Genomic DNA, 57,671 nt, shown 5'->3' with positions numbered 1-57,671 from the left:
ATGTTGCGTACGACGCTGACTTGCGCTTGGGCTGAACCCAAGTAGGTTTGCAGAATGGTCGAACAACTCACGCGATCTGTTACCAAGAGTACGGCTTGCCCTTCGATATTCGGAAGAACGAGTGGTTTGCGATCTGCGGGGGCCGGTGCTTCTTGGAGTGGGAATTCGATAATAAATTCCGAACCAATACCTTCACTGCTATTGGCACTTAATTTCCCATGCATGAGAGTCACCAAACGCTGGGTAATGGAGAGACCAAGACCTGTTCCACCAAACTGTCGCGCGGTACTGGCATCGGCTTGGGTGAATGGTTGAAACAGCTTCGATAAAATTTGGTCTGACATCCCAATCCCATGATCAACGACCCGGAATTGCAAATATGCTTGTTGCTCTGGATGATGGGATGTGTGCACGTGCAACATGGTCTCACCACCATTTTGAGGAGTGAACTTTAATGCATTGCCCACTAAATTAAACAAAATTTGACGTAGGCGAGTGGGGTCTAGATAAACCCATTCAGGCAATTGCGGATCCACGAAGAGAGAAATTTTGATGTTCTTGCGATGTGCGACATTCAGCATTAATCGAGTGACATCTTCTACAACATCACGTACCGACGTTGGGATAGTCTCGATGATGAGTTTTCCTGCCTCGATTTTAGAAAAATCTAGAATATCATTGAGAATACTGAGTAAAGCGACGGAGGAACTTTGTATCGTTTCTAACATATGACGTTGGTCAGGCGTCAGCGCTGTCTGCTGCAGAATATCGACCATGCCAACCACACCATTCATCGGCGTTCTGATTTCATGGCTCATGTTCGCCAAGAATTCTGACTTAGCGCGGTTCGCCGCTAAGGCAGCCTCTTCTGCCAACTTCCTATCGGTAACATCCGTATTGGTGCCAGTGACGCGAATTGCACGACCTTGTGCATCGCGAGTGGCACGTCCCTGGCTCTGTACCCAACGCCAAGTTCCATTTTTATGTTTCAGACGCACGGTGACTCGAACTTCTTTAGTCGGATCTTTGAAATGGTCAACCATTTGGCGAAGAAACTCGGCGATGTCATCCGGATGGGTAATTGCATTCCAGCATTCGCGAATGGTAGGTAATTCTTCTTCTGTATAGCCTAACATTTCCCACATGCGGGGAGAGTGATACAGGGCCCCAGTTGTGATGTCAAGATCCCAAATCCCTTCATCTGCGCCTTCGACGGCGAGCTCAAACCTTTCCTCACTCTTTGCTAAAGCTTCCGCATCACGTTTGCGATCGACCGCAATACCGAGCAATTTTGCAGCTTGTTCTACAAAGCGTAACTCTGTCTCTGTTGGGTTGTGGGGCGCTTTGTGATAAATCGAAATGACGCCAAGTACTCGCCCATTACTCGAAAAGAAAGGTTGTGCCCAGCAAGAATGAATGCCGACAGTTTGGGCTAGCTCTCGGTGTCCTTCCCAGTAAGGATGAGTATTGATGTCTTCGATGATCACGCGTTGCGCGCGAAATGCGGCCGTGCCACCCGTGCGCACGCCGTCAGCGATATCGATAACTTCGAGAGCCGATTTGTAACTGTCGGGCAAACTTGGTGCGGCGGCGAGATGTAGGGTTTTCTGTTTCTCGTCGGCGAATAAAATACTGCACGAAATCTCGCTATCGACCGCTTCGAGTTCTTTCGCCATCGTATTGGTAAGAGTGTCGATTGACACATCGCCTGTGATCAATTGTAGTATTTGACTGCGAAATTCTTCGTATAAGGCGTGCTGTTTACGTTCAGTGATATCGGTACGTATCCCAATAAATTCTTGCGGTTTTCCATGCTCATCCATGAAGGCAATAATGGTGGAGTCAACCCAATATAATTTCCCGTTTTTTGAGCGATTGCAAATCTCTCCATGCCACGCATCGCCGCGTAAAATGGTCTCGTACATCTCTCGAAAAAAACTCGCAGGATGGTGGCCGGAATTAATGATGCGATGATTTTTGCCGAGAAACTCGTCTCGGCTGTAGCCACTAATTTCGGCAAAACGCTTGTTTCCATAAGTGATTCGACCTTTGTTATCGCAAATGCTGACAATTGCGTGTTCATCGAGTACAAATTTCTGTTGACGCAGGGCGGTTAGCGCGCGCTCGGTGGAGGCGACACTTTCTTGTAAGTCTTGGGTTTTTTGTTCGACTAGCTGTTCGAGCTTATCGCGATATTCGGTCAGTTCGATTTCGCGTTCTTTTTCTTCTGTGATGTCTTTTATCGAGCCTTGTAAAGTAATGGGGTTTCCATTTTCGTCGTAGCTAAAATGACCTCTGGCTGAGACCCAGCAACGTCGACCATCGACAGGGCGGATTACTTCATAATCGAAATGAAAGTTACCGTCGCTGGTGACGACGGACTGATAATGTTCAAGTACACGTTGGCGATATTCCGGGGCAATGATCTGCCCCCAAGTTTCTATGGTTTTCGCTTCATCTTCACGGATCCCGAATATCTCATTCATCATTGGCGATCCGCGCCACGTGCCTGCTTTGATATCGGTGACATAAGAGCCGATTCTCGCGGTTCTTTGTGCATCATTTAAGAGATCTTCGTTTTCCTTAAGTCTTATTTCCGCTTCTTTTCGATCAGTAATATCTTGGATTACGCCTTCTAAACTTAAAGGTCTTCCGTCATCGCTAAAATTCAAAATTCCCAAGCCTAATACCCAGCGAACTGCTCCATCAGATTTGCGACGAATTTGGTAATCTAGATTGAATCGCGTACGTTCTGCAATGGCATGCGTAAAATGGTTTTGCACCAAATTACGGTGTTTCGGAACTACCAAATCAACCCACGTTCCCATATTTTTGATGGTGCCCGAGTTGATGCCAAAAACATCGTCGAGCGTACTTGAACAAGTCCAGACATCGTTGGTAATGTCGTAAAAATAGTTACCAATGTGAGCTGCGTTTTGCGCTTCAACTAGGCGACGTTGGCTGTTCTTCAGCTCGAATTCAGCCATCTTGCGATTGGTGATATCGGTTCGAATCGAGACAAATCGTTCTATTTTTCCTTGCTTGTCTTGAAATGGTGTAATGATCGTATCGACCCAATACAGCGAGCCACTTCTAGTACGATTACAGATTTCTCCTCTCCAGGATTTTCCATGACCAATGATTTGCCACACTTCTTGCCAAAATTCGGCGGGGTGAATGCCTGAATTCACGATGCGATGATTCGCACCAATAAGCTCTTCACGTGAGAAACCACTAATTTCGCAGAACGCATCATTTACCGAAATGATATTTCCGCTACGATCGGCAATTGAGACGATCGCATGCAAATTGAGGGTAGTGCGAAGTGCTTCGCTATCTCGGATCGCGATTTCCAATTGTTCTAAGGTGTTTCGCCTTTCTGTGATTTCACTACAGACGAACATATAGCCATCAAGTTCTTCTTCAGCATTGAGTAAATTTTGCTTTTCAATTTCTAACCAATACAAGCGCCCATTTTTGGCTTGACTCTTGGTTTCAATATGATTCATCGTTAAGTGATTAAAACGTGCTTGGAAATCATCAAAGCTTTGCTGCTCATGATTTGGAGATTTGAGGTAAATCGAAATAGGGCGGCCGCGCACTTCATTTGGCCCATAATGGGTCATTCTTACGAAGCTAGGATTCACCCATGTGATATTGCCATTGAGATCGGTAAAAACAACTGCGTCACTGGTGTGCTTGACTGCTTGTGCAAGTTTTTCCAGTTCATCCGTCATTTGATTCGCCATGATTTCGGCACGCAAACGGAGTTCATTCTGATGAAACAAGAGCAGTGCAATCAGAAGACTAATGAAGCTGCCTCCAATGAAGATGAGCCAAGGAACGAATCCATTGACTTCAGCATCGAGTTTATCGGTACTGGCAACATATAAGCCCAGTGCACGTCCATGAATTTTGATCTCTTCTTCGCTATGAAAGAGCTGGGATCCTGTGTCTGCTTCTTTCAAGAGATTGTGGTTATCCGAATCAAACAATAGGTTTTCATAGTTACTGTCTTTTTGCACATCAAATAGTTCAAATTCGATATTTTGCGATTGATGTTGTCCTATGCCTCGAAACAACTCATCGACCACGATTGGAGTTGAGATCAAATACATGAGCGCTTGACGGCGTTCTTCGACAGTATTGGTGTTGGCGCCGGTCTGGTAGACCGGCAGAAAAATAATGACACCACTGCTTTGCCGGTTGTCTTGCACTAATTCCAGTGCTGCAGTCATTTGTGGGCTACCAGTATCGATCGCTCTCTGCAGCGCCTCACGGCGACGTTTTTCTGATCCTAAGTCTAAGCCTAGCGCTTTCACATTCCCTAGTTGTGGTTCGATATAGCGGATGACATACAAATCATCGTTGTTTTTATCGGAAAGCTGACGTAAAGAAAAATCGGATTCACCATCTCGTCGTTGTTGGGCAACGAATTCGTCGATATGCTTTTTCGAAACAGGCTGTACCAAACTGAAACCGCGCAAGCCAGGAAACTCGCTAGCTAAGTCGCGGCTATTCACGGCAGTGCGGAAGTCTTTGCGAGTGAGCTTAGGGTTGATTTGAAATTGGGCTTTCAATCCGACAATGCCGTAAAGCGGAAGATTAAAACGTTGCTTTATTTCGTTAACGATATGTTCTTTGGAGCGTTGATACTCTAGTTCTGCATTTTGTTTGGCGATTTGGTATCTCCAGACAGCCGTGGAGATCGAAATTAAAACGCCCGCAATGAAAATCGATGCGGGTAAGAATATGCTCGATTGAGGCTTTAACTTCGACAACATAGGCGAGACCTATCAAAGAAAGTCGAACAGAAATGAATACCCAAGCATACGATGTTTGTTGTTGAATGGAAAGAAATTGAAACTGCTTTTCAATAAGCACATCAAGCTTTTTGATTTTTCACAACAAAAGTAATGGGCGGCAGAGGTAGGGGTGCCTGAAAAGCAACGGATTGAGTTTTCCGTGTTTTTTGGGTAACGAACCAGAACCGATTTTATAGGCCAAGAAAGGCACGCCTCAGCTTGTATGTTTCGATCTAAGGTATCAGAAAGATTGAGCTTGGCGTATTTCAGGTGGGACGTAATATTAAGCGATCTTGCCGCATCGTCATTATCAGCATAGGTTCCCGTACCGATCGTGAGTTTTATGATGGTCGTGAGACCAGCGAATGCACCCGATAATCTCGCCTTGTCATCCACGGTGGAAGCATCGGGCCCATTTCTTCCTGAGGTTGTGGAGACCACACCTTTCTCTCTATATAACAGAGGGGCATCTTCAAATTCTTTGATCACGGCGCCCGCTAATCGGTGGCAGTGCTGCTTTGAGCAAGCGTAGTGTCCTTTGATTTAGGACTGAGCGATCGCAGCGGTATCAGGCTTCAGTAATTGGCGACGACTCTGCATAAACCGGTTCTCTTTCAGGTTAATTGACGCAAATTTTTGTAAAGAAATGTATGCACAAACCTGTCGTGGAATAGGAAAAGACACGAAGGACTCGATGTTTCACCAAGAAATCAGCAGAAAATTCAAGCGCTTAGCGAGATTTGCTACTTTGTTTCTCTCTGTATCAAATAGGCTTTTACTCCTTCGTGCGATTGACCAGTCAATTTTAGCTTGAGGTAAGATCGGGCGATGTTGATTATTTCAAAGGATGTATATGAACCTGACCTCATGTGTTTTTCCCAATGCACGCCGTATTGCGACCGCTTTAAGTTTTGCCCTCGGTAGCTTGTTGAGCACTCAAGTGCAAGCGATCGATCTTCATGAATTTCGCTTGCAAGATGTGGTGCCGATCCTGAGCGAAATGAAAGCGAACGCCAATTTGAGTTCGAATCAACAAGCATTATTCGTACAAGTAGAAAATAAGACCAGGTCGATCACTCGTGTGCGTGATGAGCGTCGGGCGCAGATACAGCAGAGTTTAAAAAAACGCCTCAAAGAAAAAGCGCCGGAGTTACGTGACTTGATGTCCTTAATGAATCAAGATGACATAATCTCAGCGCAAGAAAATCAAGAAATGCGTGAAGCTTGGATGGGCTTGTATGACGCTTTGAATGACGCTCAGCGAGATGCGGTAGCAGCGCTGCTGAGCGAGCAATTGCTCCGCGTGGCTGACCGCCCTAAAGACGCGAGACCAAACATGGATGGAAATAAAGGTGGCCCTGGTGGGCAACGCGGAGGACGTGGTGGTCAAGGCGGCATGGGAAACCATAATGGAGGTAGTCAGCTCTAGCACCTAAGCTACCGTGTCAAACTGGAAGCACGTCGAAGGATTTGTCGACGTGCTTTTTTATTTTCCTCGCACACTAGGTGTTTACTGCTGAGACTAAACAATAGGGATTTTCCCTTAAAGGATTGCAAGAAAAATAGCAGTTCGTTATAAGATGATATGCGCTACTATGGAGCAACGGCATATACCCTGTTTGTGAAAATGTAGAGCAAATTTTATGGCAAGTTTTTGCGTGTTGTATATGCGTTTCGACAATATTGATTTCACGTGTAGAGGGAAACTATGTTACGAGCTTTGATGTTGAGTGTATTTGCTGCTAGTGCTGTCACTGTAACGATACCAGTCATGGCACAGGGTAAAGTGTCACCAGCGATGCCATCTTCTAAAACCACGCAAGCAATCATACCTCTCCCGGTCAACTCTACTGTCAGCGCAGGTCGTTTTGAACTCAATTCCAAGACCAAGATTTATGCCAGCGATGCGCGCTCGCAAATCAATGCCAACTTGCTGAGCCAAATGATTTCCGCAAACACAGGTTTGGTGATGCCTGTGCAGGTCGGTAGCCCTAGCCCATTAGAGAAAAATGCCATCGTCTTCGCCAGCGTTGTGAACGGTAAAGATGACATTAACCAATTGCGTGACCCTCAAGATGAAGCTTATTTGTTGAAAGTCACGCCGAATCGTATCGTTTTGAGTGGCAACAGTACTGGGCAATTTTATGCAATGCAGAGCCTGGTGCAACTCTTCCCTATGCAAAAGCAGGCAAGTATAAAGATAGCCTCGACTGAGATTCTTGACCAACCGCGTTTCGCTTGGCGCGGTTTGCATTTGGATGTCGGCCGGCATATGTATTCAGTCGAGTTCATCAAGAAACTGTTAGATCAAATGGCGATCTATAAGATGAACACCTTTCATTGGCATCTGACCGAAGATCAAGGCTGGCGCATTGAAATTAAGCAGTATCCGAAACTGACCTCGGTTGGCGGCTTCCGCAAAGAAACGATTAAAGACCGACACTTCCAACCGTATATCGGTGATGGTCAAGCTTATGGAGGCTTTTACACCCAAGAACAAATCAAAGATGTCGTGGCTTACGCTCAAAGCAAACACATCATGGTGGTGCCTGAGATTGAATTGCCAGGCCACTCATTAGCGGCATTGGCAGCTTACCCTGAACTCGCTTGCACACGAGGACCATTCGAAGTAGGTACGATCTGGGGCGTGATTGATGATATCTACTGCCCTAGCGAACAGACCTTTCAGTTTTTAGAAAACGTTTTATCAGAAGTGGCGGCGCTATTTCCAGGCCCCTACATTCATATCGGCGGTGACGAAGCGCCGAAAACCCGTTGGAAAGCGAGCCCTTTGGCGCAAGAAGTGATGAAGCGGGAAGGCTTGAAAAATGAAGAAGAGCTGCAAAGCTACTTCATTCGTCGCGTCGAAAAATTCATTAACAGCAAAGGTAAACGCTTAATCGGCTGGGATGAAATTTTGGAAGGCGGTTTAGCACCAAACGCTACGGTGATGTCGTGGCGCGGGGAAGAAGGCGGTATCCATGCAGCGAAGGAAGGTCATGACGTGGTGATGACGCCAACCTCATGGTGTTATTTTGACGCAGGGCAGGGGCCGAAAGATCAGGAGTTATGGCAATTAGGCGGCGAAATTCCTATCGAAAAAGTCTACTCCTACAATCCTGTGCCTGCGGTGCTCGATGCGGAAAAACAAAAGCATATTCGTGGTGTGCAAGCCAACGTCTGGTCTGAATATTTACGTACCTCAGACAAAGTCGAATACATGGTGTTTCCGCGTTTGTTGGCGATGGCTGAGGTTGGTTGGAGCGTACAAGCGCAGCGTGATTTCAAACAATTTGAACAACGCTTAGGCAGTCATTACCCTCGTCTCAGCCAACAACAGATAGGCTATCGCATTCCACGCCCGCAAGGGCTAGACCAGATTCAAGTGCAAGGGGATCAAGCGCTGATTCGTTTACAAGCGCCAGTCGCTGGCAGTAAATTGTTTGTGACGACGGATGGCAGTGAGCCGAGCACTTCGACAAAACCTTATGGCGCACCAATCAAACTGAAAGTGGCAAAAGACCAAACTGTGATGGTCAAAGTGTTGACGGTATTGGCCGATGGACGTCAAAGTGCGGTACAAAAAGCGCTGATGAAAGGAAGTGCCGTTGCTGCAGTTGCTACGCCTAAGCCTGTGCAATAAGGTGGAGGCAGCAATGTTGGGATGGCGTAGGCATTTTCTGTGCTTGGCGACTGTGGTCTTCAGCTTGTGGTCTTTCTCGGCGTTTTCTCATGCCGAGAACAAGACCAAGACCAAAGCCCAAGCGGAACAAGTCTTGCCAGGTCAATGGCAGTTTCGAATCGCGACTGCCGATGCTGATGCCCATCCAGAATTCAAACAATGGCGCACGGCGACCGTTCCCGGCCATGTTCATATGGATTTGCTGCAGCATAGCTTGATCCCCGATCCTTATGTCGGTATGGCGGAAGCTGGCTTGCAGTGGATAGGCAAGGTTGGTTGGGAATATCAATTGGTCTTTGACGTCGATGCGACGACGCTGCGACGCCAACATCAGGGATTGCGGTTCGAAGGCTTAGACACCTTTGCCGAAGTGACACTTAACGGCGAGCCGCTATTGACAACGAATAATGCGTTTCGACATTACGAAGCGCAAGTCGTCGGCAAACTACGTGCGCGGAATAATCACCTGCTCGTGCGTTTTTCTTCTCCAATTCAACAGCTGCTGCCGCAAGTGCAGAGCATGCCCGTCAAGCTGGCAGGCAACTATCCATCACCGTATGGCGATGAGCCCAAAGATGCCATGACCGGCAATTTCGTGCGTAAGCCAGGTTATCACTACGGTTGGGATTGGGGCCCACGCTATGTGACGGCAGGCATTTGGCGTCCGGTGAAACTGATTGCCTTTGATGAAGCGCGTATCGAACGCATGCAAGTCAATCAACTCAGTGTGAATGCAGACCGAGCGAATTTAGTGGTTCGCGCCGATGTGCAAGTGAGCCAAAGTTTGGCCGGTAGCCGCCATAGTGAGCTCGCCGCTGATGTTTACGCTCCGGATGGCAATCTCCTCCTCAAAGCTAAGCAAACAGTTCATAACATTGCCAATAAGCCCTCTATCTTGTTGGAGATTCCGAATCCGCAACTTTGGTATCCAAACGGATATGGCAAACAACATCTCTACACCATCAAATTACGACTACTCGAGCGAGGGAAGACCATCGCCGAAAAAACACAGCGCATAGGCTTGCGCACAGTGGAATTGGATAGACATGAAGATCAAATTGAAAATGCCGATGGGAAGAAAGCGCAAGCCTTCACTTTCGTCATTAATGGCATCCCAGTCTTTGCAAAAGGGGCGAACTTAATTCCTTTCGATATGTTTCCCAATCGCGTGCCATTGTCTAAGCAAAGGCAAATACTGCAAGCAGCACGTGACGCCAACATGAATATGTTGCGCATCTGGGGCGGTGGTTATTATGAGAACCGCGCCCTATACGAGATGGCAGATGAAATGGGTCTGATGATTTGGCAGGACTTTATGTTCGGCGGTGGCGTTGTGCCTGCCTATGATCCTGAGTTTCGCGCTAACGTTGCCATCGAAGCGCAGCAACAAGTGGAACGTTTGCGGCATCATCCTAGTATCGTACTTTGGTGCGGAAACAATGAAGAAGAAACAGCCTGGAAAGATTGGGGCATAGGCAAAGAGATGCAGAAGGCGAATCCAGAATTCGCGAATCAAGTATGGCAAGGCTATCGTCAGTTGTTCGGTGAAGACCTGCGCCGTGTCGTGCAAGAGCATGGTCTTGGTGTGCCGTATTGGTCGAGCTCACCGAGTAATGATTTAGACGAAAAAGCGAATGACAGTGATCGCGGTGATAAACACTACTGGGAAGTGTGGGGAGGATCTAAGCCGGTAGAGGATTATTTGCGTGAAACGCCACGTTTCATGTCTGAGTTTGGTTTGCAATCTTGGCCTACATTGAGCACCGTCGACGCCTTCGCCAACAAAAACGAACAACAAATCGATCACCCCGTCATACGTCAGCATCAAAAGTTTATGGCCGGTGAGGGTAACCAACGATTACTCCACTACATTCGCGCCAACTACGGCGAGCCACAAGACTTCGCTCACTTTGTGTATCTGAGCCAAGTCATGCAGGCCGAAGGCATCACGCTCGCAATCAAGCACCACCGCGCTAGCATGCCACGCACCATGGGTTCGATGTATTGGCAGCTCAATGATGTGTGGCCAGGTGCTTCATGGTCTAGCATAGACTACTTTGGCAAGTGGAAGGCACTCCACTACCAAGCACGTAAAGCCTTTGGGCCTATGATTGCTGTCGCGGAGAATCTTGATGGCGTGACGACACTTTCTGTAGTCTCGGAACGACTGCAGCAGGAACAAGCACAACTACGTATTCGTACCATGGATCTCTCCGGCAAGCCGATTCGAGAAGAGACTATCGGGTTCACCACGCAACCGAATTCCGCAACTAAGATTAAGCAGTATCAAAACGACGAGCTCTTGCAAGGCTATGCAGTGAACAAACACTTTGTACTCATCGAATTGATTAAAAACGGAAAAGTCTTATCACACGAAGAGCTGTATTTTGTAGCAGCGAAAGATCAAGCCTTATCCACGCCGAAGATTCAACAGCAATGGAAAAAAGTCGGTGAACATGCCGTGCTGATTTTGAAAAGCAAGGAACTAACTCGTATGCTTGAACTGGATTTCGGCAAACTGGAGACTAAGCTTTCAGATAATTTTGTGACGCTCCTTCCAGGACAAAGTATAGAAATTCGCGTCGATAGTAAAGCTGATTTGTCGCAGTTAAAACAAGCATTGCACTTCCGTTCCTTAAACCCGCAATAAGCGCTCAGCAATCGTCATTTTTGAGTGATATTAGTAAGTCCATAACTCCGGAAAACCACATTCCTTCTCGCCAGACTAGTCAGGTATCCGATTAGTTAGTAGCATCAAGCGGGACGATTGGTTTGACGGAGATAAGTAGTGTCGCAGCTAGATAATAATCAAAAAAATTTAGGCCAGCATCAATACGATGATCTGGGGCTTTTGCCTTTAGAACTTGCCTTGGCATTGCCAGCGCGTTTTTATTCAGACCCAGACACTCTGGTGCAAGAGCAAACGCAGGTGTTCGCGAAAAGTTGGCAATTGGCAGGACATACGGGTGACTTGCAAGCGGTGGGTGATCATATCGTGTGTGAGATCGCTTCTAAGCCGATACTGATCGTACGTGGAGTTGATTACGAGTTACGTGCTTTCTATAATGTCTGCAAACATCGCGCTGGTCCGATCGCGACCTGCAAAGGGCGTGCTGCTAAATCTCTACAATGTGCCTATCACGGTTGGACTTATGCTTTAGACGGTCAATTACGTAGCACCACCGAGATGCAAGGCGCGCAGAGCTTTCAAACTTCCGATATCCGCTTAAGCGCCGTGCGTGTGAAAGAATGGAACGGCTTAGTGTTTGTCGCATTAAGTGACGAGGTCCCAGCGTTTGAAGATGTCTATGGCGGCATCGCGGAGCGCATTCTGCCGCATGATTTATCGACCATGCATTTCGCCAAGCGCAACACCTATGAGCTCGCCTGCAATTGGAAAGTCTATGTCGATAACTTCTTAGAAGGCTACCATTTACCTTACGTGCATCCGGGTTTGTCTAAGGTTCTCGATTATCGTGTTTATGATACCGAATTATTTCCTTGGTACTCGCTTCAACATTCTCCTTTACGCAATAATGAAGGTATCTATGGTGATGGTCATGCCTTCTATTATTTTGTGTATCCCAACATCATGCTCAATATCACGCCGGGGCGTTTGCAAACCAATCGTATTCTGCCTGTAGGTCATGATCGCTGTATCGTCGAGTTTGATTATTACTATACCGACGATCCTGAGGTGCAAGCGCGAGTCGAGAGTGAGCAAGCCTTTAGCGACGAGATTCAAGCCGAAGACATTAGGATTTGTGAGCAAGTGCAGAAGGGCTTGAATTCAGGCGTCTACACGGCAGGTCGTCTCAATCCAAAACGGGAAAGTGGTGTGTGGCATTTCCATAATCTCTTGCGCCACGCTTATGCTTTGCGTCCCTAGTTTATCTTGAGTCTCATCGTGGTCTCGCCTAGCACCTAGACGTTCAACACTAAAGGAAGCACATGTCATCTGATTCAACGCAAGCGAAACCTTTAGGCTTTTGGATGTGCACTGCGCTCATCGTCGGCAATGTGATCGGCATGGGCATTTTCATGCTGCCGGCTTCGCTTGCTCCCTATGGCTGGAATGCATTTCTTGGGTGGGGCATCACGCTGGTAGGTTGCGTGATGATCGCGCAAGTATTCGCCAATTTGGCGCGTGCTTTCCCAGAAGATGATGGCCCTTACGCTTACATGAAGCGCGCTTTTGGTAATGGCATTACTTTTTTTGTGATGTGGTGTTATTGGGTGTCGATTTGGATCACCAATGCCACGGTAGCGATCGGTGTCGTCGGTTATTTGAGTAGTTTGTTGCCGGTATTGAACCAAGAAGCGTGGTATGCACCAGCCGCCGCTTTGGCGCTCATCTGGTTCTTTGTTTTCATTAGCTTACGTGGTGCGCGTGCTTCTGGGCATGTGCAGATGTTAACCACCGTCCTGAAACTTCTGCCCATGCTCGGCGTTTTGGTCTTAGGTGTTTATGTCTTACTGTTCGATCCACAATTGTTTAAAGCGAATTTGCCCACCGTTGCTTTGTCGATCGAAGGAACGACCGCAGCGGCGACTATCGCCATGTTTGCGATGCTCGGTGTGGAAAGTGCGACAGTACCAGCCGGTAAAGTGCAAAACCCAGCACGTACGATTCCCCGCGCGACGATCTTCGGTACGCTGTTAGCGGCAGCGATCTACATTGGTGTCTCGGCGATTCCATTATTGTTGATGCCATCCAAAGAATTGGCGCAATCGAGTGCGCCCTTTGTTGATTTATTTCAGCGTTATGTGCCGGGCAATGTCGGGGTTTGGGTAGCTTTGTTTGTGGTCATTAGTGGTCTCGGTGCACTCAATGGCTGGACCTTACTGGCAGGTGAAATGACAGCTTCGCTCGCCAAGCATGGCGTCTTCCCCGCAAAACTAGAACAACATAATCGTCATGCTGCACCAGCCTTAGCGCTATGGTTAACCGGTGCTTTAGCCAGCGCCATGATCATCATGAACTATAGTCGCAACTTGGCGCAGGGTTTTACTTTCTTAAGCGTGATGGTCACTGCCGCGAACATGCCCTTGTATTTGATGGGAGCAATCGGTCTCTTTTTGCTGTGGAAGCGTAAGCAAGTGGCGGTTGGTAACGGCAGCCTCTGGCTTCGAATCAGCGCCGTGCTTGCCGCGGTTTATGTGGTCTGGGCCTTCATTGGCATCGGCAGTGAATCTTTACTGTGGGTCAGTGTTCTTGGTGCGGTTGGTTTGCCTGTGTATTGGCGGACGCGTTGGTTTAGGAAGAAGACTAGGGTTGATTGATTAACTGTTTTAGTTGCTTCATTCCTTAATTCTCCAAGTGGGATACGCAAAATGTAGGCCTGTCACTTCCCAATGTGCTACGAGGCGATCAAACGCAGGTAGGTCGATGGTAGAGGGAACATCAATTGAATAAAGTGAAAATTGTGGAAAGCCTTCGATTCTGCAATTCAAAGATGTAAGTTCTTCGATGAATATTGAAATATCAAGGCGATCATTGTTCAGTAGCCAAACCACTGAGTTACCCGATTCTTCTATTACTTCAAATTGGAAAATTTGATCGTTAACAGGATCAGGTACTGCGGAAAAAATATCACCAAACGCAAGCCCCTCGACAAAAAACGGAGCGTTTACAACACGATAGTTTCCATCGACGCGTTCGCACCATACACCTTCCGCACTTACTGGCGGCCAGCCATTTTCAATATTGATTGCGAACACCACTTTTTCCATGATTGAGGCTGCCCAAGATCAAAATTTCTATTGGCAAACATTAGATTGGAATCAGCTTCGCACTCAACACCTGCCCAGACTCCTTCACCTGAATCAAGCGATCAATATTTGGATGCTTACCAGGAAAGGCCAAAGCATCAGCCGTATGTTCCGCATACAGTTCCAAACCTTTATTTGCAGCATCAACGGTGATCCCTGAAAACTCCTGCAGCAAGGCATGGTAGACACGCACACTACCTGCAGAGCCAGGTTTGTTTTCAATGCGGGCGATAGCATTAACTTCGGCGTTCGAAGCATATAACTCAATCGCTGCTAAGTGGTCGATGCTTGGCAAGCTCGCTAGGATTTCGCTAAATTGCATAGTGTTCCTCAAGAAATAATGTTTGTTTTGCTGTAGAAATGACTCTAATGGTGAGAAGCCTACAGGTGATGTAGTCGGTATTTTACCTCTCTACCATCGGTATTGCCGAGCAGTACTAAACCGCAATCGAAAAAAATTTGAAGAATGCTGTCAACAGATTTTCCAGTGATGGCGTTGTGGAAGGGCGTAGTACTTCTCTACGATTGGATTTCAGCTCTAAATGTAGTCCAAGTTTGCTTCACTTTTATCTTACTTAATAGGAATGATCATGAAACTCATCAACAAATTAATGTTGTCTGCCGCTGTTGCAACGATCGCTATGGGTTCTGCAATGGCACAAGCGCCAGCAGCAAAAGTCGAAGCCGCTGCCGCCAGCGCTGCATCGAAAGCTGCTGTTGCTAAACCAGCTGAAAAAGCTGCAGCCTCTGCCGCTAGCTCTGCAACTGCAACAAGCCCACGCGATGTAGCGACAGGTCAAGCGTCTGGTAAACGTCAGCATGCACCAAAAGTGGAAGCTTCCGCATCCGCTGCATCTGCACCAGCAACGAAGAAGTAATGAAATTGATGCTCGCTTGAGCATCGTTTCTAGAGTTTTGAGGAAGCGACACTAGTACCGGCTGGTGTCGCTTTTTCTTTGTTGACTGCTAAATCGTTTGTAGACTGAGCTGTTTCCACTGCGCCAGTTTTGCTGCGTAGGCCAATGTAAATGCTGGACTACTTGAGGGTAGTTGAAGAATGCGATAGCGGCTCGCATTCGACCCTAGTATTTTCAAGCCTAATTTACTCGCAGTGCCACCATTAAAAGCGATGGTCTTGAGCGACGTCAGTTGAGTCAGCAGAGCTAACAAATCATTATCTTGACGTGATTTGATCTGACTATCGAGGCTACCTTCACGCTTGGCATTTGCCACCACATCCCACAAACCAATACGATGTTCTAGTAGCGTTTGCAAACGTTGTTCATATGCTTGTTCAACTAGCTTGTTCTGCAAAACATCAGACAATAAATGCCAAAACCGATTTTGCGGATGTGCATAGTATTGCTGCTGCGCCAGCGATGCGTCGCCAGGTAGACTACCGAGGATGAGGATTTCGGTGTGTTTGTCGACTACAGGAGGGAAGCAGTGTTTGGCATTCATCTGTGCATTATGCCAACGAAAACCATCAATAATCAATGATCTGCTTTTTTAGCGCATATTTGAAAACTCAAGAGGAAGAAAGCTCGGCACTCACTTCAGGTGCCGAGCGATAGACGATTGTTTTGTGACTTACTTTACCCGACCAGAAAGCCCAACTGGCAGGTCTTTCGATTGCGTCCCCCAACCACGCGTATCGATACGATTGCTGAGCTTGTATTCGATTGAGCCGCCCGCTTGGATTTGCTCCCATGTGAGGTAGACCTTGCTTTGTGGTTTGCCGTTCAAACTGGCAGCTTCAATGAAGTTGGCTTGTGTGGCTTGTAGGCCTTGCGTGTTTATTTGCAAGACTTTGCCATTCCCTAAGTCAATTTCAGCCTTGGCAAATTTTGGCGCATGCAGAAGAAAATCCCCAGTTCCCGGTGTCGATGGATAGATTCCGAGCGCGCTGAATAAATACCACGCGGACATGGTGCCGAGGTCATCGTTGCCAGTAACACCGTTCGGTGCATTGCTGAACAAGATGTCCGCAGCACGGGCGACGATAGCCGTTTTCCATGGTTGACCAATGTGAGTGTAAATCCACGGCGCATGCAAATCAGGTTCGTTATTGGGGTTGTAGCGGTATTGATTGTAGTAACTGTACGGGCCAACGACCCATTCTTTGCGTACCGCTTGATGTGCATCTTTTTGTAAGGCATCGAGGGCGAAGAAAGCGTCGAGGCGTTTGCCTGCCATGTCGCGGCCGCCCATTTCGCTGACCAAGCCTGGCACATCTTGTTGCACTAACCATTGGTATTGCCATGCCGTGCCTTCGTGAAAGCCATGTTCCGAGCGAGGGCTATAGCTGCCATCGATTTCTGTATACCAATCACCACCGTCTACACGGGCTCGTGGAAAGCCTTTGAAACCGAGCTCTTGATCAACCACGCTGTTGTCCCACACTTGGCGCCAATTCATGCCGCGTTTTTTCAAGATAGCCGTGTCGCTTTTTTTGCCTAGCGCCTGTGCCATCATCGCAAGAGCTGCGTCGCCTTGGGCGTATTCTAACGTGGCGGAACCACCATGGTGTGGATCGACATCCATCCCTTTAGCGGGGAAGGCGCGATCATATTGCACAAAACCCAGTTGCAAATAACTTGGATTGCCAGCGCGACCTTGGGCGCGGATTTTGAAATCCGGCACGCCAAAGGCATTCTGGCGCAGCGCTGCATAGGCTTGTTGCTCTTTACCCTTTAATGCCCCATAGCGCCAGAGATCCACCAAAAATGGCGTGACAGGGTCTCCCGTCATCACATTGGTTTCGTAACTGGCATAACCCCAACGTGGTAACCAACCACTTTGCTCATGGATCTTAAGCACAGAGTTCGCAATATCTTTGGCACGTTGTGGTCGCAGCAAGGCGATCAATTGATTTTGCGCACGATAGGTATCCCACAAGGAGAAGAATTCATAATAGGTTTCGCCTGTGCGGCGATCTGTGGTGTGGATTTGATTATCCCAGCCACGATAGCGACCGTCGACATCATTGCCGGTGAGCGGTTGCAACAAGGAGTGATACAAGGCGGTATAGAACACGGTGCGTTCATCTTTGCTGCCGCCACTAATACGTAGACTATTGAGCTCTTTCGCCCATGCCGCTTGCGCTTGTTCACGCATGGCATCAAAGCTGATGAGTGTTTCTCCTATCTTTCCTTCGGCACCGAGATTGCGGCGTGCGCCTTGGATATCAACATGGGAAATTGAAGTCACCGCAGTCACGCTTTTGTCTTTACTTACGTCGAAGGTGAACCAAGCGCCATGTGGACGAACCTCGCCTTGTTGGCTCAAGCTGCGCACGCCGACTTTGCCACCTGCCTCATTCCACACGCCATGGGTTTTGAAAGGGCGATCAAATTCCATGCGAAACCAAGTCGTGTATTTGGTGCCGCCACAAAAACTTAAGGTGACGATTTTGCCTTCGATTGTATGGTCGTCGATCACTTGTAGACTGCTGCCAGCAACCGAATGACGCTCATTGGCTTGCCCAACATTGACTAAGACATGGCCTTCGTTTTGATTGTCGGCAAAGCGATAGCGTTCTGCAGCGGCGCGCGTCAGCGCCGTGCTTTCTGCAGTGATGCCACCATAACTGGTGAGTTGAATTTTGAAATAGCCAGCATCTCCAACTTCACCCTCGTGGGTGTAAGTGGAGGCATATTTTTTATGATCAAAACTATCGGCTTTATTAGTATCGAAATCACCCCCAGGGCCAATTTTGCCTGTCACCGGTAACACCGACAATTGGCCGCCTTGTTCCCAACACCCTGCGCCCGACAAGAAGAAATGACCGAAGCCACGAATCTTAGGATCGGTGTAGCGCCAGCCAGAATAATGCTCCCCTATTGGGCTCACTTGTATCATGCCAAACGGTGCCGAGGCACCTGGGAAAGTATTGCCATCATCTTGAGTACCGATAAACGTATTGACTGGCGTGTTGGCTAAGTTCGCTAACTTCGTGGATGTCGTCTGTGCTTGTAGTGAAGTACTGCAGCATACCAATGCAAGGCTCAAGGCCATGATTTTTTTGTGCTGCACAATGGAGAAGAGGGCGGAAGTGAACACGTTTCAAACTCCTTGTTGTTTAATCCAAATGGAAAGGATGCGCTTCAGTATTGAAGGTCATCTTGTCGAAATCTAAAGCGGATTTAGGTGCGAACAAGAGGTAGTAATACTTGAATGTTTCTGCGAAAACGAAACTTTCCATGGAATCGGATTTGAGTTCGGTACGCACATCTTTCAGTGCTGCATAGCCGTGAGGAACGCGACAGCGGCGAACGAAGTCAGTAAAAAATTCTTTGCCCATGACCCGGTACTTCACGTCTCCAGTTGCGCGGTAGAGATAGTAAGCTGACTCTACAATTTCAGGTCGCAGAGGATAAGCAGCAGAGACCACTTTCATATTGACGTAGTCGATTGCCTCTGGTTCTATGCCGTGTAAGCGCCACATTTTTTGTCCAGAATCTTGAAGACGTTTTGCACGATCCAGATCGCCGCCAAGTACCAATAATGCTGGCATAAACGCGTCTAAGGCACCATACACACTGGCGGTGCGCTTGCCCGTATGCATATCGACTTGACCATACCAAAACTCGCCTCGCACTTCTTCCGCTAGATGTTGGTTGACTGCTTGAATGCTGGTGTCCCACATCGCCTTGCAATCTTTGTCGCCGAATAAGCGCCAGCATTTGTTGAGGTATTCGTAGTAGGAGTCGATGCCACCGCCAATATGCGATGTGTTATCGGTCCAGGTTCCTGTTTCCACATCAATTCCTGAGCCAACCAAACCAATCTTGGAGCGATGTGCAAAGGTCGCGACCAGTGCTTTCTTGGCTTTCTCGAAATACACAGGGTTGCCCGTGAGTTTGCTGAGCATGCCAAATTCTAAAATCAAGGTGCCGGTCTCAGCAGGGTTACTCACATTGCCTTCGACCTTGCCGGTTTTGAGATTGACGTGCGTGTAAGGCATGCCGGTAGGTGAATTGAAAACGGGAAGTAAGCGGTCGCCCAAATCTTTTGCTAGATTGAGCAAACGTTGGTCTTTCGTCATTTGATAGCCGGAAATTAAGCCGCCCAATAAACGAATCGTGATCTCAAAATTTTGCACATTGAGGTCTTGATCGAAATTGAGTTTAGTCGCGATTAATTCCTGTGCTTCTTTCGCTTCTTTGTCGAGACCTATGATGAGCAAAGTATCGAGCGCATCTACGGGCGTCATCAATAGCGAACTGCCATACCAATCATGGCTGCTTTGACTGAGCGGCTTAAGTGCATCATGCCCCCATGCATATTGTTTGTAAGCGTTCCAAGCGTGAAGTGTCTCTGCTTTGACTTTCTCTGCCATTACCGCAGCATCCGCTTCTGTCATGCTCACAGCGGCGCTGGCAACTTTTGTCTGCTTACTTTTATTTGTTGGCGCTTGGGTCGCGCTGGCAGTAGTGACTTGCGAGCAGTAGCACAGGGCAATCGCAGTGCAAATGAATTTGAATGAGTTCCGCATGTGTCGTCTCTTTTGTTTGAGTGTTGTTTGCTATAGGGTTAAGTTGCAAGAGGTTTGAGTTGCAAGGGCTTTAGTCCATATTCAGTGTTTGATAAAGCGGCATGATTTGCTCAAGCGTCGGCGCTTGCGCACCCGCTGCGAGGCAGGCCGCTGCACCACTTGCCACCGAATAGTACAAATGTTGTTGCCAGCTACGTTCGGGATGTTGGCAAAGGCTATACAGCAAACCAGCGATACTGGCATCCCCCGCACCTACGGTATCGACTACCTCAATTTGCGGTGGAGCTGCCTGCCAGACTTGTTGGCCAACATGTAAAGAAGCGCCAGCCGCACCACGCGTGTACAAAACGACGGCTTCTGGATTGAATCCACGTAAAGTCTGGAAGTGCTGGTCTAGATCGACGCTTCGGAAAAGCCCGATCAAATCATCGTCGGAAACTTTGATGACATCTGCCAGCGCACACATGGTCTGCAATGTGTGGTCGTAGTTGGCATCCATCAGCTTACGGAAATTGGGGTCGTAAGAAATCTTGATACCTTGTGCTTTCAATTGCTGCGCCAAGGCGATCAATTTTTCTGCGAGCCGTGGACGCGCCAAGCTGATGCCACCAAAGTGCGCCCACTGCAGTTCACTATCCCATTTGTTGGGCAAATCGTCAGGAGAAAAATAGAGATCCGCTGCGTCATCGCCGATGAAAAAATAATCGGGAGGAGAAGTTTCTCCAACGATGGCCAACAAAGGGGACTTCGCGTAACGCTGTAAGAGACGCAGATCTAAATTAGCTTCCTTGCTCGCGTGGTAGAGCGCATCGCCAAAGAGACATTGGCTGATCGCACCAGCGAAACTGGTCCTTAAGCCGAGCTTGGCAAGACTGCGCGCCACGTTCCAAGTCGAGCCGCCAACCAAGCTCTGCCATTGGTCTGGCCCCGTGCGTATCATGTCGGTCAGTGCTTCGCCAGGACAGACGAATTGCGGGAAAGCCTTAGGTTCGTTATTAACGTTAGCCATGGTGTGCGAAGGCTCCGAGCACATTTAAGACTTCGTAGCACGCCCCCATGGTGTGATAGTCGGTTTTTCCAGCAGGGCTCTTTTCATCACTGATTTTACTATTGTCATTGCGTAGGATTCGATACCAAGCACCATGTTGATGATCAACCATATGCTGCCAGCTGTAGTGCCAGATCTTGTCGTACCATTGCCAATACTCTTCTTTGCCTGTTCGCTTGGCGAGGCAAGCGGCAGCAGCGAAAGACTCCGCTTGCACCCAGAAATATTTATCGCCATCGCAGACGCTGCGGTCAGGTGCGAAACCATAACAAATGCCGCCATGTTGTGTGTCCCAAGACGTCTCCATGGCAATCGCAAACAATTTCTCTGCGGTCGGTAATAGCCATGTGCTGTCGTTCTGTAGATGCTCAGCATAGCCGTCGAGAAGCATTAAGAGTTTTGACCATTCCGTAAAATGCCCTGGTTGAAAACCCCAAGGGCGGAAGAGGTTCGCTTTATCGTCGAGGTTATAGTTCCAATCGATTTTCCATTGCCGGTCGTAGTGTTCCCAAATCAAACCATCGGCTTGCACTGCTTGAGTTTGGGTAATCGAGCGCGCTATCGTTTCGGCGCGATGCAAGAGTGTGACATCGCCTGTTGCTTGGTAGGCAGCAATCATGGCCTCGCACGAATGCATATTCGCGTTTTGCCCACGATATGGGTCGAGAACTGACCAATCTTCACTCGCTTGGTCTGCATACAAATGAAAGGCGGGTTGCCAAAATTTTTCTTCCATCAGGGCGATGGTTTCGTACAAGTATTCACGCGCTTCACTGATACCGGCCATTAAGGCATGGGCATAAGCGAGCACCACGAAAGCTAATCCATAGCAATGGTTGTTGCCGTCGGTGATGCGTTTTTCTCCATTCTTCCAATCCAACTGCCAAGCATAAGCACCCGTCTTGGCATTGCGATGCACTTCGCGTAGAAATCGCACGCCATGCTTTACTTGAGCAAGGTACTCTGGATCTTGAAAGTGACGATAGGCCATCGCGTAGTTGAACACAAAACGAGTGCTGCTGACGAGATGCCGACTGTGACTGTCATAAACACTGCCATCGTCTTTAAAGTAGTGATAGAAGCCGCCACTAGCGTCGATGCATCGCGGATGGTAAAACGCCATGGTGGCAGTGATGTGATCATGCAGCGTATTTGCCGAGCGGAAATTAGGAAATGTGTTCATGGGCAATTAATCAATAATGCAAAGGAATGAACCATCAAAAAATGAGGATGAAAGCTAATGTACAGGAGGGGATTTAGCACCACAAGAAAGGCAGTGAATTGCACCACAGTTTATTGGGTTTACTAAACAAAAAAGCTACAGCAAAACGGCCTGTAGCTTTTCTATGAAATTGCCGGACGACTGATTTAGTGTGCCAAATCCACTTTCTTATTGAGATCGATACCTTGTGCCGCGAGTAGACCTTTTACGCGCCAAGCGTAGAAAGCGAGGTAGGCGAAGCAAATGACGCCGACGATGTAACTGGATTGAATGCCGATTCTGTCTGCCAAAGCACCTTGTGCCCAACTCACAAAACCACCACCCATAATCATCATGATTAAGAAGTTCGAGCCTTGCCCAGTATGTTTGCCAAGTCCATTAATCGCCAGTGCGAAAATGCAAGGCCATAAAGTGCTGCAAAACAAACCAATAGAGGTGAAAGCATAAATGCTGGTCATGCCATCTGTACTCATGCCGATGAGCAAGCCGAGTATGCCAAGGACGGAGAAAATCAACAGCATATTGGCAGGGTTTCCCTTGCTCGCGATGTCGGCAGCAATCAAGACCAAAACAATCGCGCCGTACACGTAGAAGTGACTGAGATCGTGTTGAGCAATCGCATTGACAGCGAGGAATACACTGAAGGCTAAATAAGGGGCTAGAAATTTCGCAATCTTGGCGGCGCTCGCATCGAAACCAAAGGCTTCGACTGCGCCAGTCCAGCGACCGATCATTAAACTTGCCCAGTACAGTGAAATGTAGGGCGCGATGTCTTTGGTCAGAAAGCCCAACTTGCTTTCCATATACGCTGGTAAGTTACTCGCCGTTGACACTTCAACGCCGACGTACAAAAAGATGGCGATCATCCCTAATACGAGCTGTGGATACTGTAAGGCTGAAGTGCGGGATGATTGTTCGTTTTCTTGGACCGCATCGGCGACTTGCGGACGATCTGGAATCCCGGAGAACTTTAAGAACACGGCAACAATGAGAAATGCGGCACCAAGCACGAGATATGGGATTTTTACACTTTCAATGCTGATTGCTGTATTGGTTGCGGAAGGGGCACCAAAGATCGCAAAGCTCACAATCAAAGGGCCGATGGTCGTGCCAAAATTGTTGACGCCACCGGCTAAGGTTAAGCGTTGTGAGCCTGTGCTTGCGGTACCGAGTGCAATCGCCAAGGGATTCGCTGCGGTTTGTTGCAATGAAAACCCTAAGCCCACTGTAAATAAACCGGCCAGCATCAGTTCGAAAGAGCCCATATTGGCTGCTGGATAAAATAACAGAGTGCCTAAAGCAGAGATCCCGAGACCAAGCGCAAGTCCATTTTTGTAGCCGATACGATTGATAAGATCCTCTTTGAGGAGTGCGGATACGATCAGATACAAAATAGAGCCGACCGTATAGGCAACATAGAACGCTAAGGACACAAGCTGACTTTGCATTTGAGTCAAATGAAAGGCTTGCTTGAATACTGGAATCAGAATGTCATTACTGGCAGCCACGAATCCCCAAAAAAAGAATACTGTGACCAATGGCATAAATTGCGCCCATTGGGTTTGTGCTTGTTTAGTCGTCGTCATTGTTTTCACATTCTTTATCGTATCCAATCTCACGTCTTTCACGCATTTAAGCTGCGGTTTTTAGTGCACGTGGCGATTGGTCTGTTGTGTTCACAAAAATATTCACGTAGTTTCTACAACCTAATGAACTTTAATGCATTCCCATCTCCTGAAGAATGCCGGATAGATGGTATCTGCAGTGATGGTTTTTGTATATGCAAGTGTGGCAATTTTGATTTGTTTATGATGTTTGCTAAACACCTTGTTTTTGCATACGGAGACGACAATCACCGATCCTTCAGAAAGGATAAATAAACTACACTATTTGTGATAGATGTTTAAGAGCGGCAAATTCATCAAGTCGACATAAATTAAAGGTAGAGTTACCTTCATATTTTGCCCACTTGAATTGCGACTTTATGAATTTTTCTGCATCCTTAGGCTTACATCAATTGCTAGATGTATCGAATGAGCTATCGCGTTTTTGTCGATTGCTCTATGTGTTCGCTACCTGCGTGATCGGCATGTTGGGTTTGCCAGTCAGTGTCGCTGCGACTGAGAAGCCAGTTGTTAGTTGGATCGTGTTAGGCGAACAAGGTCAAGCTGTGGTTCGAAGTCTGACCTACGAGGGGCACTGTCCATTGTTAAAGCAAGATGGGAAATCAGCACCGATGCGGGTGCGAGCAAAGCCAGAGACAGTTGCTCAACGACCGACCGCTAGCGATGAAAAAGATTCAAAGGCAAGTGACTTTGCGGTGCTGACGTGTGAGGCAGCTTTATCAGCGAATACTAAGAAAGCCGATGTCGATGGTGTTGTGATTCCAATTCCGAAAGCAATTCCTCAACGCATCGTCGTGCTGGGCGATACAGGTTGTCGTATGAAGAAGGCGGATGACGCCTTCCAAGCTTGTAACGATGCACAAAAGTGGGCTTTTGCCGAAGTCATCAAAAAAGCTGTCAGTCTTCATCCCGACCTGGTGATTCATGTTGGTGATTATCACTATCGTGAAAACCCTTGTCCCGAAGGGAACATGGGCTGTAAAGGTAGTCCTTGGGGATATGGGTACGATGTTTGGTATGCCGATTTCTTCGAGCCCGCTAAACCATTGTTACTGGCTGCACCTTGGGTGATGGTTCGTGGCAATCATGAATCTTGTGTACGTGCTGGTCAGGGGTATTGGCGGTTTTTAGATCCTCGTCCTTACGTCAAGGGGCGCGATTGCAATCAAGAAAAATTCGATATGATTGGCGACTATAGTTCGCCATATGCTATTCCCCTTGGTAAGAGCGGTGGCACGTCGAGTCAACTTATTGTCTTCGATACCGCGAAAGTGCCCGGTAAGAAGGTCTCTAAAGACGACCCTGCACGGGTGATCTATGCACAACAATTCGCTCAGGTAGAACAGTTCTCTCAAAATGCAGATTTTAATATCTTCATGAATCATCACCCGATTCTAGGTTTTGCGGCGTCGCATAAAGAAGATGGTAGCGTCGAGTTTAAGCCGGGAAATCAGGTGCTACAGGCGATTATGCAAGAACGTCAGCCACAACGTTTGTTCCCCGCTGGGATTAAAGCCGTACTGTCTGGACATGTGCATCTATTTCAGGCGGTCACTTATACGACAGATCATCCAACACAATTTGGTTCAGGCAACGGTGGAACGGCGATGGATAGCGCATTGCCTGATGAATTGCCTGCTGGCACTACACCTTTTCCAAATGCCGTCGTGGACCATTTTAGTAATAGTAATCGTGACGGCTTTCTCCTGTTGGAGCGAAAAGCGAACCAATGGCAGATGACAGCCTACGATATCGCCGGCAAAGCGATGACACAGTGCTTGATGAGCGGCACTGAGAGTAAATGTAGCGTCCTCAATAAATAATTTTTGCGCATGGAGATGTGTTGTCAAGTCATGCGCTCGTCATGAAGGCTTAATCGGCGCGTCATAAACACTTTCTACACTTTAGGGTTTTATTCATCCTGAAATCGAAAGAAGATTATGAAACGCACGAACATTGATTTTCAACCGAACTATCTTGCATCGCAAGTTCTCTTCGCACTTGCTCTGATGGCAGGTTCTTCGATGGTTTATGCTCAAAATATGAGTGTCGATGGTGTTGTGCCGAGCGCACAACCTAGCAACGCAAAAGACACGAACGCCGATGGTGCCAAGGCGGATGCGGATCAAGCCCTCGACGCGAAAGCGATTACCACCAAAGTCGTTATCACCGGCAACACGGTTGCGAATCGCGCGCCAGTCCAAGCTTCATTGAAAGCAACGCAACCACAATCGATTATCACCGCGACCTTTATTGAGCAAGCAGTTACGCCGTTGGCTGACTTTAACGCAGTAGCGCGCATCGCTCCAAGCGTTGGTTCTGGCGTGTCTGCTAACGGTGCAGGTTTGGCTGAAACGAAAGTCACGTTGCGTGGCTTCCAAGACGGTGAATACAACATGACTTATGATGGTATCCCATTTGGCGATACTAATAATCCTACGCATCATTCGACTTCCTATTTCCCTGCTCGCATTATCGGCGGTATGGTAGTAGAGCGCGGACCAGGCAACGCTAGTAATTTAGGTCAAGCAACCTTTGGCGGTTCGATCAATTTGTTCTCAAAAGAGTTGTCAGCCGATGCTAACTTTAGTCCTTACTTCACAGTTGCATCGTGGAACACTAAGATGTATGGCGTGCAAATTGATAGCGGTATTTTAGATAAGTACGATGGCCTTAACTGGATGTTTAACGGCTCACGTTTGTCGACCGATGGTTACTTGAGCCAAAGTGCAGTACGTGAAGACAATTACCAGATCAAAGTACAGAAAAATATCGGCACTGATACGACGATCACTTTCTTTTCAACATACAACAAGATCTTTAGTAACGTCGCAGATAAAGGCGGCGTGACTTTGGCGCAGGTTGCTTTGTATGGAAAAAATTATGCTTTGAATCCTGACCCAAACAGTCAAAATTATTCTGGCTACAACTTCAATAACAAGAAGACTGACTTCGAATATTTGAGCGTGCAAACTAAGTTAGGTAGCTGGTCGGTAGATAATACTTTGTATACCTACGCCTACAACAATGATACCTATTCTGGCCAAGACGCAAGCGGTGCTACAGCGAATGGAACTAAAGCCGCGCCAGCTGGCAATAAAAATGTTCCCGGTTATAACAAGTTAAATTCCTATCGCGTCAAAGGCGATATTCTTAAACTGAGCGATAAAACTGATGCTGGCTTGCTGCGCGTTGGGGTGTGGTTAGAAACCTCCGATACAGATCGCCATACTTATGATCTTGATTGGACCTTAGGTGTACGTAATCCAAAAGAGGCGACTGCGCCGAAAGATGTTGCGTACGAACAGAAGTCTTCATGGAAGCAGTATCAACCATTCGTTGAATTTGAATGGGCTGCGACAAGTGAATTGACGATCACGCCAGGGGTAAAGTACATGCACTTTGAACGTTCCTTAGATGCTGAAGTGAATCAAGGTACACGTATTCCCACAAAGGCTGACCAAACTTATCAAGCGACTTTACCTTTCTTGACTGCGAATTATTCCATCAACAAAGAGACTTCGACGTATGCGCAAGTGGCAAAAGGTTTTCTGGTGCCTGATTTGTCCATGTTCTATGTCAATAACCCGAACTTGAGTAAGCCTGAACCGCAAACGTCGACGAATTATCAAGTTGGCGTGGTGCACCAAGCGTCTAACTTGGTTTTTGATGCGGATATTTACTACATTGATTTCAATAATAAGATCGCTTCTACTGGCACAGGAAATGATCTGATCTATTACAACCAAGGTGGTGTGGTTTATAAAGGTGTCGAGGCATCGGTAACTTATTACCTTGGCGCAGGTTTTTCAGCGCATGTGAATGGTTCGATCAATCAAGCTAGAACTAAAGGAACAAACTTGCAAGTAGCAAAAGCACCGAAATCAACCGATGCTTTTGGTTTCTTATATAAAGATGGTGCATGGTATGGATCGATCATTGCAAAGACGGTGGGTGATCAATTCGCCAAAGACGGTGAACCTGCGGCATATAAAATAGCTGCGTACACTTCAACAGATTTGACCATGGGATATCGATGGAAAAATCCAGGTCGATTCGTGAAGAATCTCAAGGTGCAGTTAGGGATCGATAACCTATTCAATAAAGAGTCGGCCACTTCAATTTCTGCGAGTAGTAAGGGCGTGCAATTTGACCAATACACATTTATGCCTAAACGCGGATGGTCATTGTCTACCAGCATAGATTTTTGATGCGCTTTAAACTATGAGCTAGCAATACAAGAGATTGATATGAGAGCAAAACCACCACTGAGCACTGGTGGTTTTGTTTTTTGTGCAACGCATGTTTTCACTGGTATTTAAGTTGCGTTGGCGAAATATTAAAGAAATGTTGTAAAAAAATAGCAAAATAGTTTTTTGGTGGAAAGAAGTTTGACGTGTTGGTGAATGTTGCTAGTATGAATTATTCCTTCTCAGGAATCATGCATTCAGCAAAAGTAAAGCAATCGAATAATGTAGTCCTACCTCTAGATTGATTTAGTTTCACCCCTTCCATGTGTTCCCATGTTTCGTTTGAAAATAAAGGAAAGCAATATGAAAGCGCGTCAAATCTATCCACTAGTATTCGCCGGTATTTCGATACTGGCTTTTAATTCGGCAGCCCTCGCTGATGATCTCGGTGATTGGGTCAAGTTCGATGGCTTCGGTACCATCGGTGCATTTAAAGGGAATAACGCGAATGCAGGTGTGCGCGTCGATTCTCGCCAAAGTACTGCATCACAAAATGAATGGCGATTCGATGGCGATACTCAAGCCTCGCTTCAAGCTACTTTCAATCCGCAAGGCAAACTGAAGGCCGTACTGCAATTAATCTCGAAGAAAGATATCAAGAGCAGTACTAAGCCAACTGTTGAGTGGGCATATGTTTCTTATCCAATTGCCTCCGATTTTGATTTCAAACTCGGTCGAACAGTTGCGCCAGTGTTCTTGATGTCAGACTATCGCAACTTAGCGTATGCGCAAACCACGGTGCGCCCTCAGTCTGAGGTGTACAACATTAATGCGATTACCTATCAAGACGGTGTGACTGGTCGTTGGGATAAGAAGGTCGGTAGCGGCAATCTCCAAGTCGAGGGTTTTTTTGGGAAGACTACGGTCAGTAATGCTGTCGGTGAGGTGAAGTTAGATCGTGTAAAGGGATTCTCAGTGAAGTACGCTGATGGATCTTGGGCAGTTCGTACGGGCTATTCCAAATACAATGCTGCATTCAATGCACCAACAGTAGCCGCGACCATCAAGAGCCTGACAGCTTTGCCGGCAGTAGTGTGCACGAATTGTAGTACAGTAGTGCCAGCCGTTGCCAACATTAACGACATGACCGCCGCGATTACGACCCTAGGCGGCAGCTATGATGATGGCGAGTGGATTGCTCAGGCTGAGTGGGCTAAGCGTACAGGTAACTCAGTGATTATTGCTGCAGTCTCTGGTTGGAATGTATTGGGTGCACGTCGATTTGGTGATTTCACTCCCTACATCGGCGCTGGTAAATACACGACCGATGCTGCAAATCCTGGACTTCAGGCTGGACCATTCGCGCCTGCAGCGCTTAAGGTGCAATTGAATTATTTGAACGCATCGTTCATTGGCGTAGGTCGTGCTGATCACGATACGCTCACCTTGGGTTCGCGTTGGGATTTTGCGAAGAACGTCGCCCTCAAAGTGCAATACGAGAAAATCAAGATGGCATATCCAACTGTGGGTGCATCAAGTTACGTCAGTTATCCAACCTCGTTGCTTGGAAAACCCAATGGATTTGATGGTCGCGTTTCTCTGTTCACCGTCAATCTTGATTTTGTATTCTAAGCGAGGTCTAACATGAAAACATTTTCCAAATTGGTGTTAACAACGTGTTTGCTGGCTTGTTCGGCTTTTGCATCTGCAGAGAACGTGATTGTTGTGTCAGCAAAGAGCGCGGTTGGTTCCTTGAGTAAAGAACAGGTAGCAGATTTGTATTTAGGAAATACCAAAGAATTTCCTGGTGGTGGTATTGCCCTGCCATTGTTACCAAGTTCGGGGGCAACACGAACCGAGTTTTTCGATAAGGTTTTAGGCAAGAACGAAGCGCAGGCAAAAGCGATTTGGTCACGCTTGGTATTCAGTGGCAAGGGTAGTGCACCGCGTGATGTGGCCGATTCGGCTGAAGCAGTAAAACTCATCGCGGCGAACCCAAGTTGTATTGGCGTGATTGAGAAAAGCGCTGTAAATGCGAGTGTTAAAGTGGTGTTTGCACCGTAGTACTGCCTCTGTTGATCACAAAATCCCAAGTTTAGGCTTGGGATTTTTTTTGCACTGGTATCTATCTTAAGAACACCGAATATTGCCGTAAGTACTTGCAAAATAAGGACATTTTAGTGATTTTTATGCAAATGTTGTTATCGAAAAGCCAAAACAATGTTGTAAAAAAAGAGCAAAATAGTTTTTTTATGGAAAGAAGTTTGACCTGTCGCAAAATGTTGCTAGTATGAATTATTCCTTATTCAGGGATCATATAACTTTGAAATAACTCACAAATAAAGAGCGTTTGTTCAAAGTATATAAGCAGTCTTATTTTGTCTCACCTCTACCATGTGTTTCATGTTTTGTCTGAAAAAATAAAGGAAAGCGATATGAAAGCGCGTCAAATTTACCCACTTGTTTTGGCTGGCATTTCGGCACTTGCATTGAGCTCAGTTGCACACGCCGATGAATTTAGTGATTGGTTTAAAGTCGATGGTTTTGGTACTGTCGGTGCATATAAAGGAAATAGTAGTATTGCTGGGGTTCGAACTGAACAGCGTCAGCGTACTTTGTCATTCAAGGACTGGAAGTTCGATGGCGATAGCCAGGCTTCGATTCAGATGACGGTGAACCCGCAAGGTAACTTTAAAGGTGTGGTGCAACTCATTTCGAAAAAAGATGTCAACGGAAGCAATAAGCCAACCGTCGAGTGGGCTTATGTTTCTTATCCAATTACTTCGGAAATCGATTTTAAATTGGGACGCACGGTTGCTCCAATTTTCATCATGTCAGATTATCGCAATTTGAGCTACGCCCAGACAACCGCGCGTCCGCAATCTGAAATGTATCAGGTCAATCCGATTACTTTCCAAGATGGCGCTACGGCTCGTTGGGATAAAAAAATTGGTTCTGGAAACCTACAGCTCGAAGGATTCTTTGGCAAGACTAAGGTCAGTGTTGCTGGGGGGGATGTTGATTTAAATCGCGTTAAAGGTTTGTCTCTCAAATGGGGACAAGATTCTTGGAGCGTGCGTGGCGGATATTCTTGGTATAACGCTTCGATTAATGCTCCGACAGTCGAGGGCAATATTGCAGCATTGAAAGCGATTCCATCTGTCGCGTGCACAAACTGCATTTCTGTTCTGAATGCGGTTGCGCCAACAAAAGGTATTACCGCAACGATCTCCACGATTGGTGCAACTTATGATGATGGTGAATGGATAGGACAAGCAGAATGGTCGAAGCGCGAAACAAATTCTGTGGTCATTGTTGGTGTGACTGGATGGAACGCCTTATTCGCGCGACGTATCGGTGATTTCACTCCTTTTATTGGCACAGGTAAGTTTGATATGACTGGAGATAAACCAACTTTCAGTCCTGGTGCTTTTGCGCCACCAGCACTTCGAGCTCAACTTAATTATTTGAATCAGTCTTATCTTGGTACAGGCGACTCCAGCCGTACGGTGAACTCTATCGGTGTGCGTTGGGACTTCGCGAAAAATCTTGCTCTTAAAACGCAATTAGAGATGGCGAAAATGAAGTATCCGAGTGTCGGTGCTTCGAATGGCTTTTATAGCTATGAAACGTCGATGCTAGGCAAGCCAAGTGGATTTGATGGCAAAGTGTCGATGTTTACTGTCAATCTTGATTTTGTATTCTAAGCGAGGTCTACCATGAAGATAACTATGAAAGCCTTGTTAGTGACGGCCTTATTTACATTGACTAGTGTGGCACAGGCAGAAAACGTCATCGTTGTTTCATCCAAGAGTTCCGTTTCTAGCATGACGAAGGATCAGGTCGCGGATATTTATTTAGGCAATACTAAAGAGCTACCCGGTGGCGGACAGGCTTCTCCTTTGTTGCCGACTTCCGGTGGCGTTCGTGCAGAATTTTTTGATAAAGTTCTCGGGAAGAATGAAGCGCAAGCAAAAGCGATATGGTCTCGTTTAGTTTTCAGTGGTAAGGGTAGTGCGCCGCGCGATGTGGCTGATTCCGCTGAAACGCTCAAGATGATCGCGGCCAATCCTAACTGCATCGGTGTGATTGAAAAGAGTGCTGTCAACTCGAGTGTGAAAGTCGTATTCACGCCATAAGAGCTCGGTGCTAAGTTGTGACGGTTGATCGCCGCAGCTTAGTTGAATAAAAAAATCCCGAATCATTTACGATGATTCGGGATTTTTATTTTGAGAGTAAGGCTTACGATTGAAAGCGTAACGTTCTCGAACGATTATTTCTTAAAGCGTTCTTCCGCCAAGCGATCAGCGATGACGCTAGTTGGTACGCCTTCCGCATCAGCACGAGCAAATACTTCTGCCAAAGTTTCACCGATACGACGTACATGAGCATCCATGCCATCTTCCGGTGTATTCATATACTCGTAGCAAACCTTGATGATGCCACCGGCATTGATAACGAAGTCTGGCGCGTACAAGATACCTTTTTGACGGCATACTTCACCGATTTCAGGTGTTGCCAGCTGGTTGTTAGCACCGCCTGCCACGATCTTCACTTTTAAGCGATTCATGGTGTCTGGGTTCAAGGTCGCACCGAGTGCGCATGGTGCATAGATATCAGCTTCAACGTCGTAGATGGCATTAACGTCAACTACAGTCGCGCCGAATTCTTCTTGCGCGCGTTTCAAGGAATTTTGGTCGATATCAGCCACCACCAATTTAGCACCAGCTTCGTGCAAGCGGCGTGCGTAGTCGTAACCGACGTGGCCTAAGCCTTGTAACGCCACGGTCAAGCCGTCGAAGCTATCGCGTTTGAAATGATGTTTAACCGCAGCCTGTGCACCGACGAAGCAACCTAATGCTGTAAATGGGGATGGATCACCACGATCGCCTAAACCTGCAACATATTTGGTTTTGCCGGCTACGTTCGCCATGTCTGCAGGGCTAGTACCGACGTCTTCCGCTGTGATGTAACGACCACCGAGGCGTCCCAACGCTTCACCAAGTGCTTCAAACAAAGCAGGTGTTTTATCTGTTTTTGGATTGCCGATGATGACGCTCTTACCGCCGCCGATAGGCAAGCCAGCAACAGCATTCTTATAGGTCATACCTCGTGAGAGACGCAATACGTCGCGTACTGCTTCCGCTTCGGTAGCGTAATTCCACATACGGCAACCACCCATAGCAGGACCTAGGTTGGTATTGTGGACGGCGATGATTGCTTTTAAGCCAGATTTGGCTTCAGAGGCGAAAACGACTTGTTCGTGGTTGTCAAAATTGACTTCGTTAAATACAAAGGCGGTCATGCTTATGGCTCCGCGCGGATCTAGTTCAAGATGACTTATGTGTCACTTGCGCCCATACCGCAAAAATAAATGGATGAAAGGGGAATTCGGTTTTTTGATGCTTTGTGTTACTGGCTTTTGTTGCGCGGGTAGCGAACAAAAAATCGGTGATTGTGTCACGCGCGTCGCAGTATAAGGCGAAGTGGGGGTAAATTCAACTTTCAGAACGGTATTTTTAGTCAAATTACATGTTAAAAATATACTAAAAATGAGCGGGAAACGACGTGTTTTTCCTCTGAAATTGGACTCAATTCGAACCCTTTTTCCGTAACTTCGTTGCCTTGCTCTGGAGATTCGTCACCTTCTCGTGACAAACACAGGAACTTTACGTATGGTAACGGGTTCAAAGGAAGATTCTACTCATGGAGGTTTTATTATGTTGCGACCCAGTCTACTCATTCTCGCATTGAGTCTCAGTTTGACGGCATGCCAGAAGGGCGGAAAAGAGTCCAAGACTGCAAGTGCTAGCGCATCAGCGCAGGCTACCCTGCAAGTGACGCAGGAAGATTATTTCGTCGTTGAAAATAATGCCTTAGCCTCTGGTCCTGTGATTACCGGTTCGATACAACCTGAACGTAAAGCCGATTTGCGCGCAGAGGTATCAGCGATCGTGATGCAAGTGTTGAAAGAGAATGGCGAAGCCGTGCGTAAAGGTGATTTGTTGGCACGCCTTGATGACACCAGTTTCCGTGATCAGCTCGGTTCTAGCGAACAAGCGGCTCGTGCAGCCCAGCAAACCTTAGACCAAGCTGAACGTCAGTTGGAACGCTTGAAGACTTTGCGAGCTTCCGGAATGACGTCAATGCAGGCTTTGGAAGATGCAGAGATTCGTCGAAATAATGCGCAAAGTGAGTTAGTGGCTGCCAAAGCACGTAATGTCGCTGCGCGTCAGCAATTGCAACGTACAGAAATTCGCGCGCCGTTTGATGGCATCGTGAGCGAACGCAAAGTGTCGAATGGCGACACCGCTCAAATCGGTAAAGAGATCATGAAAGTGATCGACCCAAGCAGCCTACGTTTCCAAGGTCTAGTGTCCGCTGAATCAGTGAGCGTGTTGAAAGCAGGCCAGTCTGTGAGCTTCCGTATCAATGGCTACGATCAACAGTTCATTGGTAAGGTACGTCGTGTTGACCCAGCGGCAAACGCCACTACACGTCAGGTTGAAGTCTTGGTCGACTTCGTCGGCAGCAATCAACCTCGCGTATCAGGCTTGTATGCAGAAGGGCGTATCGAAGCTGGAAGTACTCAAGCCTTAACAGTATTGAGCTCGGCCTTGATTCGTGATGGCGACAAGACTTTTGTCTGGGCCATTCAAGATGGTTTGTTGAAACGCGCCGCGATTATTGTGGGGGAACGTGACGTACGTCGTGGCGATTATGCTGTGGCATCTGGTTTGAAAATAGGCGACAAAGTATTACGCCAACCAATGTCGACATTTAAAGAAGGCTCTAAAGTGGTGTTGACAGCATCTGCAGGTGCCGCTGCGCCAACCGCCGCTCCCGTAGTACCCGCGGCTGCACCAGCTTCTACTGCTGTGACAGGAAAATAAAATGTTTCTATCTGACTTTAGTATTAAAAGACCAGTAGCGACGATTGTTATTATCATCGCACTGATGTGCGTGGGTTTGTTGGCGCTCTCAAAATTGCGCGTCAATGAAATCCCGAATGTGCAAGAACCTGTGCTCGGTGTTTCTGTGCCTTATCCAGGTGCCTCACCTGAAACGGTAGAACGCGAGATCGTGAATCGCATCGAAAAATCACTACAGAGTATTTCTGGCGTGACGCAATTGAACGCAACGGCAAGTGAAGGCAGCGCCTACTTCCAGCTTCGTTTTAACTTTGATCGCAATATGATCGAAGCATCGGACGACGTGCGTAATGCGATTGCCTCAGTGCGTTACAAGTTGCCGACTGAGATGCGGGAACCGATTATCGAACGCCGCGATCCGAATGATCAACCTATCATGCAGATGGCCTTGTCTTCGAAGACAAAAACACATGCTGAAATTTCTCGTTTAGCAGAAGATGATTTGTCAGATCGCTTCCGCGGCATCGATGGTGTAGCGACTGTATCTGTAAATGGTTCTCTTAAACGCGAATTGAGTGTGCTATTAAAAGCGCAAAAATTACGTGAGTTCAATGTTTCGGTGTCTGAAGTTGTCAATGCACTGCGCACACAAAATGCGACTGCACCTGTCGGTAAAGTGCGCGGCACCATGGACGAGAAGAGTATTCGTTTGGTCGGTCGCTTAGAATCGCCAGCCGAGTTTGAACAAATCGTAGTCAAGCGTCGAGGCACCGAAGTGATTCGTTTGGCGCAAGTGGCGACGATTAAAGATGGGTTTGCTGAAATCAATGGTTTCAGTGTACGCAACGGTAATCCTAACGTTGGGTTGATGGTCATGAAGTCTCGTGACGCGAGTACCGTGACGGTGGCCAATCGCGTCCGTAAGCAAGTCGATGAAATCAATAAAATTCTGCCTGAGGGTACAAAGCTTGAGATTACCCAAGATGGTGGTAAAAATGCGCAAAAGAATTTGAACAACGTGATTGAGTCTTTGATCTTCGGTGCGGTGTTGACGATTTTTGTGGTCTATGTGTTCTTGAATTCATGGCGCTCGACTTTGATTACCGCCTTGAGTTTGCCGACCTCAGTCATCGCGGCATTTATTGCAGTGTGGCTATGTGGCTTTACACTCAACTTCATGACCTTGCTTGGTTTGTCATTGGCGATCGGTGTTTTGATTGATGATGCGATTGTGGTCCGTGAAAATATTGTGCGTCACATGGAAAACGGTTCAGATCGTCGCACCGCAGCGTTGAACGGTACTGCAGAGATTGGCTTAGCAGTTGCCGCGACAACCTTCTCTATCATGGCCGTATTTATCCCAGTCGCTTTTATGCCTGGCGTGTCGGGTGAATGGTTCCGTCCCTTTGCTTTAACGGTGACGAGTTCGGTGATGGTGAGTTTGTTCATCTCTTTCACTCTCGATCCTATGTTGTCAGCGTTCTGGGGTGATCCTGTGGGACATCACCTCCAGCCTAAGACTGGTATTAGTTTGAAGTTAGAGAAGTTCAATAAATGGTTTGATAGTAAAGCTGAGAGCTACGGCAATGTGATCGCATGGGCGCTACATCACCGTCGTTGGATGGCAGTGATTGCAGTCGTTAGTTTCTCGATAGCGATCGCAATTCAAGCAAAATTTGGTGGTACGAGCTTCTTGCCCGCATCGGACAGTGGTAACTTGATGATCAATATCCGTACACCATCAAGTTCTAGCCTAGAATACTCACGCTTAAAAGTGGAGAAAGCTGCCGAGTTAGCGCGTACCTTGCCAGAAACCGTAGCGACCAATAGTAGTGTGAATATTACAGGTGGTCGTGTGTACGTGGACATCGGCAAGAGTACCGAACGTAAGCGTTCAGCGGCAGAGGTCGCTGTGAGCTTGCGTGCTTTGGTCGGCACCTTAGTCGGTGCTGAATACGTGGTGCAAGATGATTTAAATAATGGCGGCGGTAAGCCAGTGCAAATTCGATTCTCCGGCGAAGACTCTCGCAAGCTGATGGAAATCACCAGCGACTTTATGGAGAAATTGCGCAAAGTACCAGGTGCAGTCGATGTTGGTTTGTCTGAGCAAGATCCTAAAGATGAATTACAAATTGAGTTGAATCGTGGCTTAGCGAACTCGTTAGGGATTTCTGCCAGCGATGCAGCGCAAGCCTTGCGTGTTGCCTTTGCGGGCGTCGAAGTGGGCGACTGGGTTGACCCAACAGGTGAAACACGCGACGTATCGGTTCGCCTTGATCCTGCTGATCGTGTCAGTGCCGACAATATCGAAACTTTGCCAATTGCTGTTTCAGGCACCGATAAAATGGTTCCGCTCGAGCAGATCGCTTCCATCACGATGGGCAAAGGGCCTTCACGTATTGAACATGCTGACGGTAAACGTATGATTGCGGTTTCCGCAAACGTACAGGGTCGTTCGCCTGGTGAAGTCACTACTGATGCATTAAAAATTGCTAAAGCTATTAACTTTCCCGCGGGATATGGGATTGAACTTGCAGGATCTGCCAAAAATCAAAGTGAACTTTTTACTGAGATGACGATTGCATTAGTAATGGGTGTGTTATTGATGTATTTGATTCTAGTTATGCAGTTCGGCTCTTTCACAGCACCTATCCCAATTATGATTTCACTCCCGATGAGTTTGATTGGCGTCGTGTTGGCACTCAAGATAACTGGAGGAACACTCAATTTGATGAGCTTCATTGGAATCATCATGTTGATGGGTTTGGTCGCGAAGAATGCGATTCTCTTGCTCGATTGTGCTCGGGGTTTTGAACGTGATCAAGTAAGTCGCGAAGAAGCGTTGATGCAAGCTGGGCGTTTGCGGCTGCGACCAATCCTGATGACCACATTCGCGTTGATCGCTGGTATGTTGCCAGTCGCAATTGGAGTCGGCGAAGGTGGTGAGTTCTATCGGCCTTTGGCGATCGCGATTATTGGGGGAACGATTACTTCGACGTTACTTACTTTGCTTGTGGTACCGAGTTTTTATGACAGTATTGAAATATACAAAGACGAAATGATTCAAACATACCGTCGCCGTAGCGAGAACTGGAATCCCTTTTTTGGATTCACTCTCACATTGATCGATTGCATAGTTAGAGTGTTGCTGGTTTTACTCGCAGTTTCTATCGTTTCTACAACAGTATATTTTATTTTCGCTGCAATATCGGCGCTATTTGGATATTAAAGTTCGATTAAGATCGGAAAAAGCCGGAAGTGATTTGACTCACTTCCGGCTTTTTCTTTGTAGCGATTTTAAAGTTGTTGGCTTACCCACAGCTTACTTCAGAGCTTCCACCAAGATGCGACCTTCTGAACCAGCTGGAGGTCGTACCCGCAAAATATGCGCCAATGTAGGTGCAATATCCACGACCGCCGCCTCTTGACCGTAAGCACCTGGTTTAATCCATTGCTTGCCCATAATCATCAAGGGAACGTTGGTATCGTAACGATATGGTGAGCCATGAGAGGTGCCATGATCATCAGTACCGAAATACCAATACGGTTTGATGACTAACATCACGTCACCAGAGACTTGGCGGTTCCAAGCACGCTGCATTAACTTACCTATTTGATTCTTTGGAATGTTGCCGCTCTCGAGCTGAGTACGAGTAAAAGCGTCAGCGATTCCAGGATATTTAATCGAGAATTCAGCGACGGCGTTTTCTAGTTCTTCACGTTTCAATCCTTTGCTCTCGAACTTTTTGTAGTCGAGTAAGATCGTCGGTGATGATAGCTTGGTCGCCAATTTTTCTAAACCAAATTTGCTTTGCAGATGTTGGTTGAGTGCATTCATCATTTCTTTACCATCGATACGCGCAGCATCAAGGTGATTGTCGCGTGCAAACTCAGGCGTGTTGGGGAAGCCGTGATCCGCAGTTAGCAACACCAAGGTATTGTCCATGCCCACTTTCTTGTCGAGATGCGCAAAGAATTTCGCGAGCATACGATCAAGTCTTTGTAGATGATCATGCGACATGCGGCTCTCTGGTCCCCAGCGATGGTTAACATAATCATGGCTAGATAAACTCACACCTAAAACATCGGGAACTCCGGCAGCATTGTTGCCGAGTTTTTCACCATCGACGGCGGCCTTGGCAAACTCCAATGTCATTTCATCGACATAAGGACCGGTAAATAAACTTTCATAATATTCTGCATCGGGGTTGCCAGATTGGCTGGCGTAAATCATAGGTAAGCGGTCGTTGGCTCTCTTCGGGCCTGGAATGATGACTTCATCCTTGGCATCGTTAGCATAGGCTTTTTCATCGAGCAGCAAGTTCCAACGTTGGCCATAATATTTGTCTTGGGGTTTGCCAGCGACATATTGCTCACGCCATGCTGGATAGCTTTGCATGTAGTATGTGCTGCTAGCGAAATTGCCAGTCTTTTTCATCATCATGTAAGCGGTACCGGTCTTACCTGCTAACAAAATCGCACCGCGATCTTTGCCTGAAATGGTGATGACTTTGGATTGATTGCCAGTCGCATAGCGCAATTCGTCGCCGACGGTGTTCACTTTGAGATTCGCAGGGGAGGTGCCATCGCCTGGCTTAGTATCCTCACCGAGGTAAGTATGTTTGTTGTCTTCGGTGCAGTAGACGTTCGCCAGGGTGACAGGGTCAATCCAGCCGTTCGAAATAATCCCATGCTGATACGGGTAAGCACCAGTGAGAACCGCAGAGTGGCCGACCGCAGTCAATGTCACGCCATGGGCTTGATGGGCATCGCTATACCAAGCGCCCTGGGTCAGCAGACGCTTAAAACCACCTTCACCAAATTGATCGCGGTAGCGTTGGATTTGTTCTTGCGGTAAGCCATCCACAACTAAGACAACGACCAGCTTCGGTTTGGAGGGCGGAAGTTCTTTGTTAATTTCGGCAGCGAAAGCTTGTGTTGAAAGAAATCCAGAAAAAAGGCTTGCCGCAATACTGGCAGTGAGTAATCTGCGTCTGAAGGAGAGTGATTTCATAGCGAGTCGGTGTTAGGTTATCAAGTGGAGACAGCACTCTAGCATAGCCAGCTAGATGAATGCGATATCGACGATGCAAAAGCAATACTGAAAAGGAGACAATATGATGCCAGTCAAATATGACAGGGAGATGGCAATCTTCAGGAGGCGGGAAATGGTCAAATTAGCTGTTTGTTAATTCGACCAAAATGTAGGGCAGTGGCCTGTGCGCACCGCCCGAAGCTTTGATTAATTGAACTGCTTAGTTAAATTGCTTAAAATCCGGCTTACGTTTCTGGAAGAACGCCATCATCGCTTCACGCGCTTCTGGCTGCGACAACATTGCCCCGAAGTGGGCGTTTTCTTCATTCATCTTGTCGCGGATAGCCTGAGGCTGATTTGCCTTCATCAAAGACTTGGTCAGTCGAATAGATTTTGCAGGCAAGGCCGCGATTTTGGCAGCTTGTTTTTCGGCGTAAGCGAGCAATTCGTCGAGCGGCAAGACCTTATTCACTAAGCCCATTTCATGCGCTTCTTGCGCGCTGAAGGCTTCGCCTAATAATAGCTTTTCGGCTGCGCGTTGGTAGCCAGCGATTTGCGGCAACACCATACTCGATGCAAACTCTGGGCACAATCCTAATTGCGTAAATGGCATAGAAAATTTCGCATTGTCCGCGGCGTACACTAGGTCACAGTGCATCAATAAAGTGGTGCCAATACCTACTGCATTACCCGATACCGCAGCGATTACCGGCTTTTGTGCATCGTTCAAGGCATGCATAAATTGATATACCGGCGGCATGTCGGATGAAGCCAAGCTCGCTGCATTTTTCATGAAGTCTTCGAGGTCATTACCAGCAGTGAAAATTTCTGGTTTACCCGTGATCACAATCACGCTCACGTTTTTGTCGTCGTTCGAGGCATTTAAGGCATCCGCCATCGCTTGATACATACCGAAAGTGATGGCGTTTTTCTTTTCTGGACGGTTGAAATTGATAGTCAAAATGCCGTCGTTGATTTGGGTCAGAATTTCCATGGTGTCTCTGGGTCTCTTGGATTAGTTAGGTTTTGCAGAAGGGTGAGGCTTTCCTTGCTGTTTCTCTTGATTCTTCAGCCATTGTAAAGCTTGTTGCCATAAGCTGTGTCGAAATTCCGTTCTAAAAAAGCCGAAATGGCCGACTCGTTTTGCTTGTATATCTTGCGGCTGAATGTAACGGCGCTCCACTGGGGCATGGCTGAAATAGTCATGCAAGCCATCAATGTTTCTACGTCCCATCATCTCGTCGTCGGTGAAGCTCATGCTGAGAATAGGTGCGGTGAATTGCTGATGATAGGTAGGCAGCGCATCGCCTTTCTCGTCGACAAAGTAACGAGGGTCTTTGCACCAACGTGACCATTGATAGATCACACCCTTTGGAAGGTTGCCGACTTTACGCAGTTTCTTGCCTGGGAAATAGCCACAGATGCTGGTATAGAACGGTACCAAGAAATACCAGAGTAACCACACCAAGCGTTTGGTTGGCGGCGCGTTGTGTCGCCAATACCCCGTTCCTGAACCGACGGTCAACATACCATCAATCAGATGATTGTCAGGCAACAACCCTGCAAGTTGTCCGCCGAGTGAATGGCCGATCACTAAAAGTGGAACATCAGCATGCCAAGCGCGTGCTGCTAGCAGCGCAGCGTTGTAATCGAGTTCTGCCCAATCGCTGATATCAGCATCAAAGCCACGCAGAGAATGTGTGAATTGTGGGGGTAACGATTCACCCATGCCGCGGTAGTCAAAACTCAATACCGCAAAACCGTGCTCACACAAGAACTCAGCAAACGGCGCGTAAAATTGCTGCTTTACACCCATCGCCGCAGGCATCAAGACAACAGCATGCACCGCCTCCGACGGCGAATACTTACGCCCGATAAGAACACTACCGTCTTTGGCAATCACTTCAGTGGTCTCAATCGTAGTCATAAGAACCCCGTAAAAAAACCGCACAGAGTGAGTGTGCGGTTTCAAAGATTTCGAATCTCCGTTGGTTCGAACGGGCGGCTAAATTCAATTATAGGGATGCCGCAGGAGGCGCGAAGCACAGCAATATAAACATATTGCGAGCATTCGCAACAACTTCCAGTATCCGAGAACGGTCGGCTAAATTCAATTATGGGGATGCAGGGCTAGGCGCAAAGCACAGCAATATAAGCATATTGCGAGCATTTGCAACAACGCCCTGCGCCCCAGAATTGGGATTTACATGCGTTCGAAGATTCCTGCTGCTCCCATACCCGTCCCCACACACATCGTCACCATACCGTACTTCAAATTATTACGATGCAAAGCATGGATCGTCGTCGCGGAACGAATCGCACCTGTCGCGCCCAGTGGGTGACCGAGAGCAATCGCGCCGCCCATTGGGTTAACCTTAGCTGGGTCGAGACCCAGATCTTGTACCACTGCCAAAGACTGGGCTGCAAACGCTTCGTTCAATTCAAACCAATCGATTTGGTCTTGCGTGATACCCGCAGCTTTACATGCCGCTGGAATCGCTTCTTTAGGACCAATACCCATGATTTCTGGTGGCACACCGCGTACTGCGAAAGAGGCGAAGCGTGCTAATGGAGTCAGGTTGAATTGCTTCAAGATTTTTTCGCTGACCAAGATCAAAGCACCAGCACCGTCAGAAGTTTGGGAGCTGTTACCCGCAGTCACGGAACCTTTAGCAGCAAAGACTGCTTTCAGTTTCGCCAAACCTTCGAGTGATGTATCTGGGCGCGCGCCTTCGTCACGACTCACCGTACGTGTTTTGAGCTCGATTTCGCCTGTTGCCAAGTTTGGCACGCGGTCGATAATTTCGAATGGCGTTGTTTCTGCATCGAAGTAACCAGCCGCTTGTGCCGCCAATGCGCGTTGGTGCGATTGCAAAGCAAAAGCATCTTGTGCTTCACGGCTGATTTTCCATTGTGCTGCAACTTTTTCTGCAGTCAAACCCATGCCGTAAGCGATACCCGCATTCTCGTCTTTCAAGATAGCCATGTTCATTGATGGATTGTTACCCATCATTGGCACCATAGACATAGATTCCACACCGGCAGCGATCATGACGTCAGCTTGGCCAACGCGAATACGATCAGCTGCCATTGCCACTGCCGTGATACCGGAAGCGCAGTAACGGTTAATCGTTACACCACCAATCGTGTTTGGCAGGCCAGCCAACAGCACGCTCATACGTGCCAAGTTCAAGCCTTGTGCGCCTTCTGGGAAAGAACAACCAACGATGGCATCTTCGATCAGTTTAGGGTCCAGATTTGGCACTTGTGCTAAAGCGGATTTCAATACACCGACCAGCAAGTCATCTGGGCGTGTGTTGCGGAACATACCACGGCCCGATTTACCAATAGGGGAACGAGTTGCCGCGACGATGTAAGCGTCTTGTAATTGAGTAGTCATTGTCGAGTCCTCGATGAATTAGTTACGTACTGGTTTGCCGGTTTGCATCATGCCCATGATGCGCTCTTGCGTTTTTGGATGATTCAACAATTCCATAAACGCTTTGCGCTCCATGTCGAGCAACCATTGTTCGCTGACCAAACTGCCATTGTCGATGTCGCCACCGCACACCACTTCAGCGATCATCTTGCCGAGTTTGAAGTCATGCGCAGAGATGAAACCACCGTCACGCATATTGATCAATTGTGCGCCGATCGTCGCAATGCCATGACGGCCTGTGACTGGTACCAATTTGCGCATTGGTGGACGATAGCCTGCGTCGAACATGGCACGTGCTTCTACTTTGGCTACGTGTAACAATTCGAAGGCATTGAAAACGATAACGTCGTCTTGGCCGAGGTAACCCATTTTTTGCGCTTCCAAGGCAGACTTCGACACATTTGCTGTAGCAGCATTCGTGAAGTAGTTCTTTGAGAACTGCAACAAGTCAGTACCTTTTGCATCTTTGGCAGCGCGTACTGCGGCTTCTTTCAAACCACCACCGCCTGGCACCAAGCCGACACCCACTTCCACTAAGCCGATGTAGGATTCGAGTGCGGCAACGCGTTTTGCAGCGTGCATCATCAATTCGCAACCACCGCCGAGTGCCAAGCCAGCAACCGCAGCCACCACTGGAACGTTTGCGTATTTCAATGCTTGATGTGCATTTTGCAATTGAGAGATTGCTGGTTCGATCGCTTTCACGCCACCAGACATAAACAATGGCAACATTGCTTGCAAATCTGCACCAGCAGAGAAGGCACCGCCTTCAGCAGCGTCTGAGTGCCAGATCACCAAGCCTTTGAAGTTTTTCTCTGCTTCTGCCAGGGCTTTTTCCATGCCAGCAACAACGCCTGGGCCAATCACGTGCATCTTTGTTTTGAAAGACAGGATCAAGACATCATCATTCTGATGCCAGATGCGTACTGAATCATCTTCAAAGAAGGTTACACCGGCGGTAGCGCCCGTTGCTGCGCCTTCACCCAATACAGTCGCGCGGAATGCTTGACGATCGTAGACAGACAAACTTGAACGTGGTGCAAACGTATTACGGCTGATAGACCAAGAGCCTTCTGGGGTATGTACGCCAGCTTTTTCAGCAACTGGGCCTTCGAATACCCAAGCTGGCAATGGTGCTGCACAGAGTGCTTTGCCTGCATCGATATCTTCTTTGACCCAAGTAGCGACTTGCTGCCAGCCAGATGCTTGCCATGTTTCGAATGGACCGACGTTCCAGCCAAAGCCCCAACGCATAGCAAAGTCGATATCGCGTGCATTGTCAGCAATAGTTGCGCCATGAATTGCGATGTAATGGAAAGCATCACGGAAAATTGACCACAAGAATTGCGCTTGCTTGTTGGTTGATTCACGCAAAGATTTCATTTTCTTGACTGGATCTTTTTCCTTCAAGATGCGTGCGACCAAATCATCTGCTTTCGCGCCGCCAGCAACATACGTGCCGCTTGCGAAATCTAAACGTTGAATATCTTTGCCTACTTTTTTGTAGAAGCCTGCACCTGATTTGGATCCAAGCGTGCCTGCTGCTACCAATTTAGCCAAGACTTCTGGTGTTTTATAAACAGCGAAGAATGGATCATCTTGCAAGTTGTCTTGCATGGTTTTGATGACGTGTGCCATGGTGTCGAGACCAACCACGTCAGCAGTACGGAAAGTGCCGGAAGAAGCGCGGCCTAATTTCTTACCCGTCAAATCATCGACAACATCAACACTCAAACCGAATTGTTCTGCTTGATAAATTGTTGCCAGCATACCAAAGATACCAACGCGATTCGCGATGAAGTTCGGTGTGTCTTTTGCATGAACTACGCCTTTGCCCAAAGTCGTCGTCAAGAAACCTTCAAGTTGGTCGAGGATGTCAGAACGCGTTGCTGCAGTTGGGATCAACTCAACCAAATGCATGTAACGTGGTGGGTTAAAGAAGTGAACGCCACAGAAACGCTCTTTCAAACCTGCGTCGAAACCTTCAGACAACGCTGTGATTGATAAACCGGATGTGTTAGAAGCGAAGATCGCATTTGGCGCGATATGTGGCGCAACTTTTTTGTACAGATCATGTTTCCAATCCATACGTTCTGCGATCGCTTCAATGATCAAATCGCAGCCAGCCAAAACGTCGAGGTTATCTTCGTAGTTAGCGACTTCGATCAAAGCTGCATCGTCTTTGTCACCGAGTGGTGCTGGATTGAGTTTTTTCAGATTCTCAATCGCTTTGAGAACGATGCCGTTCTTCGGGCCTTCTTTAGCTGGCAAGTCGAACAATACGACAGGAACTTTGGCATTGACACAGTGCGCAGCAATTTGCGCTCCCATCACACCAGCGCCAAGGACGGCGACTTTTTTGACGATGAAATTAGGCATTGGATAACCTTTACATGAAATTCAAACTTGGTTGGAGCAGGGTGGGAAATTCCCACCCAACATTTTTAGAATAAGTCTGCTTCGAGTGACAACAAATTCGCAGAGCCAGAACGTGCTTGGCGAATGCACATTGCAGTTTCTGGGTACAAACGCGCGAAGTAGAAACGAATCGTCGCCAATTTCGCTTTGTAGAACGTATCGCCAGAATCTTGTTTTGCAAGAGCGATTTTTGCCATTTGCGCGAAGAAGTAGCTGTAAACCAAGTGACCAACTACGCGCAAATAAGGAACCGCAGCAGCGCCAACTTCGTCTGGGTTTTGGAAAGCTTTCATGCCGATTTCCATCGTCAATTTAGTGACTTTGTCGCCCAATTCAGCCAATGGTGTGATGAATTCAGACATCGCTTCATCTGTGCCGTTTTCTTCGACGAATGCTTGTACCTTAGCGCCGAATTTACGCAATTTCGCGCCGTTGTCCTGCAAAATTTTACGACCCAACAAGTCCAAAGATTGAACAGTGTTAGTACCTTCGTAGATCAAGTTGATACGTGCATCGCGAACATATTGTTCCATGCCCCATTCTGCGATGTAACCGTGACCACCGTAAACTTGCAAACATTCAGATGTCGCTGTCCACGCGTTGTCAGTGATGAACGCTTTGATGATCGGCGTCAACAAAGCAACTTCGTCGGCGCAGTCTTTACGTACTTGTTCATCAGGATGATTTAATTCTTTGTCCAATTGCAAAGCGACGTAAGAACAGAATGCACGACCACCTTCAGCCCACGCTTTTGCTGTGAACAGCATACGACGTACGTCAGCGTGAACAATAATTGGGTCAGCTGGTTTGTCCGGTGCTTTAGGACCAGACAAACTGCGCATTTGGATACGATCTTTTGCGTAGATCAAAGCATTTTGGTAAGCGACTTCAGTCAAGCCCAAACCTTGCATACCTACGCCCAAGCGCGCTGCATTCATGAACACGAACATCGCGTTCAAACCTTTGTGTGGTTGACCGATCAAAGTACCGATCGCGCCATCTAAATTCATTTGGCAAGTGGAGTTGCCATGAATACCCATTTTTTCTTCGATCGCGCCGCAGAAGATTGGGTTACGTGCGCCCAAGCTGCCATCTGCATTGACCAAGAATTTTGGTACCAAGAACAAAGAAATACCCTTGGAACCTTCTGGTGCGTCTGGCAAGCGAGCCAATACTAAGTGAATGATGTTCTCTGCACAATCATGTTCACCAGCAGAGATAAAGATCTTGGCGCCAGTAATTTTATAAGTGCCGTCACCTTGTGGCTCCGCTTTCGAACGCAACATACCGAGGTCAGTACCGCAGTGTGGTTCGGTCAAACACATGGTGCCAGTCCATTCACCGGACGTTAATTTCGGCAAGAACTGCGCTTTTTGTTCTGGAGTGCCGTGCTCGTGCAAGCACTCGTAAGCACCGTGAGACAAACCTGGGTACATCGTCCACGCTTGATTGCCGGAGTTCAGCATTTCATACATGGAGTTATTCATAACCAATGGCAAGCCTTGGCCGCCGTATTCTGGATCGCAAGAAAGTGCAGGCCAACCAGCTTCGACGTACTGCTTGTAAGCTTCTTTAAAGCCTTTTGGTGTCGTCACTGTATGCGTTGTCTTGTCATGGTGGCAGCCTTCGCGGTCACCAGAATGGTTCAGAGGGAAGATCACTTCAGAGCAGAATTTACCGCCTTCTTCCAACACCTGATTAATGATGTCAGCATCGATTTCCTCGTAAGCTGGCAACTGTTTCAGTTCACTTTCAACCGCTAACAGTTCATGCAACACGAATTGCATATCACGTAGGGGAGCGACGTATTGACCCATAATATTCTCCTGAGAACAAATTTAAAATTTCAAAAAATCGACAAAAACGTTTGAACAAACTTAGGCGTGTTCGGTTTCACGCACTCATAATTTGGGACTACTTAACACTGAATCGACACCGCATGTTTGGCTTACTTTGTATTCGGCGCATACGATTCGATAACTCTCTCAAAACCAATTTCCGCTCTTTGCACACTGCCCGACTTCTTCAAGAAACGTGCATCGTGATGTAGCGCCAAAATTAAACCGTACATCTCGTAGACAATCTGGTCGGGATCTACATCGTTACGTAAGTGATTCAGTTCCATCGCCTGTACTGTGGCTCGACGTAAAGCACCTTGCCAAGCATCGACCATCGCTACTAATTCGTCACGAATCACACCCTGACGATCATCGTATTCGGTTGCACCACTAATGTAGATACAACCTGAAGCAATCTCTTTCGTCACTCGTTGAATCCACAATGCGAACATCGAACGCAAACGTGGCAAACCGCGTGACTCCTTCATGCTGGGATAAAACACTTCCTGCTCGAAGGTATGGTGATAAAGCCGTAATACTTCAATCTGTAAATCTTCGCGCGAACCGAAATGCGCAAAAACGCCGGACTTACTCATATTCATCTTCTCAGCCAACAGACCAATGGTTAAGCCTTCCAAGCCATTACGGCTGGCGCTATCCAAAGCTGTCTCCAAGATCGCTGCGCGGGTTAGCTCCCCTTTTCGCAAAAACTTCGATGTGATATTCATTGTTTCCGTTTGAATCGAATAGCCAGTTTTTCTGATCTTATTACGCTTTGTGAGTCGTTATTTTTAATATCACAAAAGTGCGAATAAGAAATTAATCGAACGACCGTACTATTCAACAGGCGACATCAAAAGTCAATCACAAAACTCCCATTAGAATGGATTACCTACAAGTCTGTGCGTGATTACGACAGTTCTGCTTTTGCCTCTTAAAACTTAGAAAAAGACTACTAATTTATTCCTGAGATTTGTCCCGTTTTTGATCAAGCAAATGACTCGGTTTGATGCAATCTTTTGTTTCCTAAGACAACAAAGCCGAGACATGCTCGGCTTTGTACGGTGTTACGGGTGACTCAGAATTCTTCCCAATCCTGACCAGCTTCTGCAGTGGATTTGGCAGGCTGCGCTTTGATTCGTGGCGCGGCAACGGGCGCCGCACGTTTTGCTGGGCCTGAAGAACGTGTCGCGGGGCGGGGCTTGGGTGCGCTGTAGCTGTTTTGATCTAGCTTGAAAACGCTAACCACCTTAACGAGATTCTCTGCCTGCTCTTGCATGGTCGCAGCTGCGGCAGCAGCTTCTTCGACCAGCGCAGCATTTTGTTGGGTCACGCTATCCATTTGCATGATGGCGTTATTGATTTGGTCAACGCCTGTGCTTTGCTCTTGGCCTGCAGCAGTAATTTCACTAATCATGTCGCTCACACGCTTTACGCTCTCGACCACTTCTTGCATGGTGCTACCAGCTGTGTCCACCAGCCGGCTGCCTTGACCGACTTTTTCAACTGAATCATTGATCAGTTCTTTAATCTCTTTAGCCGCACTCGCTGAACGTTGCGCGAGGCTGCGCACTTCGGAGGCTACCACCGCAAAGCCACGACCTTGTTCGCCTGCTCGCGCTGCTTCTACAGCCGCATTGAGTGCCAAGATATTGGTTTGGAAAGCGATACCATCGATGACACTGATGATGTCGACAATTTTGCGTGAGGATTCGTTAATCGAAGTCATGGTTGCTACTACTTCTGACACCACGCTACCGCCTTTTTCGGCGACAGCAGTGGCAGACTGCGACAAGATATTTGCCTGGCGAGCGTTATCGCTGTTGTGTTTAATAGTGGAAGTGATTTCTTCCATCGACGAAGCAGTTTCTTCGAGTGAACTTGCTTGCTCTTCAGTGCGTTGTGATAAATCCATGTTGCCATTGGCAATCGCTGTCGCTGCATCGTGGATCTGATCTGTGCCAGTTCTTACCTCAGACACGACTTGTAGCAAGCTAGTGTTCATATCCGATAGGGCTTGAATCAATTGTCCAGTTTCACAAGAGCTGCTTGACACAATGGTTTTGGTGAGATCGCCATGTGCAATCGACTCGGCTAGCTCGACAGCTTCTTGCAGTGGTGCGGAAACGATGCGAGCGAGCCAGCTTGCTAGCATGAGACCAACGACAATCGCGGCGATGATGACACCGACGACCCAAGTTTGGGCACTCTTGTAAGTTGCCGCACTCTCGGCGAAGGCTTTCTGGCCGCCAGTAATATGGTCCTCAACAATCTTATCGACCATTTCACGTAATTTTTTATTCGCTTTTGATGAATCAGTGCGCAGTAGCGCAACAGCGGACGGTGTATTGGCTTCTTTTGCAAAATTCCCAATCTTGGCTGAAATTTGCACATATTCATTAAATGCAGCAAGTGTATCGTCGAGGGCTTTTTTCTCACCGGGTTGGTCTGCATATTTCAGGGATGCTGTATGGTGTTTCTTAAATTGAGCGATCGCTTCGTCTGTGCGCTCTTGGTATTTTTTGACTTCTTCAGGAGATTCAGCAGTTGCTAGTTGCGCTTCTTGTGAGCGCATACGCGAGACGCTTTCTTTCATGCCCATAGCTTCGATCGCGCTTGGCATCCAGTCATTGCCAAGTTCGTCAGCGGCGGTGTTAACTTTGGCAAGCTGCGCCATTGAAAACAAGCCGAGGAAGGCTGTTAGCAGGAGAACGCCGACAAAGCCGACGATGAGTTTTGTTGCAATTTTTAAATCGTAAAACGCTTGCATTTACTTCTCCTTGGAGCGAACAAGAGGTGCATAGTGAAAGGTCGATTTTGCTTACAAAAATTTCATCCAGACAATATATACCGATTCAGAAGAAAGTAAACGAAGGTGATTCCAAAAGGTTGCAATTAGTTAACATCGCGATGTTTAAGAAGGAATTTTGAACCGAGGTTGGGTAAGTAGACGAAATGCTTCGGGATTCTAGTCAAAATTAATGTGATTTAATTGTCTACGTTGTTTCTTGGTAGGACGGCTTTGAATATGGATGCTTGGCTCCACTTGCATACGTCTATTCTCCGCACGTTGCTGTCGCTTAGCGATGCTTTCGCCTGTTTCTTGGTATAAGGCTTGCGCAACAGGGGCAGGACCTCGTATCTCGCTAAGGCCAAGTACGATGACTATCGAAGTCTGTTCTCCGTGTTGAATTTCGAGTTGATCTCCGATCTTTACCGCATGTGCTGGTTTGACGCGTTGCTCATTTTGGAGCACACGTCCCAGCTCCACGGCATTTGTGGCGAGGCTACGCGTCTTGAAAAAGCGCGCGGCCCATAGCCACTTATCTATGCGGACTGAGCTGGCGGCTAAAGAAAGAGATTTCATAAATGAGATTAACGATATTCACCAAAAGTCAGTAATTGTAATACCCATCGATACAAGGTATAGGCGAGGCGATTTTTTAATCTCTGTATCCATGATTGACGTTCGACTGTTTCAGCAGTGATCTCGATCGCCTGCTCAAAACCGACTTGCAGATGCGCTTCAAGTTCACGGCTGATAGCCGGGTCGTTGATTAAGATATTCGCTTCATGGTTGAGAAAAAGACTCAGACCGTCAAAATTGCTTGAGCCAACGGTTGTCCACTGTTGATCGATCACGGCAACTTTGGCGTGCATGTGCGTTCGATGGTACTCATAGATTTTGACACCATACTTCAAAAGCTTTGAGTAATAAGATTGAGCGACTAGATCTTGTAAATCGAATTCCCCCACGCCTAACAGCAATCGGACATCGACCCCACGTTTGGCTGCGTTGATCAATCCGTTGCGAAGCCGTCTTCCTGGTGCAAAGTAGGGGTTGGCGAAATAGGCAGTCGTTCTGGCTTTACCCAAAGCCTTTAAATAGGCTCGTTGGATGGTGAAACGATTTCTAAGGTTATCGCGGAAAACGATGGCCGCGGAACTTCCCTGCACGTTTTTGAGCACAACATGACGCCGTAGATCACGTGCGAGTAAAAGGCGGTTGAGTAAGGGCATTTTGCCTAGCTTTAGCCATTGTGCAGTGATTTCTTTATAAATTGTAGCAACACAACTACCTTCAAGCTCGACAGCGAAGTCCCAGCGTGCAAAGGGTAGTTGCTGGGGAGGTGTATGGTCCGTCAGTAAGTCATCAACAATGTTGATTCCACCGATAAAACCGATGACTTGGTCGATTACACAAAGCTTACGGTGCGTTCGTACTAAACCACGTTTGAACCATACATTGAATATGCGGCACTCGACACCGAGTAGGATAAGTCTTTGCTGAAGCTCGATACTTTGTTCTCGACCACTGCCAATCCAGTCTACGATGACGTAGACACGCACACCACGCGATGCAGCTCGTCCCAAGGCAGCTTCAATTTCTTGCGAGCTTTGATCGTTCGCGAAAATATAGGTTTCAAGATAAATTTCATCTGTTGCGAGATCAATGGCTTTGAGCAGCGCAGGAAAGAACATCTCACCAGTGTGTAAGAGTTGTAATTGATTCCCACTTTGGTAGTCTATTCTTGGCATGGCTTGCGGTTTAGCTCAGTAAATCAAATCGGTGTAAGCTGAGTTCGACACTGAGTGGCACGTGATCGGATAAATTTTTCCAAGGCGCACCTTGCATTACTGCTGCATTTTCTACTTTAAATCCACGCAAATATATACGATCGAGACTAAGCCACGGTAGGCCAGCAGGGAAAGTTCGCGCGTGATGAGGTTGGCCTAGACCAAGCCCACGTAATTTAAAACGTGGTGGTGTTTGTGAATTTGTGTGTTGTGATGGCCCGTCAAATGCTTCGATGACATTGAGTTCTTTGTACATGGTATGACTCAGTCGTTGACTCCAATCGTTGAAGTCGCCAGCGATAATCAGTGGAGCCTGGGGCGGCACGTGTTCTTGTATCTGCTGGATAAGTGCTTGTATCTGACGTCGTCGGCTAGCTGCGAAGAGCCCCAGATGGACAACAAAACAATGAGCTTCAAATTCAGCGAGTTGTACAACTACATGCAGAATGCCGCGCTGTTCGTAGGCATGGTCTGAAACGTCTCGATTGATCGATGTTTTGATCGGTAAGCGACTAAGTAGTGCATTGCCGTGGTGGCCATGCTCATAGACGGCATTCATGCCATAGACCGATTGATGAGTATCGCCTGCCAGAAACTCATGCTGTCCTTGACTCGGCCAAGCCTCATGTTTCTTTGCATGATGATCGTGTTGGCCTTGCACTTCTTGTAGAAAAATGATGTCCGCATCAAGCGCTTTGATCGCTTCTTTTAATTCATGAATGCGTGTCTTGCGTCCGAACGCCGTCACTCCTTTATGAATATTGTAGGTCGCGATCCGAAGTTTCATTCAAGCTTCCTGAAATTGAGTTGAATCAGCCCTCATTGTGCTGCACGCTGATTAAGCTGCAATATCGCTTCGGCGTTGGAGGCTGAGAAACATCGATCCGCTGCCTCCTTAATTGGAAGCCATTCAAAGCGCAGATGTTCACGTGGAGCTAGTGTAACTGAAGTGTCGCGGGGCACACACAAACCAAATACATGTTCTTTGTTTTGTGTCACACCAGGGGCATAACGGTGACGCCACACTGGGTAGATTTCGTACAAATTGCTGATCTGCCAGTCGGTCAGTGTATGGAGCGTAGTGTCTATTCCTGTCTCTTCCATTACTTCGCGCTGCGCGGTGTAACTCAAAGCTTCTTCGATACTATCTTTAGAACCCGTCACCGACTGCCAAAAACCAGGCCTGTCAGCACGCTCCAATAGAAGTACATCAAGCTCGGGCGTGTAAATGACAACGAGAACGGATTCGGGAATTTTGTAGGGCACGATACGCAATTGAGAGTGGCTCAAGTGCCTCATAGTATACCTGTTTCGGTGCTGCCGTTTCGGGTATTCCTGAACATAAAAAAATGGCAGACCGAAGTCTGCCATTTTGTCTTACTTTGCGAGCAAAATTTGCCTTAAACGACTTTAGCTTCCGTCGCACGCAGACGAATGTGCAATTCTTTCAATTGCTTTTCATCGACTTCGGACGGCGCTTGCGTCAATAAACATTGTGCGCGTTGTGTTTTCGGGAACGCGATCACGTCACGGATGGATTCTGCACCTGTCATCATCGTCACGATACGATCGAGACCGAAAGCCAAGCCACCGTGCGGTGGCGCGCCGTATTGCAAGGCGTCGAGCAAGAATCCGAATTTCAATTGCGCTTCTTCTGCACCGATATTCAAAGCGCGGAAGACTTTGCTTTGTACATCTGCACGGTGAATACGCACTGAACCACCACCGAGTTCCCAGCCATTCAAGACCATGTCATAGGCTTTGGCGATACATTTACCTGGATCCGTTTCCATCAAGTCTTCGTGGCCATCTTTTGGCGCTGTAAATGGATGGTGAACCGCTGTCCAACGATTATTCTCTTCGTCATGTTCGAACATTGGGAAATCAACTACCCACAATGGTTTCCATACATCTTCAAATAAACCGTTGTTTTTGCCGAATTCGCTATGGCCGATTTTTACGCGCAGTGCGCCGATCGCATCATTCACGACCTTGGCTTTATCTGCACCGAAGAAAATCAAATCGCCATCTTTAGCCCCTGTGCGCTCCAAAATTTGCGCCAGTGCTGCATCATGCAAGTTCTTAACGATAGGTGCTTGTAAACCATCACGGCCAGCTGCCTTATCATTGACCTTGATGTAAGCCAAACCTTTAGCACCGTAGATGCGTACGAATTGATCATAAGCGTCAATTTCAGAGCGTGGCATGCTGCCACCGCCTGGAACCAACATACCAACCACGCGCCCGTTTGCCATATTCGCTGCATTGGAGAAGACTTTAAAGTCGACATCTTTCATTACATCCGTCAGGTCTGTGAACTGCAATTTCACGCGCATATCTGGTTTGTCTGAACCATACAGACCCATCGCTTCGGCGAAATCCATGACTGGGAATGGGTTAGGCAAATCGATGTTTAAGGTATTTTTAAATACGCCACGGATCATGCCTTCGAACATGTCGCGAATTTCTTGTTCCGACATGAAAGACGTTTCGCAGTCGATTTGAGTAAATTCTGGCTGACGGTCTGCACGCAAATCTTCATCACGGAAGCATTTGGTAATTTGGTAGTAACGATCAAAGTTCGCCACCATCAACAACTGTTTGAATAATTGTGGGGACTGCGGCAAAGCAAAGAAGTTACCTGCATTTACGCGAGACGGCACTAAGTAATCGCGCGCGCCTTCTGGTGTCGACTTCGTCAACATTGGTGTTTCGATGTCGATGAAGCCATTCGCATCCAAAAACTTACGGACTTCCATCGCGACTTTATAACGCAAACGCAAATTGTTTTGCATTTGTGGGCGACGCAAGTCGAGTACGCGATGTGTCAAACGTGTTGTTTCAGACAGGTTCTCATCATCCAATTGGAACGGTGGCGTCACAGAAGCGTTCAATACTTCCAATTCATGGCACAGCACTTCGATCTTGCCAGACTTTAAATTGTTATTGATGGTGCCATCTGGACGATTACGTACGATACCCGTGATGCGTAAACAGAATTCGTTGCGCACGGACTCTGCGATTTTGAACATCTCTGCACGATCTGGATCGCAAACGACTTGTACCAAACCTTCGCGGTCACGCAAATCGATGAAAATCACACCACCGTGATCGCGGCGACGATGAACCCAGCCACACAGGCTGACGGTTTGGCCTAATAATTCCTCAGTTGTAAGGCCGCAGTAGTTGGTACGCATGGACATAATTTCTTACCTGTCTATATGAAAGTTAAATGCTGTGTTGAATGTCTATTTTATTTACTAGGCTTGGGCAGCGTGGGAAAGAGGCTTAACTCACCAGCACGATGCCAGTGGTTCAATTACAAGCCTTATTTTGTTCCGCTTGCGCGGCCATCTCTGGTGCTACCACGCCCATAGACACGACATATTTGAGCGCAGTGTCAACACTCATATCGAGTTCAATGGCATCCTTTTTGGGGATCATCAGGAAGTAACCTGAAGTAGGGTTGGGTGTCGTTGGTACGTACACGCTGATATAGTCACCGTTCAGATGTTTGGCGACATCACCACCTGGTTTGCCAGTTAAAAACGCGATGGTCCAAGAACCTTCGCGTGGATATTGAATCAACAGTGCTTTGCTAAATGCATTGCCGGTTGACGAAAAGAGAGTATCCGAGACTTGTTTGACGCTAGAGTAAATTGAGCTAACGATAGGGATATGGTTGAGTGCGGTCTCCCAAAGTCCCACAACGTACTTGCCGATGAAATTCTTTGTCAGCAGGCCAGTCACAAAAATAATTAGAACTGTGAGTAAAGCGCCCAAACCAGGAATCTTGAAACCGACCAAGGCCTCGGGGCGCCATTGTGCAGGCAACAGTAGCAAGGACTGATCCATGGTGCTGATGACCGCATGCAGCACCCATAGCGTAATTGCTAGAGGAACTAAGATCAGCAAACCGGTAATAAAGTATTTACGCATAGATCTCGCTTGGTGTTCTTACTCAGGCCGCTTTGGTGTCGGCGGAAGGACTACTGGTTGCTGTATTACTTGGAGTGCTCTCGCTGGAAGTAGTGGCGCTCGTTTCCGCGCTGCTTGAACTTCCTGCAGTCGCTCCACCAGCGGCTCCGGTACCACCAGATCCACCACGGAAATCGGTCACGTACCAGCCAGACCCTTTCAATTGGAAACCAGCAGCCGTAATTTGTTTCTTGAAACTTGCTTGTTGACATTCAGGACAAACCGTCAAAGGGTCATCCGACATCTTTTGCAACACATCTTTGGCAAAGCCGCATGCTTCGCAGCGATAAGCGTAGATAGGCATTTTCTTTCCAGACAAAAACTCGTAAAACCCTGAATTATAACGGCTTATTGCGGGCTTTTGCACATTTGCATGGAAACTCGCAAAAGCCCGTATTAGATTCAGAAAAATGATATTTTATGCATGTTTTCTGTGGTTGCTACCAATTACCTGTGGCAACAATGAACCCAAGAACATACCAGTCAAACTCATTAAGACACCAACTAATTGCGGTGGCCAGAAGCCTTCAGGTGCTGTCACTTCAAGTGCAATCCACGATACCAAGCCAAAAACGATAGAAAGTTGCGCACCTTGTGAGGTCGCGCGTTTCCAGTACAAACCGAAAGCAAGTGGCACGAACGCAGCAACTAAGGTGACTTTGTAAGCATTTTCGACCATCTTGTAGATACTTGCTTCGGTATTCATTGCAAATAACGTAACGATCGCAGTAAACACCAAAACCACGACGCGCATCATGAATAAGAACTGTTGATCATTTTGATTTTTAAATAATGGTCGCAAGATGTTTTCAGAAAAAGTGACTGAAGGTGCCAATAAGGTCGCACTGGCGCAGCTCTTGATCGCAGAAAGCAGGGCGCCGAAGAACATGACTTGTGCTAGTAATGGCATTTTTGTCATGATTAGTGTTGGCAAAATCATCTGTGGATCTGTACCAATTAAACTCTCCACCATTTTTGGATCAATCAATGTTGCTGAGTAAGCCAAGAACATAGGGATGAACGCGAATAAGAAATACAAGCTGCCTCCCAGGACCGCAGAGTTAGCCGCTGCATTTTCAGAGTGTGCAGAGGCAACGCGTTGAAACACGTCTTGTTGCGGAATGGAGCCGAGCATCATCGTAATCCAAGCGGCAAAGAACCATAGCACCTCGCGTGAAGTTGGCGCGGGCCAGAACTCCATTTTGCCCGCTTGTACCGCATGATCAACGACATGTGCCGCACCGCCGACCATGTTAGAAACTTCCCAACCCATGTACAACATGCCGATCATGATGATGATCATTTGCAGGAAATCTGTAATCGCTACCGACCACATGCCACCCATCAAGGTGTAAATCAAAACGCTACCGGCACCAATGAGCATGCCAGTATTCATATCGATGGCACCGCCTGAAACCACACTAAAGACAAGGCCAAGCGCTTTTATTTGCGCAGCAACCCAGCCGAGATAAGAGACGACGATGCAAAGCGATACTAAGATTTCGACGGTGCGACCGTACTTATTGCGATAGTAGTCACCAATCGTCAATAAGTTCATCTTATACAGCGGCCGTGCAAAGAATAAACCGACGAAGATCAGGCACAATGAAGAACCGAAAGGATCGGCAACCACGCCCTTGAGACCCTCTTTGACGAAGGTGGATGAAATGCT

Annotated in this window: 41 protein-coding genes (1 of these 41 only partly in view); 14 read left to right on the top strand and 27 right to left on the bottom strand. The window is 47.5% G+C overall.

Features of this window, described 5'->3' with window-relative positions:
* A protein-coding gene (locus tag H8K36_RS08945) for a PAS domain S-box protein (protein ID WP_186915997.1) crosses the window boundary here: on the bottom strand, positions 1-4,784 show its 5' portion. Its footprint begins 1,132 nt before the window's first position; the window shows 4,784 of its 5,916 coding nt (coding positions 1-4,784); the start codon lies at positions 4,782-4,784; the stop codon falls past the left edge of the window.
* A 12-nt stretch (positions 4,785-4,796) separates the two neighbouring features.
* On the bottom strand, positions 4,797-5,294 hold the full coding sequence (locus H8K36_RS08940; protein WP_186915998.1) for a hypothetical protein: 498 nt from the start codon (positions 5,292-5,294) through the stop codon (positions 4,797-4,799).
* Between the two features lie 364 nt (positions 5,295-5,658).
* Between H8K36_RS08940 and H8K36_RS08935 the strand changes: the two genes are divergently transcribed.
* From H8K36_RS08935 to H8K36_RS08915, 5 genes are all read left to right on the top strand, one after another.
* Positions 5,659-6,234, top strand: coding sequence for a hypothetical protein (locus tag H8K36_RS08935; RefSeq protein WP_186915999.1), 576 nt, complete (start codon positions 5,659-5,661; stop codon positions 6,232-6,234).
* Between the two features lie 279 nt (positions 6,235-6,513).
* Positions 6,514-8,448 carry a beta-N-acetylhexosaminidase gene (locus H8K36_RS08930; protein ID WP_186916000.1) on the top strand — a complete coding sequence of 645 codons (1,935 nt, stop codon included), beginning with the start codon at positions 6,514-6,516 and terminating at the stop codon, positions 8,446-8,448.
* Between the two features lie 13 nt (positions 8,449-8,461).
* A complete protein-coding gene (locus H8K36_RS08925) occupies positions 8,462-11,137 on the top strand; it encodes a beta-mannosidase (RefSeq protein ID WP_186916001.1) in 2,676 nt (891 codons plus the stop codon).
* 138 nt (positions 11,138-11,275) lie between these two features.
* Positions 11,276-12,376: an aromatic ring-hydroxylating oxygenase subunit alpha gene (locus H8K36_RS08920; protein ID WP_222611181.1), complete on the top strand. Its 1,101-nt coding sequence runs from the start codon at positions 11,276-11,278 to the stop codon at positions 12,374-12,376.
* A 62-nt stretch (positions 12,377-12,438) separates the two neighbouring features.
* Positions 12,439-13,770, top strand: a complete 1,332-nt coding sequence (locus H8K36_RS08915) for an amino acid permease (RefSeq protein WP_186916002.1) — start codon at positions 12,439-12,441, stop codon at positions 13,768-13,770.
* A gap of 18 nt (positions 13,771-13,788) precedes the next feature.
* Here the strand turns inward: H8K36_RS08915 and H8K36_RS08910 are convergent, their stop codons facing one another.
* Positions 13,789-14,220: a DUF4265 domain-containing protein gene (locus H8K36_RS08910; RefSeq protein WP_186916003.1), complete on the bottom strand. Its 432-nt coding sequence runs from the start codon at positions 14,218-14,220 to the stop codon at positions 13,789-13,791.
* Positions 14,221-14,260: 40 nt separating this feature from the next.
* Positions 14,261-14,581 (bottom strand): DUF2322 family protein, encoded by a 321-nt coding sequence (locus H8K36_RS08905; protein WP_186916004.1) that lies wholly within the window; start codon positions 14,579-14,581, stop codon positions 14,261-14,263.
* Between the two features lie 268 nt (positions 14,582-14,849).
* On the opposite strand from H8K36_RS08905, the gene H8K36_RS08900 reads away from it, so the two are divergent.
* Positions 14,850-15,137: a hypothetical protein gene (locus H8K36_RS08900; RefSeq protein ID WP_186916005.1), complete on the top strand. Its 288-nt coding sequence runs from the start codon at positions 14,850-14,852 to the stop codon at positions 15,135-15,137.
* An 88-nt stretch (positions 15,138-15,225) separates the two neighbouring features.
* Here H8K36_RS08900 and H8K36_RS08895 read toward each other — a convergent pair whose 3' ends face one another.
* The 6 genes from H8K36_RS08895 to H8K36_RS08870 all read right to left on the bottom strand — a co-directional run bounded on the left by H8K36_RS08895 (position 15,226) and on the right by H8K36_RS08870 (position 23,612).
* Positions 15,226-15,720, bottom strand: a complete 495-nt coding sequence (locus H8K36_RS08895; RefSeq protein WP_186916006.1) for a DNA-deoxyinosine glycosylase — start codon at positions 15,718-15,720, stop codon at positions 15,226-15,228.
* Between the two features lie 129 nt (positions 15,721-15,849).
* A complete protein-coding gene (locus H8K36_RS08890; protein ID WP_329604217.1) occupies positions 15,850-18,321 on the bottom strand; it encodes a GH92 family glycosyl hydrolase in 2,472 nt (823 codons plus the stop codon).
* A gap of 19 nt (positions 18,322-18,340) precedes the next feature.
* Positions 18,341-19,756, bottom strand: coding sequence for a glycoside hydrolase family 47 protein (locus H8K36_RS08885; RefSeq protein WP_222611180.1), 1,416 nt, complete (start codon positions 19,754-19,756; stop codon positions 18,341-18,343).
* Between the two features lie 70 nt (positions 19,757-19,826).
* Positions 19,827-20,765: a carbohydrate kinase family protein gene (locus tag H8K36_RS08880; RefSeq protein ID WP_186916007.1), complete on the bottom strand. Its 939-nt coding sequence runs from the start codon at positions 20,763-20,765 to the stop codon at positions 19,827-19,829.
* Positions 20,758-21,987, bottom strand: coding sequence for an AGE family epimerase/isomerase (locus H8K36_RS08875; protein WP_186916008.1), 1,230 nt, complete (start codon positions 21,985-21,987; stop codon positions 20,758-20,760). Before H8K36_RS08875 ends, H8K36_RS08880 begins: the two co-directional genes overlap by 8 nt.
* Positions 21,988-22,172: 185 nt before the next feature.
* Positions 22,173-23,612 (bottom strand): MFS transporter, encoded by a 1,440-nt coding sequence (locus H8K36_RS08870; RefSeq protein ID WP_186916009.1) that lies wholly within the window; start codon positions 23,610-23,612, stop codon positions 22,173-22,175.
* A 398-nt stretch (positions 23,613-24,010) separates the two neighbouring features.
* Here H8K36_RS08870 and H8K36_RS08865 point away from each other — a divergent pair, with 398 nt between their 5' ends.
* The 6 genes from H8K36_RS08865 (at position 24,011) to H8K36_RS08840 (ending at position 31,980) form a co-directional block, all read left to right on the top strand.
* Positions 24,011-25,474 (top strand): metallophosphoesterase family protein, encoded by a 1,464-nt coding sequence (locus tag H8K36_RS08865; protein WP_186916010.1) that lies wholly within the window; start codon positions 24,011-24,013, stop codon positions 25,472-25,474.
* Between the two features lie 117 nt (positions 25,475-25,591).
* Positions 25,592-27,862: a TonB-dependent receptor gene (locus H8K36_RS08860; protein WP_186916011.1), complete on the top strand. Its 2,271-nt coding sequence runs from the start codon at positions 25,592-25,594 to the stop codon at positions 27,860-27,862.
* A gap of 342 nt (positions 27,863-28,204) precedes the next feature.
* Positions 28,205-29,473, top strand: coding sequence for a porin (locus H8K36_RS08855; RefSeq protein ID WP_186916012.1), 1,269 nt, complete (start codon positions 28,205-28,207; stop codon positions 29,471-29,473).
* 12 nt (positions 29,474-29,485) lie between these two features.
* A complete protein-coding gene (locus tag H8K36_RS08850) occupies positions 29,486-29,905 on the top strand; it encodes a type 2 periplasmic-binding domain-containing protein (protein WP_186916013.1) in 420 nt (139 codons plus the stop codon).
* A gap of 371 nt (positions 29,906-30,276) precedes the next feature.
* A complete protein-coding gene (locus H8K36_RS08845) occupies positions 30,277-31,548 on the top strand; it encodes a hypothetical protein (protein ID WP_186916014.1) in 1,272 nt (423 codons plus the stop codon).
* Between the two features lie 24 nt (positions 31,549-31,572).
* Positions 31,573-31,980: a type 2 periplasmic-binding domain-containing protein gene (locus H8K36_RS08840; protein ID WP_230404434.1), complete on the top strand. Its 408-nt coding sequence runs from the start codon at positions 31,573-31,575 to the stop codon at positions 31,978-31,980.
* A 134-nt stretch (positions 31,981-32,114) separates the two neighbouring features.
* Here the strand turns inward: H8K36_RS08840 and H8K36_RS08835 are convergent, their stop codons facing one another.
* A complete protein-coding gene (locus H8K36_RS08835) occupies positions 32,115-33,146 on the bottom strand; it encodes a Glu/Leu/Phe/Val family dehydrogenase (RefSeq protein WP_186916016.1) in 1,032 nt (343 codons plus the stop codon).
* 415 nt (positions 33,147-33,561) lie between these two features.
* On the opposite strand from H8K36_RS08835, the gene H8K36_RS08830 reads away from it, so the two are divergent.
* Together H8K36_RS08830 and H8K36_RS08825 are read left to right on the top strand one after the other, a co-directional pair.
* Positions 33,562-34,734, top strand: coding sequence for an efflux RND transporter periplasmic adaptor subunit (locus H8K36_RS08830; RefSeq protein ID WP_186916017.1), 1,173 nt, complete (start codon positions 33,562-33,564; stop codon positions 34,732-34,734).
* 1 nt (position 34,735) lies between these two features.
* The gene (locus H8K36_RS08825) at positions 34,736-37,942 is read left to right on the top strand and encodes an efflux RND transporter permease subunit (protein WP_186916018.1); all 3,207 of its coding nucleotides are present in this window, start codon (positions 34,736-34,738) and stop codon (positions 37,940-37,942) included.
* A 93-nt stretch (positions 37,943-38,035) separates the two neighbouring features.
* Here the strand turns inward: H8K36_RS08825 and H8K36_RS08820 are convergent, their stop codons facing one another.
* The 16 genes from H8K36_RS08820 to H8K36_RS08745 form a co-directional block, all read right to left on the bottom strand.
* A complete protein-coding gene (locus H8K36_RS08820) occupies positions 38,036-39,727 on the bottom strand; it encodes an alkaline phosphatase family protein (RefSeq protein ID WP_186916019.1) in 1,692 nt (563 codons plus the stop codon).
* Between the two features lie 241 nt (positions 39,728-39,968).
* Positions 39,969-40,742 (bottom strand): enoyl-CoA hydratase, encoded by a 774-nt coding sequence (locus H8K36_RS08815; protein ID WP_186916020.1) that lies wholly within the window; start codon positions 40,740-40,742, stop codon positions 39,969-39,971.
* 21 nt (positions 40,743-40,763) lie between these two features.
* Positions 40,764-41,675 (bottom strand): alpha/beta hydrolase family protein, encoded by a 912-nt coding sequence (locus tag H8K36_RS08810; RefSeq protein WP_222611179.1) that lies wholly within the window; start codon positions 41,673-41,675, stop codon positions 40,764-40,766.
* Between the two features lie 276 nt (positions 41,676-41,951).
* Positions 41,952-43,148, bottom strand: coding sequence for an acetyl-CoA C-acyltransferase (locus H8K36_RS08805; RefSeq protein WP_186916021.1), 1,197 nt, complete (start codon positions 43,146-43,148; stop codon positions 41,952-41,954).
* Between the two features lie 18 nt (positions 43,149-43,166).
* Positions 43,167-45,566, bottom strand: coding sequence for a 3-hydroxyacyl-CoA dehydrogenase NAD-binding domain-containing protein (locus H8K36_RS08800; protein WP_186916022.1), 2,400 nt, complete (start codon positions 45,564-45,566; stop codon positions 43,167-43,169).
* Positions 45,567-45,631: 65 nt separating this feature from the next.
* A complete protein-coding gene (locus H8K36_RS08795; RefSeq protein ID WP_186916023.1) occupies positions 45,632-47,422 on the bottom strand; it encodes an acyl-CoA dehydrogenase C-terminal domain-containing protein in 1,791 nt (596 codons plus the stop codon).
* Between the two features lie 131 nt (positions 47,423-47,553).
* A complete protein-coding gene (locus tag H8K36_RS08790) occupies positions 47,554-48,171 on the bottom strand; it encodes a TetR/AcrR family transcriptional regulator (RefSeq protein WP_186916024.1) in 618 nt (205 codons plus the stop codon).
* 350 nt (positions 48,172-48,521) lie between these two features.
* Positions 48,522-50,213, bottom strand: coding sequence for a methyl-accepting chemotaxis protein (locus H8K36_RS08785; protein WP_186916025.1), 1,692 nt, complete (start codon positions 50,211-50,213; stop codon positions 48,522-48,524).
* Between the two features lie 198 nt (positions 50,214-50,411).
* Positions 50,412-50,810 carry an RNA-binding S4 domain-containing protein gene (locus H8K36_RS08780; RefSeq protein WP_186916026.1) on the bottom strand — a complete coding sequence of 133 codons (399 nt, stop codon included), beginning with the start codon at positions 50,808-50,810 and terminating at the stop codon, positions 50,412-50,414.
* A gap of 8 nt (positions 50,811-50,818) precedes the next feature.
* The gene (clsB, locus tag H8K36_RS08775) at positions 50,819-51,982 is read right to left on the bottom strand and encodes a cardiolipin synthase ClsB (RefSeq protein ID WP_186916027.1); all 1,164 of its coding nucleotides are present in this window, start codon (positions 51,980-51,982) and stop codon (positions 50,819-50,821) included.
* Positions 51,983-51,992: 10 nt separating this feature from the next.
* Complete coding sequence (locus H8K36_RS08770) at positions 51,993-52,808, bottom strand: endonuclease/exonuclease/phosphatase family protein (RefSeq protein WP_186916028.1); 816 nt, start codon at positions 52,806-52,808, stop codon at positions 51,993-51,995.
* 32 nt (positions 52,809-52,840) lie between these two features.
* The gene (gene nudB, locus H8K36_RS08765) at positions 52,841-53,320 is read right to left on the bottom strand and encodes a dihydroneopterin triphosphate diphosphatase (RefSeq protein WP_186916029.1); all 480 of its coding nucleotides are present in this window, start codon (positions 53,318-53,320) and stop codon (positions 52,841-52,843) included.
* 101 nt (positions 53,321-53,421) lie between these two features.
* Positions 53,422-55,224, bottom strand: a complete 1,803-nt coding sequence (gene aspS, locus H8K36_RS08760) for an aspartate--tRNA ligase (RefSeq protein ID WP_186916030.1) — start codon at positions 55,222-55,224, stop codon at positions 53,422-53,424.
* Positions 55,225-55,336: 112 nt separating this feature from the next.
* Positions 55,337-55,960, bottom strand: a complete 624-nt coding sequence (locus H8K36_RS08755; RefSeq protein ID WP_186916031.1) for a DUF502 domain-containing protein — start codon at positions 55,958-55,960, stop codon at positions 55,337-55,339.
* Between the two features lie 22 nt (positions 55,961-55,982).
* On the bottom strand, positions 55,983-56,303 hold the full coding sequence (locus tag H8K36_RS08750) for an FmdB family zinc ribbon protein (protein ID WP_186916032.1): 321 nt from the start codon (positions 56,301-56,303) through the stop codon (positions 55,983-55,985).
* 114 nt (positions 56,304-56,417) lie between these two features.
* A partial coding sequence (locus H8K36_RS08745) for a high affinity choline transporter 1 (RefSeq protein WP_186920444.1) occupies positions 56,418-57,671 on the bottom strand: 1,254 nt, incomplete at its 5' end.

It is taken from the genome of Affinundibacterium nitidum, assembly GCF_014284155.1.
GTDB lineage: Bacteria > Pseudomonadota > Gammaproteobacteria > Burkholderiales > Burkholderiaceae_D > Undibacterium > Undibacterium nitidum.
Note: the sequence above shows the minus strand (reverse complement) of the source record. Positions and strands in the feature narration are given on the sequence as shown.

Coding starts and splice junctions, on each gene's coding strand:
- H8K36_RS08875 (WP_186916008.1), bottom strand. CDS start 21,987: ATGAACACATTTCCTAATTTCCGCTCGGCAAATACGCTGCATGATCAC.
- H8K36_RS08755 (WP_186916031.1), bottom strand. CDS start 55,960: ATGCGTAAATACTTTATTACCGGTTTGCTGATCTTAGTTCCTCTAGCA.
- H8K36_RS08900 (WP_186916005.1), top strand. CDS start 14,850: ATGAAACTCATCAACAAATTAATGTTGTCTGCCGCTGTTGCAACGATC.
- clsB (WP_186916027.1), bottom strand. CDS start 51,982: ATGCCAAGAATAGACTACCAAAGTGGGAATCAATTACAACTCTTACAC.
- H8K36_RS08925 (WP_186916001.1), top strand. CDS start 8,462: ATGTTGGGATGGCGTAGGCATTTTCTGTGCTTGGCGACTGTGGTCTTC.
- H8K36_RS08790 (WP_186916024.1), bottom strand. CDS start 48,171: ATGAATATCACATCGAAGTTTTTGCGAAAAGGGGAGCTAACCCGCGCA.
- H8K36_RS08935 (WP_186915999.1), top strand. CDS start 5,659: ATGAACCTGACCTCATGTGTTTTTCCCAATGCACGCCGTATTGCGACC.
- H8K36_RS08865 (WP_186916010.1), top strand. CDS start 24,011: ATGAATTTTTCTGCATCCTTAGGCTTACATCAATTGCTAGATGTATCG.
- H8K36_RS08840 (WP_230404434.1), top strand. CDS start 31,573: ATGAAAGCCTTGTTAGTGACGGCCTTATTTACATTGACTAGTGTGGCA.
- H8K36_RS08830 (WP_186916017.1), top strand. CDS start 33,562: ATGTTGCGACCCAGTCTACTCATTCTCGCATTGAGTCTCAGTTTGACG.
- H8K36_RS08780 (WP_186916026.1), bottom strand. CDS start 50,810: ATGAAATCTCTTTCTTTAGCCGCCAGCTCAGTCCGCATAGATAAGTGG.
- H8K36_RS08800 (WP_186916022.1), bottom strand. CDS start 45,566: ATGCCTAATTTCATCGTCAAAAAAGTCGCCGTCCTTGGCGCTGGTGTG.
- H8K36_RS08820 (WP_186916019.1), bottom strand. CDS start 39,727: ATGAAATCACTCTCCTTCAGACGCAGATTACTCACTGCCAGTATTGCG.
- H8K36_RS08905 (WP_186916004.1), bottom strand. CDS start 14,581: ATGCAATTTAGCGAAATCCTAGCGAGCTTGCCAAGCATCGACCACTTA.
- nudB (WP_186916029.1), bottom strand. CDS start 53,320: ATGAGGCACTTGAGCCACTCTCAATTGCGTATCGTGCCCTACAAAATT.
- H8K36_RS08850 (WP_186916013.1), top strand. CDS start 29,486: ATGAAAACATTTTCCAAATTGGTGTTAACAACGTGTTTGCTGGCTTGT.
- H8K36_RS08810 (WP_222611179.1), bottom strand. CDS start 41,675: ATGACTACGATTGAGACCACTGAAGTGATTGCCAAAGACGGTAGTGTT.
- aspS (WP_186916030.1), bottom strand. CDS start 55,224: ATGTCCATGCGTACCAACTACTGCGGCCTTACAACTGAGGAATTATTA.
- H8K36_RS08815 (WP_186916020.1), bottom strand. CDS start 40,742: ATGGAAATTCTGACCCAAATCAACGACGGCATTTTGACTATCAATTTC.
- H8K36_RS08805 (WP_186916021.1), bottom strand. CDS start 43,148: ATGACTACTCAATTACAAGACGCTTACATCGTCGCGGCAACTCGTTCC.
- H8K36_RS08870 (WP_186916009.1), bottom strand. CDS start 23,612: ATGACGACGACTAAACAAGCACAAACCCAATGGGCGCAATTTATGCCA.
- H8K36_RS08750 (WP_186916032.1), bottom strand. CDS start 56,303: ATGCCTATCTACGCTTATCGCTGCGAAGCATGCGGCTTTGCCAAAGAT.
- H8K36_RS08910 (WP_186916003.1), bottom strand. CDS start 14,220: ATGGAAAAAGTGGTGTTCGCAATCAATATTGAAAATGGCTGGCCGCCA.
- H8K36_RS08785 (WP_186916025.1), bottom strand. CDS start 50,213: ATGCAAGCGTTTTACGATTTAAAAATTGCAACAAAACTCATCGTCGGC.
- H8K36_RS08845 (WP_186916014.1), top strand. CDS start 30,277: ATGAAAGCGCGTCAAATTTACCCACTTGTTTTGGCTGGCATTTCGGCA.
- H8K36_RS08880 (WP_186916007.1), bottom strand. CDS start 20,765: ATGGCTAACGTTAATAACGAACCTAAGGCTTTCCCGCAATTCGTCTGT.
- H8K36_RS08770 (WP_186916028.1), bottom strand. CDS start 52,808: ATGAAACTTCGGATCGCGACCTACAATATTCATAAAGGAGTGACGGCG.
- H8K36_RS08915 (WP_186916002.1), top strand. CDS start 12,439: ATGTCATCTGATTCAACGCAAGCGAAACCTTTAGGCTTTTGGATGTGC.
- H8K36_RS08825 (WP_186916018.1), top strand. CDS start 34,736: ATGTTTCTATCTGACTTTAGTATTAAAAGACCAGTAGCGACGATTGTT.
- H8K36_RS08795 (WP_186916023.1), bottom strand. CDS start 47,422: ATGGGTCAATACGTCGCTCCCCTACGTGATATGCAATTCGTGTTGCAT.
- H8K36_RS08860 (WP_186916011.1), top strand. CDS start 25,592: ATGAAACGCACGAACATTGATTTTCAACCGAACTATCTTGCATCGCAA.
- H8K36_RS08885 (WP_222611180.1), bottom strand. CDS start 19,756: ATGCGGAACTCATTCAAATTCATTTGCACTGCGATTGCCCTGTGCTAC.
- H8K36_RS08930 (WP_186916000.1), top strand. CDS start 6,514: ATGTTACGAGCTTTGATGTTGAGTGTATTTGCTGCTAGTGCTGTCACT.
- H8K36_RS08855 (WP_186916012.1), top strand. CDS start 28,205: ATGAAAGCGCGTCAAATCTATCCACTAGTATTCGCCGGTATTTCGATA.
- H8K36_RS08895 (WP_186916006.1), bottom strand. CDS start 15,720: ATGAATGCCAAACACTGCTTCCCTCCTGTAGTCGACAAACACACCGAA.
- H8K36_RS08835 (WP_186916016.1), bottom strand. CDS start 33,146: ATGACCGCCTTTGTATTTAACGAAGTCAATTTTGACAACCACGAACAA.